The organism is Deinococcus malanensis (genome assembly GCF_014647655.1).
Classification (GTDB): domain Bacteria; phylum Deinococcota; class Deinococci; order Deinococcales; family Deinococcaceae; genus Deinococcus; species Deinococcus malanensis.
This window is the reverse complement of sequence record NZ_BMPP01000005.1, coordinates 227,134-281,264: the sequence shown is the minus strand read 5'-3', so window position 1 is coordinate 281,264 and position 54,131 is coordinate 227,134. Positions and strand designations below refer to the sequence as shown.

Here is a 54,131-nt window from a genome sequence, read left to right as displayed (position 1 = left end):
CTGGGCCTGGGGGCTGTTGGCCTGCTGTCCGCAGGCGGCGAGGAGCATGGTGGCAGAAAGCGTGATGGCGTGAAGTTTCTTGGTCTTCATGGTGTTCCCCCTGGTGCGTTGTGCAGTGCTTTGGTGTGACTCCAAGGTAGAAACAGGCACTCAAAAAAAAGTCAAAAATGGCGTTCTGGGATCTCCATGAAGTCTTTAAGCTGTTCACATCTGCTTGACCATGCGCCCACCACAGTGTTTTCGTCATGCTTTCGCCGAGCTGCCGAGTTGGCCTGAATGAGGAATGAGCCAAGGTGTGGCCGTTTCCTGTTCTCGCCAAGCCTTTCCATTGGCTCTCGTTTTGTCTGATCCTTTCCGGTGAGGCGTCCTGGCCTGAGCATCAGACGTCAGTGTTCAAGCCTGAAGACCGGGTGCTCTGATGCCTGGGGGTGGATGCAAGCACTCGATTCGTGAATTCCAGAACTGGTCTGGCAGCTGCGTGGCAGGATTGCCAGGAATTTCGGGCATCGGGCGCTACGACATTGCTGCGACGTTATGGAGAACCCTCCAGAGAAGACTCACAACTGGTGCAGCTTCCCTTCTGCGGTGAGGGCTGTCCTTCTCTTTCCTGGACAGCCTCTCTGTTCCCTGTCCGCGCAGCGTGCTAGCATCAAATCCCGGAGGCCGAGCGCCCCGGTTTTTCGTTTTATGCCCCCACACCTCAACCCGCACCCGGGGGGCAGGCGCTCGCGGTCAGACATGAAATACATCTTTGTAACGGGCGGCGTGGTCAGCAGCCTTGGAAAGGGCGTGGCCAGCGCCAGTCTGGGTGCCCTGCTGCGGGCGCGCGGCTATAAGGTCACGGCCGTCAAGATCGATCCCTATATCAACATCGACGCGGGCACCATGCGGCCCTACGAGCACGGCGAGGTCTTCGTCACGGCCTCGGGCGCCGAGACGGATCTGGACATCGGCAACTACGAGCGCTTTCTGGACCTGGACATTCCCGCGGGCAGCAACATCACCACCGGGCAGGTCTACCAGCAAGTCATCCGCAAGGAGCGCGCCGGGGACTACCTGTCTCAGACGGTGCAGGTCATTCCGCACGTCACCGACGAGATCAAGCACCGTATCCGTATGGCCGGTGAGACGGCTGGCGCCGAAATCGTCCTGATCGAGGTAGGCGGCACGGTCGGGGACATCGAGTCGCTGCCGTTCCTGGAAGCCATCCGGCAGTTCAAGTTCGACGAGGGCGACGAGAACGTGCTGTTCCTGCACCTCACCCTGGTGCCGTATCTGGGCACCAGCAACGAGTTCAAGACCAAGCCCACCCAGCACAGCGTGGCAACCCTGCGCAGCGTCGGCATCAGCCCTGACATCGTGATGGTGCGTAGCAAGACCAAGCTGCCGTCCGAGATCACCCGCAAGATCGCCCTCTTTACCAGCGTGCGCGAGAACCGCGTGTTCTCCAGTTACGACGTCAACCACGTCTACGAGGTACCGCTGACCCTGGAAGAGCAGGGGCTTGGGAAGGTCGTTGAGGACCTGCTGGGCCTCGAACGCACCATGCCCAACCTGGGCGTGTGGACCAATGCGGTCCGGACCATCAAGCAGCCCACCCGCGAGGTCACGATCGCCATTGCCGGCAAGTACACCGAAATGCCCGACGCCTACCTGTCGCTGATGGAATCACTGACCCACGCGGGCATTGCCAACGACGCGCGCGTGAACATCCGCTGGGTCAACGCTGAGGAGCTGGCCGATGGCGGCGAGGGCGCACTGGCCGCGCAGCTGGGCAACGCCGACGGCATTCTGGTGCCCGGGGGCTTCGGGATCCGCGGTATCGAGGGCAAGGTCAAGGCCGCCGAGTACGCCCGCACGCGCGGCGTGCCTTATCTGGGCATCTGCCTGGGCATGCAGATCGCGGTGATCGAGTACGCGCGTCACGTGGCGGGCCTGGACGGAGCCAACAGTGCCGAGTTCGACGAGTATGCCCCGCACAAAGTCATCGACCTGATGCCCGAGCAGCTGGAGGTCGCGGGCATGGGCGGCACCATGCGCCTGGGTGACTGGCCCATGGACCTGCGCGGCGGGACCACCATCGCCGAGCTGTACGGTGTGCCTCAGGGCGGCACGGTCAAGGAGCGCCACCGTCACCGTTACGAAGTCAACCCCGCCTACACCGGGCAGCTTCAGGACGCCGGACTGACCATCAGCGGCGTCACCCCCGGCGTGGCCGGACGCGGCGCCGGTCTGGTGGAAAGCGTGGAAATCGCTGGACATCCCTTCTTCGTGGCGCTGCAGGCCCATCCTGAGTTCAAGAGCCGGCCCATGCGCCCCAGCCCGCCATTTGCAGGTTTCGTGAAGGCGGCTCTGGGCGGTCAGAGCTCGGACCGGCAGGGCCACGAGACGACCACCGCCAGCGTCTGAGGCGAACAGAGCATGTCACCCCTGGGATTCTTCCCAGGGGTGTTTCTACGCAGCTGACCGGCATCCGCTGTCCCACAGGTGGAAGATCTGCAGTGGGCATGGACTCCTCCAGCCGCACCACATGGCCGTCCGGAAGCTGCACCCACGGCCGGGCACTTGCCGGGCTCCGGCCGGACTGTCCCGGGTCCAGCAGGGTCGCGTCATGCGTCACGTGCCGGGCTGCCACGTAGGGCAGTTCCTCCTGCAGCAGGCTGGGCAGCACCTGACTGCCCACCCAGGTCAGAGACAGGAGAAGCACCAGCGCGAACGCCATCTGGCTTCGTCGGTGGTTCCGCAGGTCCCGCGCCGTGGGCTTCACGCCCAACCTGGGTCGGCCATGCTCAGACCTTCGCCGCCCGCAGTTTCTGGCACTCGGGGCAAAAATGGGTGCCCCGCTGTCCCAGGACGATCTTCTCGATGGAGGTGCCGCAGCGCTCGCATGGCTGGCCGTCGCGGGCATAGGCACGGTGACTGAACTGGAACAGGCCGCTGACCCCGTCGTGCTGCTGGTAGGTGCCGTCACTCAGGGTGCTGCCGCCGGCTTCGACAGCTGCCGTCATCACATCGCGGATGGCCTGGTACAGCCGCCGCGCCTCGTCGGCCTTCAGGCGGGTCTGGGCCGGGTGAATGCGGGCCATCCACAGGCTCTCGTCGGCATAGATGTTGCCCACCCCACTGACCGGCTTCTGCGACAGCAGCCAGGGCTTCACGGCGCCGCAATGGGCTGCGGCCTTTACAAACTCCTGTTCACGGAACTCCTCGGACAGGGGCTCGGGGCCCATACCGGCCAGCGTGGGCATCGCGGCGTACTCGCCGGGGCGCACCACGGCCATCTTGCCGAAGCGGCGGGAGTCGTCGAAGTGGAGCGTGCCAGCGTCGGTGCTGAGCGTCACCCGGGTATGTTTACCCCCTTCCAGACGGAAGCCCCCGGTCATGCCCAGGTGCACGATCAGTTCCAGGTCGTGCGGGTCCTCGTCGGCGGCGTCGGCAGCCACAAGCTGCAGCATCAGATACTTGCCACGCCTGCTCAGGCCCCGGACACGCCGGCCCTCGGCGAGGTGCGTGTCGCGGTAGCGGTGCGGCGAATCATGTTCGACTCGCCGGATCACGCGGCCTTTGAGGAGGGGCTCGATTTTGCGGCGGGTGGTTTCCACTTCCGGCAGTTCCGGCATACGCCGAGCATAGCGGCCCGGCGATGGCCCAGACCGTAAGCGTAGACTCGGGCTCCTGCCCATGTTGCTTCTGACCGGTTTCGAGCCGTTTTATACGCCCCCAATCCCTCGGCTGAGACCGCGCAGGTCCTCGATGGCGAGCAGGTGGGGGACCTGCGCATCCACTCGGCCTTGTTGCTGGTCGAACCTCAGGCCTCCATGCAGGCCCTGAACCGGCTGATAAATCAGCTGCAGCCGGCCGGCGTGCTGCTCACGGGTCTGGCCGCCGGCCGCCCGCAGGTCACCCTGGAGCGGGCGGCCGTGAACATCATGGACTTCAGCATTCCCGACAACGCCGGTGGCCAGTACCAGGACACGCCGGTCTGCGCGGAGGAGGACGTGCCGGCCGCGTACCTCAGCAGCCTGCCGCTGCGGCCCATCCTGGCGGCCTGGCGCGAGGCTGGGATTCCCGGGCACATCAGCGACACCGCCGGACTGTACGTGTGCAATGTCGTGATGTATCACGCCCTGCACGAGTTGCGTCTCCCTGGGCGTCCTGAGGTGCCCTGTGACTTCCTGCATGTGCCGGCCAACTCATGGGTTGCCCTGAGCGTTCCCGGCGACCGGCCGCCTCTTCCCTATCTTTCGCAGGAAGAAATCACGCGGGCCGTGCAGCTGGCCGCGCAGACGATGGCACAGCCAGAGATGGTCACGGTGGCGGCATAACGCGGGCCGCTGCTGCCCTCAGCCTGAGTCTGCCCCACGCTACGGAAACGGAGCGCGGCCCGGTATCCAGCGGCCCTGTGCACCACCGGCCCAGTGCCAGTCTCCTTCAGCCGGGCGGCTTTCCAGTGCTGACCTCACGGCCCCGAGCGACACCCGCCGCGCGAAACGGGTACGGGCATGCCAGACGGCCAGCGCCCGTTCCGGCTGCCCGGGTCCCGCACCGCGGAGCGCCGCAGCAGCGCGGTTGACTGCCAGATCGAACAGGGCGGCCGGCACCTGACCCGCCGGATTCTCCCCCGCAGGATCGGGGGGCATCAGGAAGGGACGTTCCTCCGGCACGGCTCCCTTTCCGGGATCAGGCGCTGCGCACACGCGAGGCGTGCGCCGCGATGAGGCCGGCGGTCCACAGCAGCTCACGGTGATGTTCGAGCAGCAGATCGCGCACGGCCTTGCCATGTGGCAGTCGGGCACTCAACTGCACCTCACCCAGCACCGGCAGAACCTCCTGTTCCCACTCCGCCAGCCGTGTCAGGCCGGCGTCACCGGGCGGCACAGGGGTCCCGGCCACAGCCGCCAACTGGGTCCAGACCGACCGTTTACTGGACGTCAGACCAGCGACCAGCGCGGCCACCCGCGGCGGTGGCTGCCCATCCGCCAGGGCCAGCGCTGCCCGCACCGAGAAATGCGGGCCGTTCATGGCCGCGGCAAACAGCGGGGCCAGCTCGGAGCCGGTCAGCCTCATGAGGTAGGTTGTCCGCCCCGGACGCGGTGGATCACGAGTTCGAAGGTGTCGCCGCTGCGGGTCAGGCGGCCCTGCTCCAGCAGCCGCGCGGTCACAGCGCGGGCCTGCTCGTCGCTCAGCGGGCTGCTGCGGTTCAGGTCAGCCAGCGTGAAGCGGCCACCCAGACGGTGCGCGAGGCGCTCGACCATGCGCTCCTGGATATCAGGGCGCGGTCCGGTACTCAGCTGGCGCGCGAACAGACGCCACACCAGCACGGCGATCAGCAGGCCGACCAGCAGTTCCAGCGGCCACAGCCGTGCGGCCAGGGCCGGGTCGCCAACCTGCTGACCAAGCTCGCGCAGGGCAGTGCGGGCCGAGGCCAGCTGTTCCTGGCCCGCGCCGCTGGCTTCCAGACGCCGCAGGGCGCCGCGGGCGCGCAGGTACTGCATCACCCCGCCCAGATCACCGCGCACATAGGCGGCGCCATATGCGATCAGGGCCGCAGACAACCCTGCGACAGCCGGAAGAATCAGGCGGAGGACGTTCACGCCCTGCATGCTACGGCCTGAGGCAGCAAGAGGACCGTTACCTGCTCCCATTGCCTGAGCCTGGGCGGCGTCCAGGGCGAACCTGCCGGACAGCCAGCCGCAGGTCCTGCAGCGCCGCGGCCGGGTCACCTGCCGCATACCGCGCCGTGTGATAGGCGGCCCGCACCTCGCCAAGCTGCTCCCGGAGGTGCGGGTGCCTCGCGGCCGCGCGCTCCAGGTAAGCGGTGACGGTCTCGCCCGGAGCGCGCGGCACTCCCAGCCGCGCCCCCAGGTCATGCAGGGAACGTGCCGCCGGGTCCTTCGGGCGGGCCTGCGCGCGCTGCAGCAGGAAAGCGGGCACAAACGCCAGCGTCAGCAGCAGCGGAAGCACCACCAGATAAGGCACGCTGCCCACATCCCCCAGCCCGGCGCGGGTCAGCAGGTCGCGCTGCTGGGCACTGTCGTATCCGACCACCCATTCGTTCCAGCGGTTCTGAACAGCGTCGAGGCGCAGTCTGAGCTGCGCAGTCGGGCCTGGCTCGGCTGCCGTGGTGGCCTGAGGCTGCGTGAGGGCCGTGCTCAGGTTGGTGTTGACCCGCGCGGGGGCAACCACGGCGGTCGGGTCCACCCGCACCCAGCCCTGCTCCGGCAGCCAGACCTCGGTCCAGGCGTGGGCGTCCTGCTGGCGCACGATCATGTACCCGCCATCGGGGTTGATTTCGCCGCCCAGGTAGCCGCCCACGATCCGCGCCGGCAGGCCGGCGGCGCGCATCAGGAAGGCAAAGGAACTGGCGTAATGCTCACAAAAGCCCGTGCGGCTGCCGAACAGAAAGGCGTCCACCCGGTTCGCTTCCGGCAGCGTGGGCGGCGAGAGGGTATAGGTAAAGCCGCCCCGGCGCAGATAGTTCAGCGCCGCCTCGATGCGCCGCTGCGGGGGCAGAGTCTGCCAGCCCTGGGCCAGCGCCCGGGCCCGTGGGCTCTGGCCTTCCGGCAGGATCAGGTCAAACGACAGCCGCTCGCGGTGCTCCGAAACGCCCAGCCGGGCCGGCCGACTTTCCAGCAGATAGCGCCGCCGTGTTCCCGAGGGCCGGAAGGTCGCCGCCTGGAACGCACTGGTCAGCACAGCCCCCTGCGGCGCCCGGGTAGGCGCGTCCAGGGCCAGCAGCCAGGGGGAGCCGTTGGGCTCCAGCGTCAGGCTGTAGATCCAGACCGGGCCGGTCGGTTCCAGGCTGGGAGGCGGGCCCGGCACCCGCACCTGGGTCCAGCTGACGCCGTCGTAGGCCTCGAACACCGGGCCACGCCAGTAGCGGTTTTCAGGTGAAGGCACCTCGCCCTGGAAATCGGCGCGGAAAGCCACTCGGTCGTCCTGGGCCAGGGCACTGAATTCCCCGGCCGTGATCTGGTTGGCCAGTCCGGTCTGGGCCGGCCCTTGCAGGGGCAGGGTCCACAGCGGCCCGTCGGGGCGGGGAAACAGCACGAACAGGGTGACGGCGACGGGCGCGGCCAGCCCCAGCAGCCGCAACGCTGGGCGCAGGGAAAGAGCCTTGGGAAGAGGCGCGACCCACAGGGCCGCGGCCGAAAGCAGCGCCGCCACGCTGAGCAGGGAATGAAGTGCCGTGAGCGGTCCCTGGTCATGGAAAAAATGCGTCGCCGTGATGAACAGCCCCAGCAGCACCAGCAGCCGGCCGTCCCGTGGGGTGCGGGTCTCCAGGCTTTTCAGGGCCACCAGCATCGCCAGGATGGCTGTGCCGCCGTCCCGCCCCAGCAGGGTGCCGTACTGAGCGTTGAGCGCCACGCCCCCCAGACCGGCCAGCAATCCCAGCAGCCACGCTGGCGCCGGCGGCAGGGCACGCCGCGTGCGGACAGCTGCATACGTCAGCAGCGCGAAGGTCAGCACACTGGCCCATACCGGTACACGCAGGACCAGCGGCAACAGAGCCACCCCCAGGGCCAGCAGCGTGGCGCGCAGGGCCACCCCATCGGGCCGCGCGGGCTTGAGGGACGAACGGGCCACCTCAGGCGGTTGCGGCAGGGGCGTGTGGCGGGCCAGGGCGGTCTGGGCAGCCCGGACGTGGGCCTCCCCACTGCCTGACGGCAGGTGCACCCCGGGCAGTTCCAGCGAGAACGGGGTGCCCTCGGTCCGGAGCGTCTCTATCCAGGCGGCCAGACGTGAGAGCCGGGCCTCGGTCTCTCCGGCGGTATCGGTCCAGGCGAGATGGCGAACTACTCCCAGTGGAGCGTCTGTTTCCCGGGTCAGCAGTTGCCCGGTGCGCGCCGCGTGACGCCAGGAGATCTGCCGGGGCGAGTCTCCCGCCGCGTAGGGGCGCAGTCCGGAAAAATCTTCCCGACCGGGCTGCCGCCGCTGTCCTTCTCCCGCACCGGCACCGTGACGCAGTGGGGGCGGCGCGCCCGATTCCGGGGCCGGAAAGACCGTGACCGGACCTGAAACCTCCATGGGGCCACGCAGTTCCCACAGCCCCAGGGGATCGAGCACAGCAACCTGCACCGAGGCCAGGGTCAGCAGACCACGGGCACGCACCGGCATTTCCAGTAACGTGCGCGCAGTTTCGCCGGGGGGCACACGCAGGGTCACACAGGTCATGTCCCCGGCTTCACTCCGCAGCTGGACGCTCAGCAGGCCGGCGGGGCCTGAAGTCTGGGCCCTGACCTGAAAGGGCGCGGAGTGCCCGGCCGAAACATGAGACGGCGCGTCCAGGTGAAGCACCAGCCCGCGCGCCACCCGGTTCAAAGGCGCGGCCGTCATGATCCACACGCCGCTGAGCAGAAAGGTCAGGCCGTACCCCAGGCTGAGGCCATAGTTCACGCAGCCGATCAGGGTCAGCACGACCAGCAGCAGAAACCCCAGCCCGAAGCGGGTCGGACGCAGCGACAGTCGGGGCGACATGCTCAGGGAATAGGCGTGTCGGCCAGCACGCGGGTCAGCAGGTCCCCAACCGACTGCGAAGGATCACGTGGGGGCAGGCGGTGGGCCGCCAGTGACGGAAACACGGCCTGAACGTCTTCTGGCAGAACCATGTCGCGGCCCGCGAGGTACGCCCAGGCCCTCGCGGCGGCCAGGAGCGCCAGCAGGGCCCGCGGACTCAGGCCGGCCTCGAAGGCCGGATGCTCGCGGGTGGCGCGGGCCAGCAACTGGAGGTAGTCCAGCAGTGGCGCGGCAGCGTGCACCGCGTCCACTTCCCGCTGCATGGCGGTCAGCAGCGGGGCATTCAGCACGGGCGGCAGGTCCCGGACGGTCTGGCTGCGCCCGCCGGTCTCCAGCAGGTCACGCTCGGCCCTCGGGTCCGGATAGCCCAGCGTGACCGTCAGCAGAAAGCGGTCCAGTTGCGCTTCCGGCAGAGGCGAGGTCCCCACAAAAGCAGCCGGGTTCTGCGTAGCAATAACGAAAAAGGGATCGGGCAGGGGGCGGGTCACGCCGCCTTCACTGACCTGCCGCTCCTCCATGGCTTCCAGCAGGGCCCCCTGGGTGCGCGGGGTGGCGCGGTTGATCTCATCGGCCAGCAGCACCTCGCTGAACACGGGGCCCGGCTGGAAGCGGAAGGTGGCCGCGCCCGCGTCCCAGATACTCACGCCCAGCAGATCGGCGGGCAAGAGGTCTGCCGTGAACTGGACACGGCGGAAATGCAGTCCACAGGTACGGGCCAGGGCCTGGGCCAGGGTGGTCTTCCCCACGCCAGGCTGGTCCTCGATCAGCAGGTGCCCGCGCGCCAGCAGGCAGGTCATGGCCAGCCGCACCTGGCCTGCCTTGCCCAGAATGACCCGGTCAAGCTGGTCCAGGGACGCCTGCAGGGCGGCGCGCGACGTGCCGGGGGCTGGGGGGGAGACGAGGCGGGTCATGGCCCTTCAGCCTAACGGGTACTCTATGACAGATCGGCAACAGGCCCACGGTCTTCAGGATTTCTCTGGCCTGCCTTGCGCCGGACGGCCAGCCGCACGCCCAGCCAGGCGCCCAGGAGATCAAACAGCCAGTCGGTGACGCCGGCGTCGCGTCCAGGCACAAAAGCCTGATGCACCTCATCGAAGGCACCAAACCACACCGCCATCAGAAAGGCGGCAGTGCGGCTGGCGGTGGCCCGGCCCAGCGAGAACGCCAGGGCCAGATAGGCCAGAAAGTGCGCGATCCAGTCAAGCGGATGGCGCAGGTCTGGTCCAAGAGTCTCCGGCTGACTGCTCAGCCACCAGATCGCGGCCATGATCAGCAGTGAAGGCAGCCACCATCCGGGGCGGGGCTTCCGGTGCCGGGGACCGGCCGTCAATGCCGGCTCACTTCCTGTTCATTGCCCTGAGCGCCGTCCTGCCGGGCCACCAGCCCATGAAGCGGTCCACCTTCGGGATGCTGTACCAGTTCAATCAGGGTGCCCTGACCCCACTTGGGATGCAGGAAAGCCACCCGTGTCCCGGCGCGGCCGGGGGTGGGTTCCGGGTTCAGAAAACGGGCGCCCTCCGCCTGCAGGCGGGTCATCTCAGCTTCCAGGTCCGCGACGCGGTAGGCCGTGTGGTGCATTCCAGCGCCCTTTTTCTCCAGAAAGGCGGCGATGGGGCTGTCGGGCCGGGTGGGCATCAGCAGTTCAATCAGCGTGTCGCCGACCTGAAAGGCGCGCACGCGCACCCCCTGGGTGCTGACCTCCTCGTCAGGGCCTTCCCGGTGCAGCCCCAGGGCGAGGTAGGGAGCAGAACCCACATCCAGATCGGGCGTGGCGATCGCCACGTGGTCGAGCATCAGCGCACTCATGTACCTCAGCGTACGCCCCGGAGACGCCTGACGCGTGAAGTCGCCCCCCTCAGCCCTGGGCCGGCCGGGCCCGCAGGTACCAGTGCGCCACCGCACGCATCACTTCCTTGTTCTCGCCGTCCGTGACGCTGACCTGTAGCGCCAACCGGGCCCTGCCTTCCTGGGCATAACTGGCGTGAGCGGCAGGCAGGTCCGCCAGTTCAATCTCGGCGCGCGCCTGAACGTCGCCCACGGCGCGGCTCACGTAATGCGTCTCCAGCCGCTCGATCAGCGGCACGGCCTGGGTCAGCTGCGCCACGAAGGCGCCGGCAAAGGCTGCGCCACTGACCGCCTCGGCCAGCAGGAACTGCGCGCCGGCATGGATGGTGCCCAGGTGGTTGCGAAAAGGCGCCGTATCCGGACACTCACCGGTGGCCCAGCCCACTCCGACATCGGTAATGCGCACCCCGACCGTGGCGTTCATGGGAATGGCATGCAGGGCAGCCTTCACGGCGTCCACAGCGGGGGCAGGCAGGGTACGCGCAGTCATGGGTGCAGTGTGGCGAATTTTTAGACCGGGTTCAAGTGAGAGGCTGCTCAGGTGTACGGGTCTTCCAGATAGCGTCGCAGCACCGCCAGAGGCGGGTAGGTGCCGGCGCACAGGGCAGACTCCACCGCACGGGCATGCGCCCAGGTGGCTTCAGCCTGCGCGGCCGTCATCCGCCCATCCCGCACCGCGTCTTCCAGCTCATCACCATCGATGATGTGCGTTTCCGTGACACGTCCCGGACATTCGGGCCCAACCACCCAGTTGCCGATGACGTCCAGATACAGGTCATCGATCCAGGGCAGGCCGTCCTCGCCCACGCCTTCGCCACCATGCACGTCGACGTACAGCTGCCGGGGGAGGCCGTCCCCGTCGAGCTGGGCAGTCAGGGCGTCACCCATGACCCCGCCGCCACTGCCAGTAGGATGCACACGAACCCAGCGGTAGCCGTGGTCCAGCACCCGGATCACCCGGCCCCCGAACGGCACGTCCAGCGGACGCACGACCTCGTGCGCCGTGTAATCGACAATCACATGACCGGGCAGGTGGAGCACCAGCTGTTCGTGCCGCGCCGACCGGCTCCAGGCGCGCAGATCATGGACCTTGCGTTTCATACCGGTCAGCATAGGACCGATGAGGACAGCAGGTGCGTGCCGCCGCAGAGCCGAAGTCTGCGGCGGCACGCTCCACGCGCTTTTCAGGCCAGCTGTTTCAGTGCCCGCAGCATCAGGCCACCTTCCACGGCCTGCACCCGGGCCTTGAGGGTTTCCAGTGTATCGCCCGGCACAACCGGCACTCTGGTCTGGGCCAGCACTGGCCCCTCGTCAATGCCCGATGTCACCAGATGAACGGTCGCGCCGCTTTCGGTGTCGCCGCTGGCCAGCACCGCCTCGTGTACGCGGTCGCCGTACATGCCCCGGCCCCCGTGGCGGGGCAGCAGGCTGGGGTGGATATTCACCGTGCGCCCGGCGTAGTGCGAGAGCAGCCGCGGTCCAAGCTCACGCATGTACCCGCTGAGGACCAGCGTGTCCACCCGCGCCTGCGTGAAGAAGTCCAGCATGGCGGAGTCCAGCATGTTGGGGTCCGGCAGCTTTGCGCTGCTCAGGTGCACCGAGGCCAGCCCGGCTTCGTGCGCCCAGGCCAGTGCAGGCGAGCGGCTGTTGTTGCTGAGCAGGGCCACCGGCGTGGCGCTGAGCTCACCAGACACGCAGGCCGCCGTGATGTGCCGCGCGGCGCTGCCACCGTGCGAGGCCAGGAACCCGAGCCTCACGAGGACCGGGCGAGTTCCTGCAGCAGGTAGGCGCTGGTCAGGATGCCGTTATGGTAGTCCTGCAGGGCGAAGCTCTCGTTGGGGCTGTGGGGGGCGTCCTCATTCAGCCCGAAGTCCACGAACAGCACCTCGGTCTGCAGGATGTCGCTGAACGCCGCCACAATCGGAATGCTGCCGCCGGTACGGGCAAACACGGCTTCCCGACCGTACACCCGGTGCAGGGCACGGTTGGCTGCCTGGATGGCCGGGCTGTCGGTCTTGAACTTGACTGGCTGCCCACCGTGGTGCCCGCGCACCTCGGCTTTGACACCCGCCGGGGCGATCTGGGGCACGTACTCGGTGATCAGCTGGGTAATGCGGTCGGGGTCCTGCCCCGGCACCAGACGCATGCTGACCTTGGCGCCGGCCTTGGCAGCAATGACGGTCTTGCTGCCCTCGCCCTGGTACCCGCCCCAGATGCCGTTGACGTCCAGCGTCGGCCGGCCCCAGATGCGCTCCAGCACGCTGTATCCGGCCTCCCCCGGAAGCGCCGGAACACCGATGGACGCCGCAAACTCCTCGTCGCTGTGCGGCAGGGAGGCCCACATGGCCCGCTCCTGCTCGGTCAGTTCCTCGATGCCGTCGTAGAAGCCGGGAATGGTAATGCGGCCCCGGTCATCCTTCAGTTTTGCGATGATCTCGCACAGCGCGTTGATAGGGTTGGGCGCCGCGCCGCCGTAGCTGCCGCTATGCAGGTCGCGGTTGGCGCCCTGCACGTGGATCTCCACGTAGCTCAGGCCACGCACGCCGTAGGTGATGGTGGGCACGTCCGGGGCAAACCGGCTGCCGTCGCTGACCACGATCACGTCGGCCTTCAGTTTGTCCCTGTGGGCCTGCAGGTAGGGAATGATGCTGGGACTGCCGATCTCCTCCTCACCCTCGAGCAGGAACTTCACGTTGACCGGCAGTTCACCCTGCGAAAGCAGCAGTTCGACGCCCTTGACATGCGCAAAGGCCTGTCCCTTGTCGTCGGTGCTGCCGCGCGCGTAGATGCGCCCTTCGCGCACGGAAGGCTCGAACGGCGGCGTGAGCCACTCTTCCAGGGGCGCTTCGGGCTGGACATCATAGTGACCGTAGATCAGCACGGTGGGCTGGGCCGGGTCGGTCAGGCGCTCGGCATACACGATGGGATGCTTGGGTGTCTGGTCCACTCGGGCGGTGAAGCCCATACCCGAGAGCTTGCGCCGCAGCCATTCGGCGGCTCTCGCGACCTCGGCCTGGTAGGCAGGGTCGGCGCTGACGCTGGGAATGCGCAGCAGGTCGAACAGTTCCTCCTGCGCCTGCTCACGGTTCAGAAGGGACGACAGATCTGGGCTGGTCATGGGCCCGATGATACGGTGAGCCGCCTCACCCCTGTCCGGACCGGCTGGCCTGCGTGGTGCAGCGTCCACGCGTCACATTCACGCGGGTATTCGGGTCAGAAACCTTGCTTCAGGTATACTCAAGTCAACTTATGGCCTCTGATCCCAAGCATCGTCCGGTGTACGTCATCTCGGTGGCGGCCGAACTGGTGGATATGCATCCCCAGACGCTGCGCCTGTACGAACGCAAGGGCCTGATCCGCCCCGGGCGGAGCAACGGTAAGACGCGGCTGTACAGCGAGCGCGACATCGACCACCTGCGTGAGATCCGCCGCCTGACCCAGGAACTCGGCGTCAATCTCGCTGGTGTCGAAGAGGTTATGCGCCTGCAACACGAGCTCGACGACCTGCAGGGCGAGTTCGAGGCCGAAATCGAGCGCATCGAGGGCGAGCTTCGTGAACAGCAGTCACGCCCCAAGGCCCTGCCTGCCCCCAATGGCCAGCTTGATCCCAAAGACCGCCCGGTGTATGTCATCTCGATTGCCGCCGAGCTGGTGGACATGCACCCGCAGACGCTGCGCCTCTACGAGCGCAAGCAGCTGATCCGCCCCGGGCGCAGCAGCGGCAAGACGCGGCTGTACAGCGAGCGCGACATCGACCACCTGCGTGAGATCCGCCGCCTGACCCAGGAACTCGGCGTCAATCTCGCCGGGGTCGAAGAAATCATGCGCCTCCGCCACGAGCTCGACGGGGCCAAGTCCAGCCTGGAAGGCAATGTGCGCCGCCTGCAGGAGGACATCACCGACCGCATGACGCGCTGGCGCACGCTGCCTTCCGGGTCGGAGGAAGATCAGGGCCAGCCGGGTGAGGATCAGCCTGCAGCCGCTGGTGAAATCAGCAAAGGACGCTGAGTGCCGCAGCTGGCCCTGCGGGTCGGTGCTGGCGTCGCGGTCGTGTCTGCGGGGCAACTGCTGCTGGTCCGCCGCAAGGACAATGGCTGCTGGGACCTGCCCGGGGGCGCAGTAAACCCCGGCGAACGGGTCGAGGCGGCCGCCTGCCGGGAGCTGTCTGAAGAGACCGGACTTCAGCTGGACGTGAAGAACGTTACACTGCTGGGCGTGTTCAGTGGCCCCGAGCATCAGCACACCTATCCGGACAGCAACACCGTGGACTGGGTGACGGTGGTGTACCAGGCAACTCTGGTCAGGACCAGCGAACTCCAGGCTGGAGATGACGCAGCCGAGGCAAGGTTCTGGCCGCTGGGTGATCTGCCGCAGCCCCTCTCGGCAGCGACGCCCTTCTACCTCCAGACCCTGTTTCGTACCCCGGGAGCCGGCCTTGAGTGAGCTGTGGGTGGTTGGAGATGTCCACGGCGCGTACGACAAGCTGCGCTACATGCTGCGGGCCGCTGGCCTGATCGACGCTGAGGGCAGCTGGACCGGACGTGACGCCCACCTGGTGTTTCTGGGCGACTACCTCGACCGTGGTCCGGACGGCGCCGGAGTGGTCCACCTTGTGCGGGCGCTCGAAGCCCAGGCGCCGCAGGACGGGGGCCGGGTCACGGCGCTGCTGGGCAACCACGAGGTGATGTTTCTGGCGGCCATGCGCTTCCGGGCGCAGGACCCCCGTGACCGCCTGGGCTTTTACGAGTACTGGGCCCAGAACGGCGGTCTTGAGCGTGACGCGAATGGACTGGACGCCGACGATCTGAACTGGCTGTCGGCGCGGCCGGTGCTGGGCCGTGCGGGGCCCTGGCTGCTGATGCATGCCGACAGCCGGATGTACCTGCGGCTGGGTGGCGCGGTCGAGCCGGTCAACGCCCGGGTGGCCTCGCTGCTGTCAGAGCTGGACGCGGACGCCTGGGGCGAATTCCTGAATGCTTTCGCCGAGCGTCATGCCTTTGTGCTCACCGGCGGCGAGGAGGTGGCGGCCCAGACCCTGCGCACCTTCGGGGCGCTGAGGCTGGTGCACGGTCATACTCCGGTCTATGTCCTGCGCGACGAGCACCTGTACGGCCCGGCGCGCGGTGCAGGCACGCCGCTGCTCTACGCGGGCAAACAGGCGCTGGCCATGGACAGTGGAATGGCCTATTACGAAGAGGCGGGATTCATCGCCCGTCTGGGTGCCCATGGGCTCGGTGAAGTGGTGTCGGTCGACGAACGGGTCTGACATAGGTATGCCGCTATCCGGGCAGGAGTGCGCTCCTCCCGTGAATTTCGTTCCAACCGGCGTCTGACGCGGTCATTCGCGCCTTTCGCCCCACAGCAGTCGAGAGTTTCCACCTTATACCTGCTGTAGTGATAGCTGTCAGGCCTTCACTCCGGGCGACGTGCCCGCACCGGACCCAGCACCTGATACCCGCCGCGGCGCAACTCGGCGCACAGATCGTTCTCGTCCAGGTAGGGGCATAAGGGGCGGACCTCCAGGGTCAGGTCTCCCAGCCGGGCCACCGGCCATGCCCGTACTTCCCAGTCCTGAAGCTGAGGCGCGGTGAGGGTGCCCTGCGGGGTTGAGACTTCCATAACCCAGGTTCCGAACAACCGTTCGTCACGCTGCGCGGCCTGCTCAGCGCGGGCCAGGGAGGGGTGGGAAGTGCGGGCCGGCTGGAAGGTGGTCATGGCTTCACAGTGCGCCCTCGCAGGCTCGGTAGGACATCGGTACGGGGCGGCTCAGCGTCCAGCCTGTATCGGCTTTGCCGATGGGGAGGCTGCAGCGACCAGCCTAGAATGTGCTCATGACACGCCGCACTCCTCACGCTCAGCCCACGCTGTCGCAGCTGCGCGCCCTGCTGGCGGTGGCCGATGCGGGCGGGTTTTCGGAAGCGGCGGCTGACCTGGGGGTGTCGCAGTCCAGCCTCAGCGAGGCGGTCGGCAAGCTGGAGGATCTGGTCGGGCGCCCCCTGCTGCGGCGCGGACCGTCCGGCACGCATCCGACCCCAGCAGGTGAGCGGGTGCTGCTGCACGCCCGCTCGGCCGTACAGGCAGCGACAGATGCCGTCCTGGCGGCGCAGGACGACGGTGCGCTCAGCGGAAGGCTGCGGGTCGCGTCATACCGCTCGGCAGCCACGCATCTGCTGCCAGCAGCCCTGGCGGCCTTCCGGGATCTTCACCCGGGGGTGAGCGTCAGCCTGATCGATTCGGAGAGTGAGTCGTGTGGAGGCGGCACCCGCGCGGTGCTCTCCGGGCACTCGGACGCGGCCGTGGTCGTGGAGGACGAGTCAACCGAACTGCACCTGACGCCTCTGGCCCAGGACGAGTACCTGTTCGTGGCGCCAGCCTCGCGCGGGACCCATGGGGTCACCCTCTCCGAACTGAGCACGCAGGCGCTGTATCTGCCTCCGGAGCGTGATTCGTGCCACCTTCGGGTGCTGCGCTACCTGGCCAGCCAAGGCGTCAGCACGGCCGGGGTCTTTCCCATTACCCAGGACAGCGTGACGCTGGGCCTGGTCAGCCATGGGCTGGGCGTGACCGTCATGCCGCGCCTGGCGCTGCTGCCTCTTCCACCAGGACTGGTGGCCCTGCCTCTGCCGCAGCCGCTGATGCGCCCCCTGGCCCTGGGAGTGTTGCCTCACCGCGCGGGCCTGCCGATCATTCGGGCGTTTACCGCCACGCTGGTGGCTTCACTGCGCTCCCGGGCGATCACGCGTCCGGAGCTGCCCGCTCAGCCCCTCAGCGGCCCTCTGCTACACTAGCGGCCATGACAGCCCTGTGTTGCCCCTCAACGCGGTAAGCAACGCTTCCTCGCTGCGCCGCGCCCTTTCCCCTGTGGACATGGCGCGGCTTTTTTATTGCCCTTTCCCTCTGCCCAAGGAGCGCCATGATTCCCCGTCCCGAATCCCGTGAGCCGGACCCGAACATCTTTCTGTACGACACCCTGCAGCGCCAGAAGGTGCGCTTCTCGCCGACCACACCCGGTCGCGTGGGCATGTACCTGTGCGGTCCCACGGTGTACTCCGACGCCCATCTGGGCCACGCCAAGAAGGAAGTCGCCTTCGACGTGATCCGCCGGGCCTTTCTGCACCTGGGGTATCAGGTGCGCTACGTGGCCAACATCACGGACGTCGGCCACCTGCAGAACGACGCGGACGAGGGCGAGGACAAGATCGCCAAACGCGCGGCGCTCGAGCAGCTTGAGCCCATGGAGGTGGCCGACAAGTACTTCTGGTCCTTTGTGCGTGACATGGAAGCGCTGAATATTCTCAAGCCCAGCATCAACCCGCGCGCGACCGGCCACATTACCGAGCAGATCCGGCTGATCGAGGAGCTGATCGAACGCGGCCATGCCTACGAGTCGCAGGGCAGCGTGTATTTCGATGTGCGCAGCTGGCCGGAGTACGGCAAGCTGTCGGGCAGGAGACTTGACGAGCAGGAGGAAGGTACGCGCGAGGCCGTGCGCGAGGAGAAGCGCGACCCACGTGACTTTGCCCTGTGGAAGCGCGCCGAGGCGGGCCACATCATGCGCTGGGAGTCGCCCTGGGGTGTGGGCTTTCCCGGCTGGCATATCGAGTGCAGCGCCATGAGCCTCAAGTATCTGGGCGAGGGCTTCGACATTCACGGCGGTGGTCTGGACCTGCAGTTCCCGCACCACGAGGCTGAGATTGCCCAGAGCGAGGCGGCCGGGCACGCGTTCGCGCGCTACTGGATGCACAACAACATGCTGACCATCGGCGGCGAGAAGATGTCCAAGTCCAAGGGCAACTTCACGACCATTGCCGATCTGCTGGGGGAGCATGACCCCATGGTGGTGCGCTTTCTGCTGGTGGGCAGCCACTACCGCTCGGTGACCGAGTTCAGCGAGGAAGCCTTCGAGTCGGCCAGGAACGGCTACCGCCGCCTGACCGAGACCCTGCACGAGGTCGGCCGCCGCCTGCAGGGCGCCCCGGCTGGAGCCACCGAGGCCCTCGACGCCCGCGTGCACGCGCATATCCAGGCCTTCGAGGACGCGCTGCGCGACGACTTCAACACCCCCAAAGCGGTAGCGGCGCTGTTCGGTCTGACCGGCGACGTCAACGGGGCGCTGGCAGCCGGACCGGTCGGCCAGGACACCCTGAAACGCGTTCAGGACGCCTACTTTGCGCTGGGCGGCGGAGTCCTGGGCCTGTTCCATGCCTCCGCCAGCGAGCGTCAGGACGACACCCAGGTGGTGGATACCCTGATGGAGCTGGTCCTCAAGGCGCGCCAGCACTACCGCCTGAGCAAGCAATACGCCCAGGCCGACGAACTGCGGGATACCCTGGCGCGGGTCGGCGTGACGGTCGAAGACACCAAGGACGGCGTGCGCTGGAAACGCTGAGCTCCGCCGGGTCCTCCAACTCTCCGACTTCGTGAGACGCGTCCAGCCGGGCGCGTTTCCCCTTTTCAGGTGCCGGAGAAGGTAACCCCGCATTCACGTCCGCCTCACGCGCGCGTCCGGAGGGCAGGTACACTCGCCTCATGTTGCCGCCGCTGGTCAAGCAAGTGATGGATAACTTTAATTTCGACGTGGACCCGGAACTCAGCCTGGAAGAGAACGTTGAGGAAGTCATCAAGAGTGCCGCCCTGCTGTCGGGTGCCATTGCCGTCGAGCCGATTCCTTTTGCCGACATGCTGCTGATTACCCCGGTGCAGGCCAAGATGGTGCTGCATATCGGCAAGATCTATGGCTTTGACATCACGCCAGAGCGGGCCTCGGACATTGCACGTGAACTTGGAGTGACCTTCGCCTACGGTCTGGCGGCGCGACAGGTCATGCGCGGGCTGGCCAAAATGGCCCTGCCGGTCATCGGCGGTCTGATCACCGCCCCGGCGGTGTACGGCTGGACGTTTGCCCTGGGCCACATGGCGCAAAACTATTTCGAGCGCCGTCGCGAAGGGCTGCCGCCGGTCTCGCGCGTGGAGCAGGTCAAGGTCATCCAGGAGGCCAAAAACCAGAGCCGCCGGGTGCTGCCCAATGCTCAGGATTTCAGCGACCTGGCCAGCGAACTGCGCCGCCGCGCCGACGAAAAAAGCCGCAGCAACGATCAGTCGCGCTGACGGTTGCGGATTACCAATCACGGGACGGTTCCCAAGCCATTCATCAATTTGGCGGATGTGCCCGTCAGGCTCCGGGCCTATGCTGCGGTCATGAACGTCATCCGTCATTTCAGCGACACGCGGACGAACACAGGCCGCGTGAGATTTCTCGTGCAGTTTGGCCGCGTGCGTCTGGTGGTAGAAGGCGAGGGCTGGCAGCATCACAGCACCCACAGCAGCCTTCAGGACGCGGCGACCTTTCTGGCTGCCGTGCCCAGGCTTGATCATCAACTGTACGAGCGGGCCCTGTGCGACCTGGAGCAGGCGCTGCTCTTCGAACAGCATTACGCTGCATAAATAGCAGGCGGGACGGGAGCCAAGCCCGTCCCGCTTTTCTGCTGATCGCCTGCTGCCTGAAGCTGGAGGGTCTTGGTGGCTCCACTGTGCTCGGCAGGATCTACTCTTTCCAGTCAGAAAGAGAGCATCTGTTCGGCGGCGGCTCTAGACCGCGCCCACCGCGCGTTCAGCCTCTGGATTGGCTGCCGTGCGCTGCAGGTAAGCCTCCACGTCCGGGCGCTCGATGATCTCAAAGCGGCTGTTGCGGATCACTGGGATAAATCCCGCGTCCACGGCACTACGGATCAGCTCGCGCACTGTGGCGCTGTGGCGGTCGTGGCCCGCGGCGGCCGAAACGACATTCTCCTCCAGCATGGTGCTGCCCAGGTCGTTGGCGCCGTAGTACAGAGCAGCCTGGGCGACCTTGAAGCCCTGGGCCGGCCACGAGGCCTGGATGTTCGGCACGTTGTCCAGCGCGATGCGGGCAATGGCCAGTTGCTGCAGGTACTCGTGCGCGGTGGCGCCTGGCGCCTTGCCATGCAGGCGGGTGTGTTCGGTCTGCAGGGTCCACATGGCGAAGCCGGAAAACCCGTTGCCAGCGTAGCTGGCGTTCGCGTGGTCCTGCTGCTCACGGATCTTGAGCAGGTGTGCGGTGCGCTGGGCGTAGGTCTCACCGAAGCCGATCACCATGGTGGAAATGGTGTACAGCCCCTTGCGCTGCGCCGCGTCGATAATCCGGAACCAGTCGTCGCTGCGGATACGCGCGGGCGCCGCCCTGGCCCGCACGTCGTCCTCCAGAATCTCTCCGCCCGCACCGGGAAGACCGTCCAGACCCGCTCCGATCAGGGTATCAAGCAGATCATCCAGGCTCAGGCCGAAGGTCTTTTCCATGAACAGTACTTCTTCGGGCGAAAAGGCGTCGATGCGAATGGTCGGGTGGTTTGCCTTGACGTGCCGCAGCAGGCCAATGTAGTAGTCCAGTCCGAGTTCCGGGTTGACGCCCCCCTGCAGCAGGATGCGCGTTCCCCCGACCTCTTCGAGCTCACGGATCTTGTGGCTGATCTGCCCATGGTCAAGCGTGTAGCTGTCGCCCTGGCGGCGCGTGCGGTAGAACGCGCAGAAGTTGCAGCCCACGTTGCAGATGTTGGTGTAGTTGATGTTCCGGTCGATCAGGAACGACACCAGCTGCGGGTCACGGCGCTGCAGGCGCAGGCCGTGCGCCACGGCCGCCACGTCCGGCAGCGGCAGATGGTACAGCGCCTCGATCTCGGCGGCATTCAGGCGCTCACCCCGGGCGGCCTTGTCCAGAACCCCGGTGTGGACGCTGAGAGCGGAAGCGGTCATACCGCCACGCTAGCACCCGCCGGGGGCGTAATTCGTCCCGGCAGCCACCTTCCCGGCGCGCCGATTGCCTACGGGACGTGGCGGACCAGCGCGCCCCGGGCGCGTATGATGCGCCTCATGACTCGGGTGGGGCCTGGAAGCGGTTCCACTCTCTGGGAGGTTCTCCATGAAACTAGGCATGATCGGACTGGGCAAGATGGGCGGGAATATGGTGTTGCGACTGCTGCAGGGCGGGCATCAGGTGGTCGGGCACGACCGCAGCGAGGACGCCCTGAACAACATCCGCCAGCACGGCGCAACCGGCACCCAGGACATGGACGAGTTCATCGCTTCGCTCGGCGAGCCGGGCACCCGCGCCGTATGGGTCATGGTGCCTGCGGGCCAGATCACCCAGAGCGTGCTGGATGATCTGGCCTCGCGTCTCGCCCCCGGCGACATCGTGATTGACGGCGGCAACAGCAACTTCAAGGACACCCAGCGCCGCGCCGAGGAACTGGGCGCGCGCGGGCTGCACTTCGTGGACGTGGGCACTTCAGGCGGGATCTGGGGCCTGAAGGAAGGCTACGCCATGATGATCGGCGGTCCCGAAGAAGCCGTAGAAAGGCTGCGGCCCATTTTCGAGACCCTGGCGCCCGCGCCGGACCGTGGCTGGGGGCGCATGGGCCCAAGCGGCTCGGGGCACTACGTCAAGATGGTCCACAACGGCATCGAGTACGGCATGATGCAGGCCTACGCCGAGGGCTTCGAGCTGATGAAGGCCCACAAGACCTTCAACCTGGACATGGCCCAGATCGCTGAGCTGTGGCGTCACGGCAGCGTGGTGCGCTCCTGGCTGCTGGACCTGACCGCCGAGGCCCTGCAGAACAGCGCCGATTTCGACCAGCTCTCGGACTACGTGGCCGACAGTGGCGAGGGCCGCTGGACCATCATCGACTCGATCGAGCTGGGTGTGCCGACGCCGGTGATCACGCTGGCCACCCAGATGCGTTTCCGCTCGCAGCAGGAAGTCAGCTACGCTGGGCAGATGCTCAGCGCCATGCGCCGCGCCTTCGGGGGCCACGCGGTCAAGGTGCTGGAGGCCACCAAGCAGGAAAGCCTGGTGCCGGAAATCCACGCCGGAGAAGACCCCCGGGCAGCCGCGCCCGAGAACATCCCTGTGGCGGCGGCCCACGCCCCCAGCCAGGGCCAGAGCGCCGAACAGCAGCTGGGCGAAAGCGGCCAGCAGCGGGTCAAGGGTGAGGAATGACCACACCTAAAAAGCCCAGGGCCAGCACGGCGAGCGGCACGCAGAGCACTTCGAAAGAAAAGAAAACCCCGGCCAAAGCAACAAAAACAAGGACATCTGGGGCGGCCCGGTCCACGGCTAGCGCTCAGAAGGCCGCCTCCGGAAAGGCTGCGGCGACCCACAAGACGCCTGCCAGGGCCGAGAAGGCACCCGCCAAGACCAGCCGGGTCACCAAATCGCGGGCGCGTGTGCCGGCAGCTGGCGCCGACGGTCAGAACCCTTTTCGCACAGGTATGCGGCGCAACCGCGCGCCTGAGCCGACCACCCTGGTGATTTTCGGTGTGACCGGCGACCTGGCCAAGCGCAAGCTGCTGCCGGCGGTTTTCGGGCTGTGGCAGGACGGGTTGCTGGGCAGTGCCTTCAACATCGTGGGGGTGGGCCGGCAGGAGATGACCGACGAGGCCTTCAAGGACCTGGCCATTGGCGCCCTGAAGGAAAGCAAGGAAACAGACGCGATTCAGCCCGGCAGCCTGGAGAAATTCCGGGAGCTGCTGTACTACGAGTTCGGTGAATTTGCCGAGGACGACGTGTACGACCGGGTCCGGCTGGAACTCGACCGCGCCCAGGAAGCCTACGGCGGGCGCAAGAATGCCCTGTTCTACCTGTCCACGCCGCCCAGCCTGTTCGAGCCGATCAGCAACGGCCTGGGGCGCCTGGGACTGTCCAGGCAGTCCGAGGGCTGGCGCCGGCTGGTCATCGAAAAACCATTCGGGCATGACCTGGACAGCGCCCGCGAGCTCAACGACACCATCCATCAGGTCTGGGACGAGTCGCAGGTCTACCGCATCGACCATTACCTGGGCAAGGAGACGGTACAGAACCTGATGGCGATCCGCTTTGGAAACGCCATCTTTGAACCGCTCTGGAGCCGCAGTTTTGTGGATCACGTGCAGATCACGGCCTCCGAGGACCTGGGCCTGGAGGGCCGCGCCGGCTACTACGAGGAAGCGGGTGTGGTCCGGGACATGCTGCAAAACCACCTGATGCAGCTGTTTGCCCTGACAGCCATGGAGGCGCCGGCCGCTTTTGACGCCGACGCCATCCGCGACGAGAAGGTCAAGGTGCTGAGGGCGGTCAAACCGATTCCCCGGGGCCGGGTGGGCAGTGTGGCGGTGCGTGGACAGTACGGCGCAGGTACCATGTACGGCGAGAAAGTTCCGGGCTACCGCCAGGAGCCCAAGGTCGAGCAGGGCAGCCGCACGCCGACCTACGTGGCCGTGAAGCTGGAAGTGGACAACTGGCGCTGGCAGGGCGTGCCGTTTTTCCTGCGCACCGGCAAACGGCTGCCCAAAAAGGTCACGGAGATCGCGGTGGTGTTCAAGCGGCCCCCCCTGGGCATCTTCCCCGGCGGCCTGGAGCGCAACGTGCTGGCCTTCCGCATCCAGCCGGACGAGGGGGTCAGCCTGAAGTTTTCCAGCAAGACGCCGGGGCAGGAGATGGTGCTGCGCGAGGTGGTCATGGATTTCCGCTATGACGCCTTCGGAGCGCAGCTTGAAAGCCCCTACTCACGCCTGCTGCTCGACGCCATGGTGGGAGACGCGACCCTCTTCCCGCGCGAGGATGAAGTCGATCACGCCTGGCAGATCGTCTCGGGGCTGCTGGATTCCTGGGACACACTTCCGGGCCGGAAGGGAGCTGGGGCCAAAGCCAGCGCCCCCGATTTCCCGAACTACACCGCCGGCACCTGGGGTCCCGACGAGGCCGACGAACTGATCGGCCCGGACCGCCGCTGGAGGCGACTGTGAAGGGGACACAGCCATGACCTACGCCACGGACCTGAGCACGCTGGGCCCGGTAGATACCACGGTGCAGCGCGCCCAGAAGGCGCTGGACGAGCTGTGGGCCCAGACCCGGGTAGAAACGCGTGCCTATACTGGAAACATCGTGGCGCTGACGGTCCGGCGTCACCTGGAACGCGTTGAAGAAGCCCTGGCCGGCCTGGAAGGTCGCTACGCCGGCCGGCAGATCATTGGAGTGATGGACGGCACCGACGACCTGCAGGTTCACGCCAGCCTGGTGCCACAGGCTGGCGGCCTGTACGTGGAGCGGCTGACTCTGGACGCCAACCCGGAGCAGTTGCAGGGCGCGATCCTGCCGCTGCTGCGCCCGGCCACCGTCAACCACGTGTGGTGGGGCGCGGATACCCAGCCGGCTGGCACGCTGCTCTCGGAACTGACCGAGATTGCCGACCAGGTGATTGCCGACAGCCTGTCGCTGGACATTCCTCCGGGCGGGCACTACGCGCTGGCAGACCTGGGCTGGAGCCGCAGCGCGGGCTGGCGTGAAGGGCTGGCGCAAGTGTTCGACAGCCCCGATGCAGCGCGTCAGCTTGCCCAGGTGGACCGCCTGACGGTCTGGTACGCCGGGCGTAAGGACCTGCCAGCGCGGCTGTTCGCAGGTTTCGTGGCAGGCACCCTGGGCTGGCGTGACCTGAGTGGCGTGACCTTCAGGTCTGAGCGCTGCAAGCGTGAGCCTGGGGACCTGTGCGGCATCGAACTGGCTGGAGACAGCGTGCGCTTCAGCCTGCGCGCCACCCAGGGGGACTCGGTGCGTGTCGAGGCCCAGTGGGCTGGGATTGACCGCACCAGTGACGTGAACGTCCCGGCCATGACCCTGGCTGAGGGCCTGGCCCGGGTGATGGCCCGTCCAGAGCGCGCCGAGGTATTCGAGCGCGCCTGGACCCTGGCGCGCGCCAGCCTTAAAAGCTGATCCGCCCAGAGTCAGCAGATACAAAGATCCGGCGGAGTATTCTCTCCGCCGGATTCCTTTTTCTATTCAGCCTTTTCAACTCCTGATCACACGCTCAGGTCTTCGCAGGCGCCACCGCGAGGTCCCGGAACGCCGACGAGGTACGCGCATAAAGGCCGTGGGTGGTGACCAGTGCCGCACCAGCCCTGAGCCACCGGGCGTAGCTTTCGTTCTCGCCTTCGAGCCCCAGACCCCAGGTCGCGTCCGTCACGACCGTGACAGGGATGCCCCGTTCCTGCGCAAGCATCCCCTCGACTGCCCCTTTGACACACACGTCACGCGCCACACCAATGACGTAAATCTCGATGGTGCCGCCAAGCTGCTCACGCAGGGCGCGCACGAAGGTATCGGCCGCCGGGTTGCCCTCGAACACACTGAACCGGCTTTTGTGCAGGAAAACGGGTCTGCGCTCGCTGACCGCCCGGCGCGCCACCCCGGTGGCATCCGTGTCGCTGGCATCGCGATGGAGAATCAGCGGGTTTGCCGGACGGATCTCAGCGATGATCTCTGCGCCCTCGCGCTCGTGGGCGTCTGCGGAAAGGCCCATGCAATGCGGTGGGTAGGTCCCTTTGGCCGCATCCGGAGCAACCAAATCGATTTCGGCGTCGCTGACGTCATGCCAGTCGCCCGTATACACCAGCGCGTCACAGTGCGTTCGCATCCACTCCGTCGCGCGGACCAGGGCAGGGGTTATCTGGACGGCGCCGGGGTCCTGCCCTCCATCGAACAGGTTGTGCACGTACAGGCGTCCGCCCTGCTCCGGCGGGCGCATGAAATCGTTCTGGGCATCAACAATCCAGCCAACGCGTTTACTGGGTAGATTCATCACCCAATTGTCCACCTTTAGAGCAGTTGTCAAAAAGATGGCTCTTTGGGTTCAGACGAAGCAAGCCACTTTTGTCGAGCAGGACGCAAAGCGGAGCGGCCGAAAGCAGAGTCTCACCTCTGGTAGCGTCATCTGGAAATCTGCTTTCAGGCCAGCTGGCATGGGTCGCGCCTCCCAAGGCCGTGCGGACGGTCACACGCACGCCGGGAAGACCGGCTGAGCGTATTCCGGGTCATATGGAGGGAACGCCCGGTCCTCATCCCCAGAGACCTGCATCCGGTGTCATCCGGACGAGGCACAGGAGGAACAGGGAAAACAAATCCACGCCTGGCGCCTTGGGCACAGATGCGCCCCGGGCGCTGAGGCATACTGCCCCGCATGAGTGCCCATGAACTGTTGTCTGACCTGGCCATAGCGCTGGGGGCGGACGCGGTGGGGTGGGCGCCGGCGCAGGTGCCCGCCGCAGTGGCCCAGGAGTACGCCGGCTGGCTGGGTGCCGGGCGGCACGCGGGCATGAGCTACCTGGAACGCCAGCTGCCGGCCCGCACCGACCCCACCAGCCGGCTTCCCGGCGCCGCGGGTGTCCTGGTCCTGGGCGTGTCCCATGCTTTCGAGGAGCCGCCTGCGCCGTCAGGGGGCGTGCGGGTGGGCCGGGTGGCTCGCTACGCCTGGACCCCCGACTACCATGACCAATTGCAGCCGCTGCTGACCCGCCTGGAGGAGGAAGCGGCGCAGCTGGGCGTCAAGGCCAAGGGGTACGTGGATCACGGGCCGGTCATGGAACGCCTCTTTGCTTCAGGCGCGTTTCTGGGCTGGCGGGGCAAGTCCGGCATGAATGTCAGCACGCGGCTGGGCGCCTTTGTCACGCTGGCGGTGCTGCTGACCGACCTGCCCTTCCAGGGAGAGACCCAGACACACCCCGACCGCTGCGGCCGGTGCATGCGCTGTGTCCTGGCCTGCCCTACCGCCGCCATCGGTCCGGACCGGGCCATCGACGCACGGCGCTGCGTGTCCTACCTGACCATCGAGCACCGGGGACCGCTGCCCCCCGAACACCGCACCGGAGTGGGAGACTGGCTGTTTGGCTGCGACGTGTGCAGTGAGGTCTGCCCCTGGTCCACGAAAGCTGGACCTCTGGCGAAGCTGCTGCGGCCCCGCGCAGACCTGGCCCACCCGGACCTGAGCGCCTTTTTCGGCGTCAGCGAGCGCGGCTTTGAGCGGCAGTTCGCGGGCACGGCCTTTTTGCGCCCGCGGCGCAAGGGCATGGCCCGCAACGCCCTGACTGTGCTGGGCAACACCCGCGACCCGCGCGGCTGGCCGCTGCTGCTGGCCGCGCGTGAGGACCCGGCCTGGGAAGTACGGGAGGCCGCCGCCTGGGCCCTGGGACAGTGGGATGAGGCCGCCCACGCCTCGGTACTGCTGGCCGATCCGCATGAAGCGGTACGGATCTCCGCGCAGCGCGTCCTGGGCGACCCAGACACCGGAGCCGCTCAGCTTCACACCGCAGCCCTGCATCTATGAAGCCTGAGTGGACTTTTGAGGCCACAGTGTCCGCCGGCACTCGCTACCATGGGCCCACATGCGCCCTGCCCCGCTGTTCCTGCTTCCCGTCATTCTCATGGCCGGGTCTTCCTGCGCCGAGTCGCACACGCCTGCGGTCATCAAGCCCAGCGTCACGGCCCGCTACCCTCATGACCGGGCGGCCTTTACCCAGGGCCTGCAGTACCTGGGACAGGGCACGCTGCTGGAAAGCACCGGTCAGGTTGGTGCCTCCGGGGTGCGCCGGGTGGAGCTGGCGACCGGCAGGGTCATTCAGCAGACTCCAACCCCGCTGAGCACCGCGTTCGGAGAAGGCGTGACCCGGCTGGGAGACGTGGCGTACCACCTGACCTGGCAGCATGGGCTGGCTTTTGCGCTGGACGCCCGGACCCTGCGGGAAGTCGGGCGGCTGCGCTACACCGGTGAGGGCTGGGGCCTGACCAACGACGGCCGGCAGCTGATCATGTCCGACGGTTCCAGCACGCTGTTCTGGCGCAACCCCCGGACCTTTGCCGTCACGCGCCGGGTACAGGTCACCGACGAGAACGGTCAGCCCGTCAAAAACCTGAACGAGCTGGAATACGTGCAGGGCAATGTCTACGCCAACGTGTGGCTGACCAGCCGTATCGCGCGGATTGACCCCAAGACGGGCAAGGTCACTGCCTGGCTCGACGTCACGGCCCTTGCCCAGGAGGCTGGCACACTGGCCGCACGGCGCGGTCAGCCCCTGACCTTCGATGACGTGCCCAACGGCATAGCCTTTGTGCCGGAGCGCGGCACCCTGCTGCTGACCGGCAAACGCTGGCCCGTGCTGTTCGAGGTCCGCATTCCGGGCCTGAAAGCCGAGCCCGGGTCCCAGAGCCGCCCCGGGACGGCTCCCGGCAACTGAGCACCCTGGCCACCTGAGCAGCACGCAGCGTGGCCGCCCCAGATTCGGACCGGCCACAGGACGAGACAGTTCAGGACAGCTGGCGTTCTACGGCTTTCCAGATTTCCCCAGCCAGCACATCCGTGCTGCGGGTAGCGTCCAGTACAAGAAAGCGCCGGGGCTCCGCTGCGGCCAGATCAAGAAAGCCCTGCCGCACGCGCTGGTGAAATCCGAGGTCCGCGCGTTCCAGCCGGTCAGGCTGACCGCGTGAGGCGACGCGCCGCAGCCCCAGCGCCGGGTCCAGATCGAGCAGCACCGTCAGGTGGGGGCTCAGACCGCCTGTGGCCTCGCGGGTCAGGTCACGCAGCAGCCCGACGGGCAGCCCACGGCCAGCACCCTGGTAGGCCAGGCTGGAATCGAAGTACCGGTCGCAGATCACGGTGTGCCCCTGCGCCAGCGCGGGCCGGATCACATGGGTGACCAGCTGGGCCCGGCTGGCGCTGTACAGCAGGAATTCCGGCAGGGGATCGATGCTGAGTTCCGGGTCAAGCAGCACCTCCCGCACCCGGGTGCCCAGCGGCGTGCCGCCGGGTTCGCGGGTCACGATATGAGGCACACCCGTACCCTGGAGGCGCGCCACCAGACAGGCGATCTGGGTACTTTTTCCGGCGCCTTCGGGCCCTTCGAACGTGATGAAGGGCACGCCGGCTTCAGGCTTGCCGCTGGTCACAGGCCAGTCGGGTGATGCAGGAACTGCCACGGCAGACCGAATTCCTCCTCGATCCGGGCCGCCAGAGCGCGAACGCCGAAGACTTCCGTCTCGTAGTGCCCGGCGTACACCACGTTGACCCCGTATTCAAAAGCGTCGTGAAAATGCTTGTGCTCGGGCTCGCCAGTCAGCAGGGTGTCCAGCCCCAGCGCCGCCGCCTCCGCCACCCGGTCGGCCCCGCTGCCACTCACGATGCCGAGCCGACGTACGGTGGGTGTACCGCCGCCATGCACCAGGCAGATTTCGCCGGTCAGCTTCTGCACCCGGTCGGCAAAGTCCTGGAGGCTCTGTTCGAACGGCAGTTCGCCGGCCAGCCCCAGCGTGTGCCCGGCCCACTGACCGAACGGCACCGTGTTTTCCAGGCTCAGGGCCCGCGCGATCATGGCGTTGTTCCCGATCTCCGGATGCGCGTCCAGGGGAAGGTGGGCGGCGTACAGGTTCAGGTCAGCCATCAGCGCGCTTCGCAGCCGGCGGCGGTGAGGGCCGGTGACGGCCAGCGGCTGTCCCCAGAACAGGCCATGGTGCACGAGCAGCAGGTCTGCTCCGCTGTCGGCGGCATGTTCCAGGGTCTTGGCACTGGTGTCCACGCTGGCAGCCACCCGGCGGATGACCTCGGTGCCTTCGATCTGCAGGCCATTGAGGCTGGGGTCGGCTTTGGCAAACGTGTCGAGTTGCAGGTAAGTGTTGAGCCAGCGCACGAGGTCTGCGCGGCTCACCTCGCCACGCGGGCGCGAGGAGGGATCAGGGGTCAGCATCATGTCTGGCATTCTAGGCGCGCGGCCCGGAAAGCTGGGGCAGGCAAAGCAGGAGACCCTTGGCGGCTTCCAGGAAAGAACAGCCGCGCTGGTCCTGAAGCTGCTCCATCACTCCGCTTCAGGTTAGGGGTTGAAGCTGCGGGGGTCGGGAGCCTGCGCGCATTTGGGCTCGACAATATCCTTCCAGCCCAGCGGCTTGAGGCTGTTGCCGCAGGCGGCCAGATAGGCCTGGGCATAGCGCTCGGGCCAGCTTTCCCAGATCTGCTGGTGGTAGGCGCTGAGGCCCTCGGTAGTGCCGACCCCAAGTTTCAGGTACCAGCCGGCAGCGCAGTGTCCGTACTCGTGAGCGGCAACCCGGACCAGATCGCCCCGCGAGAGCGTGGGGTCAATGTCGACCACGCACTTTTTGGCCAGTGGCCCGGTCAGCGCGTAGCCCGCATACGGGGCCCCCTGACGGCGAACGAGGGCCCCCGGTGCCACCCACCGCCAGGTCACCTCGACGTCATGCACGGTGGTCGTCCACTGGGCATTGTCACGCGCAGGAGCCACAAACGTGCAGCCTGTCAGGAGAGAAGCCAGCAACAGCATGAGTTTTGGCATTGGCGTTCACAGTAGCCTGCGGACAACTGTCAAGGTGGTGACGGTTGTTCCTTTATATAGCGGCGTCTGCACCTGCCCCGGGTTGGGAAAACGCCTTTCCCAACCCGGCCTCCTGTGGCCCCCGGCAATCCAGGGCCACCCTGTCTATTAGTTGACAAAATTACTCAACAAGTGCGCTATTCTCTGTCTATGATTCGCGCTCTTCTCGCTACAACCACCCTGGCCCTGTTGGCCGGTTCCGCTCACGCCCAGCAGGTCAGGGAACTGCGCCTGGGCGTCTTCCCCAACGTCACTCACGCCGCTGGTCTGGTCGGCGTGCAGCGCGGCCTGATCCAGAAGGAACTGGGCGGCGTCAAACTGGTCGTCAAGGAATTCGCCAACGGCTCACAGATCAACGAGGCCTTCGCTGCCGGCGCCATTGACGCGGCCTATGTGGGACCGGGCCCGGCCATGAACGCCTTCATGCGCGGCGTTCCCATCCAGGTGTATGCCGGAGCGGCCAACGCCGGTGCGGTGCTGGTCGCGCGCAAGGACAGTGGCGTGCGTAACGTCAAGGGACTGGCGGGCAAGAAGGTCGCCGTGCCCACACGCGGCTCGACCCAGGACATCAGCCTGCGTCACCTGCTGCACGAAAATGGCCTGAAGGCCACCGATGAAGGCGGCAACGTCACCATCGTGCCGATTGACCCGGCCAATATGCCCGCTGCCTTTGCCGGCAAGCAGGTCGACGCCGCGCTGGTGCAGGAGCCCTGGGGCGCCGTCATGGAAACTCAGGGAGCCCGCCTGATTGCCAACGAAAAAGCCATCTGGGAAGGTGGAAACTACACCACCACCGTGCTGGTCGTGAACACCAAGTTTGCCGGACAGAACCCGGACGCTGTGCGTGACCTGCTGCGCGGCCACCTCGCGGCGATCAACTTCATCAAGAAGAGCAACGCCGGAGCCCAGAAAGCCATTGCCGAGCAAATCTACACCTTTACCGGCAAACGCCCCAACAGCGCTGAGCTGTTCAAGGCGCTGGCCCGCACCAAGGTCACCTGGGACATCAACCTCAAGACCCTGGCGGAGTATGCACAGCTCAACAAGGAAGCCGGCTTTGCGCGGGATGTCCCGGACCTGGGCCGCTTCGTGAACCTCAGCATTATCCGCAGCCTGGCCAAGTAAGGTTTTCTTCCGCCCGGCCCTCTGGTGAACATGCCCGGTGCGTGGTGATCAGGGGGCAAGTGCCCTGCTGTCTTCCTTTCGTGCCAGCTTCCTTTCGCGCTGCATTCCTTTCCGGGCACCGAACCCCAGGTACACTGCCTGACATGACAGGGCCTAGAAAAGGATCACGGGGACGCGGCCCGAAGAAGAACACCGCGCAGGGGCGCGGCGGCTCCACCCGCGATACGGTGCGACCGGCCAGGGAACGCACCTCACGCGGCAGCGAAGTGAGCACCGCGGGTGAGCGCACCGGCGCTGCCAGGGGCGCAGGGCAGCGCAGCGGACCCGGACGTACAGGAGGCCGCGCAGATACTGGCCGCACCGAATCAGGACGGACAGGGACGGGCCGCAGCAGCACCGGGCGCACCACCGGAGGCCCAGCCGCGAGCCGGGGCAGTTCAGGCCCCCAGAAAGCAGGAGCTGCCCGGGGAAGCCGGAGCGACGCCTCCAAACCCGGCGCATCCTCACGGCGCACACCCGACGAGCGCAGCGGCAGCACCGGAGGTGAGCGCTCTGCGCCCTCAGGTCAGGCCCGCCGCGCGCCTCCAAAGGTCCGGAAGGCCCTGCCGGAACTCAAACGGGTTCAGCTGGACGCTCCCGCGCCGGACACCATCTTTGTGGACCGTGACGGCGAACGGATCAGTTTTCCGGACAGCAACCTCAAGCGGGTCGCGGCGCGCATCCTGACGGACAAGAACAAGGCCTGGCGGTACCGGCCGTTCAGCTTCCCCCTCTTTACCGACCGTGGTGGTGAGCAGACCTTCCACTTCGACTTCTACATCTATGACGCCGAGGACAGCGTGATCCGGCTGCTGCTGGTGGTGCCCTTCGAATCACGGGAGGTCTGGGACCGGGTGGGCCGCTTCAAGCGCCAGTATCCGATGTACACCTACGAACTGTGGACCCCCGAAAGGCTTGCGAAGCTCAGTGGTCCCCACGGCTCGCTGGGGTTCTGAGCGGGGAGCCCGCAGCACCCTTACCTGACGGCAGCGCAAGCTTGAGCGTTCCCTGAGAATCCGGCGCAGTGTGTCCGGGCTCGTTTCTGGGGGCAGGCGGCGTCTGGTAACGTTTCCACAGACAGACGGGAACTTCGCGAGAACCTGAAGTTCCCGTTTCACCGTCTTGACCGATACCAGGCGCCCTAGGTGCCTTGCTCAAGGAGTTTTTTACATGTCCATTCTTCCTGCTTCCCCCCCGACCGTTCGCGTCCTGCCCGGCAGCCCCTATCCGCTGGGGGCCACCTGGGACGGCAAGGGCACCAACTTCGCGCTGTATTCCGAGAATGCCAGTGGCGTCGAGTTGTGTCTGTTCGATGACCAGGACCAGGAAACACGCGTTCCCTTGCGTGAACACACCGCGTTCGTGTGGCATGGCTACCTGCCGGGTCTTGCACCGGGGCAGCGCTACGGTTACCGCGTTCACGGGGAGTACGCGCCGGACAAGGGGCTGCGTTTCAATCCCAACGTGGTGCTGCTCGACCCCTATGCCAAGGCCCTGGACGGCACCGAGCGTCTGGACCAGGGGGTTTTCGGGTACGAGCTGGGCCGCGGCGACACCGTGATGCAAAAAGGTGAGCAGCGTGGCGCGCCCCTGGGCATCGTGGTGGACCCGATGTTCAACTGGGTGGGCGACCAGAAGCCGAATATTCCCTTTCACCAGTCGGTGATCTACGAGGCTCACGTCAAGGGCCTGACCATGACCCACCCGGAAGTTCCCGAGGCCCTCCGGGGCACCTACGCCGGGGTCGCCACTGAACCGGTGCTGCGTTACCTCAAGGAGCTGGGTATCACGGCCATCGAGTTCCTGCCGGTGCACCAGCACGTGGACGACCCCTTTCTGCTGGACAAGGGCCTGACCAACTACTGGGGCTACTCCACGCTGAGCTTCTTCGCCCCGGACGTGCGCTACTCGGCGGCGGCAAGGCGGGGCGACCCGGCCGGCGCGGTGCCGGAGTTCAAAAACATGGTGCGCGCCCTGCACGACGCGGGGATCGAGGTCATTCTGGACGTGGTGTACAACCACACCGCCGAAGGCAACCACATGGGCCCTACCATGTCCTTCAAGGGCATCGACAACCCCACCTATTACCGGCTGGTGGCCGACAGTCCGCGCTTCTACTTCGACTACACCGGCACCGGCAACAGCCTCAACGTGCGCCACCCGCAGACCCTGCAGCTGATCATGGACTCGCTGCGTTACTGGGTCACCGAGATGCGTGTCGACGGCTTCCGTTTCGACCTCGCCTCCACCCTGGCGCGCGGGCTGCACGAGGTCGACCAGCTCTCGGGCTTTTTCACGATCATTCACCAGGACCCAATCATCAGCCAGGTCAAGCTGATTGCCGAGCCCTGGGACGTGGGCGAGGGCGGGTATCAGGTCGGAAACTTCCCGGTCAACTGGGCCGAGTGGAACGGCATCTACCGCGACGACATGCGCGCCTTCTGGCGGGGCGAGGGCGGACTGGCCAGCGAAATCGGCTACCGACTGAGCGGGTCCTCGGACCTGTACCAGAACGACGGCCGCAAGCCCTACGCCAGCATCAACTTTGTGACCGCGCACGATGGCTTTACCCTGCGCGACTCGGTGACCTACGAGCACAAGCGCAACGAGGTCAACGGCGAGGGCGGCCAGGACGGCCACAACCACAACATCACCTGGAACTGTGGAGTCGAGGGCGAGACCGACGATCCCGAGGTCAACCGCCTGCGCCGCCAGCAGCAGCGCAATTTCCTGGCCACCCTGCTGCTGGGGCAGGGCACCCCCATGATCCTGGGGGGCGACGAGATCGGTCGCACCCAGGGGGGCAACAACAACGCCTACTGCCAGGACAACCACATCAGCTGGTACGACTGGTCCGACGTCGACCTGGACCTGCTGGCCTTCACGCGGCGCCTGATTGCCCTGCGCAAGGCACACCCCGCGCTGCACCGGCGGAAATTCTTCAGTGGCCGGACCATTCGTGGCGAGGGCGTGCGCGACATCATGTGGCTGCGCTTTGACGGTGAAGTCATGAGCGACGACGACTGGAGCAACCCCCAGACCCAGTCGCTGGGCATGTTCCTGGACGGTGATGGCCTCGACGACGTGGACGAGGCCGGCAATCCACTCCACGACGACGACCTGCTGCTGCTGCTGAGTTCCTCGTACGTAGACCTGCCGTTTCGACTGCCGGACTACGGCGGCTGCCGCTTCTGGGAACTGCTGATCGATACGACGGATGACAACGCCGAGGAGCTCGTCCGCGCCGGTTCGGAGACCAACCTGTGCGCGCGCAGTGTCAAGCTCTTCCGCTGCGTCCGCTGACCTTTTACTGCCATTAAAGCCTCCTCACGGGCCGGTTCCGGGAGGCCGCTACGCTCAGGACACCGGCGCGCTGCGTTCTCAGGACCCGCGCCTCTGTGTCCTGTTGAGCTGCCGGCGACGCAAAGAGGTGACCGCCGTCTCTGCCGCGAAGGAGTAAGTGCCATGATTTCCTCTGTTTTCCGTCTGACGACCATCCTCAGGGCGCGCGCCATATGCCCGGCGGAATTGTTCTCCCAGGTTCGACCATGAGCGCCCCCACTGCGGCACCGGTCAGCGTGCACCCGGCGTCCCAGGGACACGCCCTGCCGGACGCCACCTACCGACTGCAGCTTCATACCGGCTTCGACTTCGCGGCGGCGCAAAGGGTCCTGCCGTATCTGGCACGCCTAGGGGTCACCGACGTCTACCTCTCCCCCATCTGGACCAGCACGCCCGGCAGCACCCACGGCTATGACGTCACCGATCACGCCGAGGTCAACCCGCAGCTGGGCGGAGAGGCCGCGCTGCGCCGGTTTGCCAGGCGTGCCCGCGAGCTCGGCCTGGGCCTGATCGTGGATTTCGTGCCCAACCACATGGGCATTCAGAATGGTCATAACCCCTACTGGGAAGACGTGCTGCAACACGGGCAGGCCAGCCGCTACGCCCACTTTTTCGATATCTCCTGGCAGCCACTCAAGCGGGCCCTGGAAGGCAAGGTGCTGCTGCCGGTGCTTGGCGACCAGTATGGCCGGGTGCTCGAACGCGGCGAACTTCGCCTGGAACGCCAGGGCGGACGCTTTTTCTTCCGCTACTACGAGCGCCTGTTTCCCATGTCGCCTCGCAGCCTCGCGGATCTGCTTTCGGGGGTCGAGGCCCGGCTTACCGAGGAGCGCAGTACCGAGCGCAGCGAACTGGCCAGCATCGCGCGCAGTGTGGCCAACCTGCCGCGCAGCACGGCCGGCGACCTGACCGATGCCGACCGTCTGGGCCGTGCCCAAGAGGTCGAGGTCATGACCCGCCGCCTGGAGACCCTGGCGGGCAGTTCGCGCGAGGTCAGCCGGGTCCTGGGCGACATGGTCGAGGCGGTCAACGCCGACCCGGCGCTGCTCGACCGCCTGATTCAGGACCAGAACTACCGTCTGGCCAACTGGCGGGTGGCCTCCGAGGAGATCAACTACCGGCGCTTTTTCGACATCAACGATCTGGCCGCGCTGCGCATGGAAGACCCGCGCGTCTTCGAGTGGGCCCACAGCAAGCTGTTCGAGCTGATCCGGGAGCGCGTGATCACCGGCGTGCGACTTGACCACACCGACGGCCTGTACGACCCGGCCGGCTACTTCCAGGCCCTGCAGGCTGGCGCAGCCGAAGCTCTGGGGCTGGACTGGGACGGCCAGAGCCGCCCGCTGCCGCTGTACGTGGTGGCCGAGAAGATCCTGGAACCTGGTGAGAAGCTGCCCGAGGCCTGGGCCGTTCACGGGACCACCGGTTACGATTTCCTGGCACAGCTGGGCGGCGTGTTCGTGGACGGCACCGCCGAGGATGACCTGAGCGCCATCTACCGGCGCTTTACCGGAGACCGCGACACGTACGGTGATCACCTGTACCGGGGCAAGCACCTGATTCAGCGCAGCAGCCTTCCGGGTGAGGTCAATGTGCTCACCGAGCACCTCGAGCGCCTGTCCGAAGCAGACCTGCGGGCGCGCGACTTCACGCTCAGTGCCCTGCGGGTGGTGGTGCGCGAGGTGATCGCCTCGTTCCCGGTGTACCGCACCTATGTGCGCGCCGACGGGCAGCGCGAGCCCGGCGACAACGCCAAGATCGAGCACGCCATCCGGGATGCCAAGGCCCACAGCCGCCGTGAGGGCAACGCCATCGATTCCAGCGTCTTCGACTACCTGCATGCCGTCCTCACGCTGGACGCCCCGGACGACGAGACGCGCGCGGCCTACGCGGACTTTGCCCTCAAGTTTCAGCAGCTGACCGGCCCGGTCACCGCCAAGGGCGCCGAGGACACAGCCTTCTACCGCTACGCCCGGCTGCTTTCCCTCAACGAGGTGGGCGGCGACCCGGCGCTGTTCGGCACCCCTGTGCGCGCATTCCATGCCTCGGCGCGCGAACGCGGCGAACGCTGGCCCCATTCCATGCTGGCCGGCAGCACCCACGACACCAAACGCGGCGAGGACACCCGCGCGCGCATCAGCGTCATCTCGGAGCTGTCCCAGACCTGGTCGGCGTACCTCAGCCGATGGTCCGGACATATCCGGGCCCTGGAGACCGAGACCGACCTGGGAGGGGCGCCGACCCCGCTGGACACCTACGTTTTGCTGCAAAACGCCCTGGGGGCCTATCCGCTCGGCGGAAACCTGGACGGCTTTGCCGACCGCCTGAGCGCCTACATGCTCAAGGCGGCCCGCGAGGCAAAGCTGCGTACTGGCTGGGCTTCACAGGACAGTGAATACGAGGCGGCGCTGGAGCGCATGGTGGGCGGCCTGCTGCAAGACGACGTGTTCCTGAGCAGCCTGCGCGAGTTGCACGAGCGCATCAGTCCCTACGGCGCGCAGAACAGCCTGAGCGCTACCCTGGTCCGCCTGAGCGCGCCGGGAGTCCCCGACACCTACCAGGGCTCGGAGGGCTGGAACCAGTCCCTGGTAGACCCGGACAACCGCCGCCCGGTGGATTACAGCTGGCGCACCCGCACCCTGACCCGCCTGGAGTCCCGGCATGCCCAGGACGGCCTGAAACTGGCCCAGGACCTGCTGGGCTCCTATCAGGACGGCCGGGTGAAACTGCTGGTGACCTGGGCCGCCCTGCAGGCGCGCGCCGCGCACCGCACGCTGTTTGGGGAAGGCCGCTACCGCCCGCTGGACGCAGGCAAATATCTTCTGGCGTTTGCCCGGGAACTGGACGGCGAGGTGGCTGTCACGGTAGCTCCGCGCCTGACGCTGACCCTGACCCGTGAGACGCAGCCCTGGGCGCTGGGTGAAGTGTGGGGCAACCGTCAGCTGACCCTGCCGAGAGCCGGAACCTACCGCAACGTATTGACTGGCCAGCAGTTCCGGGTCCGGGGCGAAAAGATTCCGGTGGCCAAGGTGCTCGAGGACTTTCCACTGGCCCTGCTGGTTCGCCAGTAGGCTCAGGCTCTGTCTGCGGTTTCAGCCCGCCAGGAACCTGTGTTCTGGCGGGCTGAATCATCTATAGCTGTTCGCGGGCTCATTTTCCGCCCTGGTCTCTGGTCTTCAGTAGGCTTCTTGCATGTCTCCGGCTTCTTATCCACCCTTTCCGGGTGTACAACCGCCCTGCGTTAGCTCCAGGTGATCGGATGCCGGCACACGGTCTGTACTCAGCCTGAATCAGTAATCGCGATCCCGAAGTGCCTTGGCCAGCGCGAGGGCATCGAACGGTGCATGCGTGCCGATGTCGTTATCGAAGTACACATACACGTCCCTGGAGCCCATGGGCACGGAATCCTGGGTCAGACGCCGGGCATCAGGGGGCTGCGTGCCCGCCTGCCAGGCGCGGATTCTGTGTGCCCAGGCATCTATCTCATCAGGGTCATATCCGCTGCGGTACAGCTCCCTGGAGCCATGCAGACGCACGTAGACGAAGTCTGCCGTGACCTCCTCGATGAGGGGAAACTGCCCGGCTGCGTCAGCCACCACCAGCGAGACTCCCGCGCGCCGCAGCAGCGAGGCCAGCTCCGGGGTTCTGAAGCTCTCATGCCGGACTTCCAGGGCGTAGCGGATCGGCAGATCCTGCTGCACGTCCATCCAGGCGCGGCCTTCCAGCTGGGCACCGTGTTCCTGTGCCAGCCGGGCGGCCTGGGCGGTCGAGCGGGGAAGCAGGGCCAGAAAGTCCTCGACCAGGGCAGCATCGAAGCGCAGCCGCTCCGGCAACTGCCACAGCACCGGGCCCAGCCGGTCTTCCAGCCGAAGCACCCCGGAGGCAAAAAAATTGGCGAGCGGCTGACGCACGTCGCGCAGCTTTTTCATGTGGGTGACGAACCGCCCGCCTTTCACCGCGAAGATGAAGCCAGGCGGAACCTGGGCCGCCCACCGGGCGTAGGTATCGGGCCTTTGCAGGGCGTAGAAGGACCCATTGATCTCCACGCTGGCCATCTGCCCAGCGAGGTATTCCAGTTCGCGCCGCTGCACCAGTCCCTGCGGGTAGTAGGTTCCCCGCCAGTGCCGGTATGTCCAGCCGGACGTGCCGATGTAAACACGCCCCATGGCGGGCTCAGCCTGTAGGTTCATCAGCTGGCCTCCCTCACAGGCCCGGTGCTGGTCACCTTGTGCCGGTCAGGGCAGCACATTGCCCGCTGCGCGGTAGATCGCATACCACTCTTCACGGGTCAGGTGGACCTCGCTGGCTTTGCAGCAGTCCTTCAGGCGGTCGATGTTCATGGTGCCGATCACCGGCTGCATGCGTGCCGGGTGACGCAGCAGCCAGGCGATCGCTATGGTCGTGTTGCTCACGCCGTAGGAGTGGGCCACCTCGTCTATCTTCGCGTTCAGTTCCGGGTATTTGTCGCTGCCCAGGAAGACCCCTTCGAAAAAGCCGTACTGAAACGGCGACCAGGGCTGAATGGTGATGTCGTGCAGGCGGCAGTAGTCAAGGACGCCGCCGTCACGATTGACCGCCGCGTCATTTTCCATGTTCACATTGAAGCCGCTGGTAATCATGGTGGCGTTGGTAATGCTGAGCTGCAACTGGTTGGCCACGATGGGCTGACTCACATATTTCTTCAGCAGATCGATCTGGCGCGGGTGCTGGTTCGAGACGCCGAAATGCCGGACCCTGCCGGAACTTGAAAGCTCGTCAAACGCCTGCGCCACCTCTTCAGGCTCCACCAGCGTGTCGGGGCGGTGCAGCAGCAGAATGTCGAGGTAATCGGTCTTCAGGCGCTTCAGAATGCCGTCCACCGACGCGAGGATATGCTCCCTGGAAAAGTCGAACATGCCTTTGCGGATGCCGCATTTGGATTGCAGGATGATCTTGTCCCGGACCGTGCTGTCCATATGAATCGCGTCGGCGAAGATCTCCTCGCACGATCCGCCGCCGTAAATATCGGCGTGGTCAAAAAAATTCGCGCCCTCGTCCAGCGCGGCCTGGACAAAGCGTTCAGCTTCTGCTTTGTCCAGGGAATTGATGCGCATACAGCCCACTGCAATGACAGGTACGTCCAGCCCACTGGTGCCGAGTTTCAAGGTCTTCATTGGGAAAATCCTCCTTGGTTAGATTGTGAAGGCACAGTGCGTCCTGCTTCTTTGCGGAACGCGTAGTCCACTGGCTTTCAGACTTTTACCTCGCAGGTGCCACACCGATTTCCCTCAGGCCAGCAGCGAATCGTCCAGCTGGTTCAGCCAGTCCTGCGGGCTGTCATATACCGCCACCGCTCCCTCAAAGCGGTCGTCCCCGCCGCAGCGCAGGGCCACGGCCTTCACCCCTGCCCTGCTCGCGCTCTCTATGTCGAAGGGCGTGTCTCCCACCATCAGCACCTCGGCCGGGTCCAGACCAAGTTTGCCCACCGCCGCCTGCACGATGTCAGGTTCAGGTTTGGAAGCTTCCACGTCAGAGGCCGTGGTGCGCTCGGTGAGAAGATCCTCGGCCTGTGCAATTTTCAGCAGTCCATCGACCAGCGCTTCGTCTGCCGAGGTGCCGGCAATAAGTTTCAGGCCGCGTTCCTGCAGGGCCTGCAGCAGCGCGCGGGTACCGGGCTGCGACTGCACGTGTGGCAACTCGTCCTGCTGGAAGTGGTTCTTCCATCCCTCGCTAAGCTGCTCGTAGGCAGGGTGTCCCTTCTCGATCCCCGTCAGGCGCGGCACCAGCTGATCTCCCCCCATCCCGATCAGGGGTCGGACCTGTTCGAACGGCACCTCGAACCCTGCATCCGCAAAGGCTCGCACCCAGGCCCGGGCATGGCCATCATTGCTGTCGACCAGGGTTCCGTCGATATCGAAGATCACGCCTCGGTACGGGGTCATTCCGCAAACCTATCCGCTGGCCTGGGGCCCCACGTAAGAATGGTGCTGGTCAGCACTTCATGCTGCAGCCCCAGGCCACTCCACCCGCGTAGCCAGGCAGGGTGACGCAGACACCGAAAATGCCGCGGACACTGCACCCCGAAGGCATCCGCACCTTCCTGTTTTTTCGGAACTCCAGCCGCAGGAGACCAGCAGCACACGTATATGTGGCAGAAGTGCGCCCGACGAACTCAAGGCGACAGACGTCAGGTTCGCGCGTTCTTCATCTGAGCCCTGACTCCGCCGGGTCTGTGACGTTATCGGGAACCCGGACACGCCGGGCGACGTATTCTGAGGTGTATGCAGACTTATCCTTCTGTCAGAAGTGGAACGGCGGACCTGGTCCGCACGTTCATGGCCCGAACCTACTCCTGGATGGCCGCCGGTCTGGCCCTGACCGCCGGTGTCGCCTACCTGACTGCCCAGAATGAAGCCCTTGCCATGCAGGTCATGGCCCTCCGCCTGCCCCTGATCCTGGCGCAGCTTGCGCTGGTGTTCGTGCTGAGCATTTTCGCCCAGCGCCTGTCGAGTGCTGTGGCCGGCATGCTGTTTATCGGCTACGCCGCCCTGACCGGCCTGACTTTCAGCGCCCTGCTGTTCGCCTACTCGCCCACCGCCGTCATTACGGCCTTTGCTACCACTGCCGGTACCTTCGGCCTGATGAGCGTCGCCGGCTTCGTCATCAAGAAGGACCTTAGTGCCATGGGCCGCTTCTTCCTGTTCGCCGTGCTGGGGCTGATCGTGGCCATGATCGTCAACCTGTTCGTGGCCAGCAGCGCCCTGACGCTGGGCATCAGCATCGTGGGCGTACTGGTGTTCGCTGGCCTGACCGCATACCACACCCAGATGCTGCGTAACCTGGCCCTCAGCGGCATTTCCGGCGAGCAGGCCGAGCGTTCGGCCATCAACGGTGCCCTGGCCCTGTACCTGGATTTCATCAACATGTTCCTGTTTATCCTGCGTCTGTTTGGTGGCAGCCGCGACTGAGCGCCCTCAGCGCTTCCCCTTTCTCCCCCTGCGGCTTCAGCAACGACCCGGACCTTCTGGTCCGGGTTTTCTGTTTCCTTGTTATGTGCTCGAACGTAACACCCAGGCCGAGTTGGCACCGACCAGCTTATGGTGCTTGGTAGCCAGCTGATGGTGCTTTGGGGCACTACGGGTGGCCTGGTGCCCGGTAGGCATCCCGCCCACGACGGACAGACCATGGGTCTGAAAGGCGAGCAGGGCCGCCAGACGCTGAGCCCTGAGGAAGGCCATTGACTCGGCGCGGTTCAGACCCGGCTGCAGGTCCAGCGCATCTCTCCGCTCGCGGTCGGGATCACGATCCACAGGCGGCCACCTTCCAGAAGCTCAGCCGTGGCCCGGTCAAAGCCGCTCCCACTGAAATGCGTCAGCCCCGTGGCAGCGTCGAAGCGCCAGCGTCCGGCAGCCCCGTAGACGTCCTTGTACGCGCCGCCCGAAAGCAGATTGAAGTATCCCCGGGTCTCGATCTCGTAGGTATAGCTGCCATTGAGAAAGCGCGGGACACTCTGAGCGCACCCGTACTTGCCCGGGGCAGGGACCTTCGCCGCCGGCTTCGGGGCAACTTTGGTCGGCGCCGGCGCGGCTTTCATGGGAGGCGGTGCGGGTGCAGGCTTTACGGCTGGTTGTGACCTCGCTGCCTTCAACTGGCACCAGCCGAGCACCACACTCTCCGCGTCTCCATACAGCACTCCCACGTACCGGTTGCTCTTTTCGGTCAGCAGGAACGACAGGGAATAGCTTTCGTCGTCTTCGTCCTCGGCCAGCTGACTGAAGGTCATGCTCCGGGCCTTGAACTGGGAGGCGAGGTTATCACTGATCTGCTCGGCGAGATCAGCGTTGTCCCAGACCAGGTATTCGCTAGTCTGGCAGCCACTGTTCTGGTCTTTGGCCAGCGCGTTCAGCAGTTGCCCGAATTTGCGGGTCGCAGTGGCGTCGGTAACCCGCACCGCGCCGTTCGTCAGCGGAATACGCAGCAGAACAGAGGTGCTGGCCGGGCCTTGCTGCGAAGAAGCTGCCGAGCCGAGCAGCGCACAGAGAAGTAACAGGGTTCGCTTCACCTTGGACCTTCCTTCAGGGAGTGACGTGCCGGCAGTGTAGAAGCAGTTCACTAACGAATCACTCACAGCTTCCCAGGACGTCCCAACTCCTCCTCGCCTAGCGGCGCAAGCACCCAGCTCCTGTCTGCACTTAAGGTCTCAAGCTGTTTCCCTGAAGGCTGGTCGGCCCACGGAGCACCTTCAGGCTCCTTCGCGGATAGCCCGCACTTCCAGCAGTCCAGACTCCACAAACGTGGTGCCGTCGCGTGCCTGGTTGTACTCGGCCCACAGCTGTTCCAGATCGGCCTGGAGCCTGCCCTGCCCGGCCTCGTCAAGGGCCATGAAACTGCGGTGGGTTGGGCCGTAGTAGGTGCGGAAGGAGTTCACCACCTCAGCCGGCGGGAACGGATACACGAATGGGTACATCCGGCGTTCCATGTGCAGGGAACCGATGCCGGAGTGCAGCCGCTCGCGCTCGCCGGGTTGAAGATTCAGCCGGTCCAGAAAATCCAGGGCGCCCGGTTCCAGCGCCTTGGCGAAGCGGCCGTAGTCTCCGCTCTCCCAGGTGGCCTTGAGACGGGCCTTGAGCGTCTGCATTTCAGGCGTCATGGCGGGTGCAGTCATACTGTTCTCCTCCGGGCATGGCGCAGGTCGCGGGAGCGGACCAGGCGACCTGCCAGGGCAAATCTCTGTGGCGCAGCCCTGTGGTCTGTCACGACGACACAGGCCAGCAGGCACCACAGGAACAGGACGAACCGACGAGAAATACGCGGGCACGGGAGACGATCACCCCCTGGGAGCAGGCGCCCTATGCACGCTTCACCAGGATCAGGGCCTCTGAGGTCCTTTTTACTGTACTCCGCGGCCGCTCAGGCAACCAGACAGGCGGCGCAGACGCCCACCCGTTGCTGGCCTCAGTCGCCGCGGCCGTCCATGACACCACTGCCCAGCAGCTGGGCCTGGAAGTCTCCGAACGGGGTGTGGGTGCGCGCCCAGGAAACGGCGGCCTCCACGTCGTAAGGCACGGCCAGGAATTCCACGGCCCAGTGGCTGCCCCGCCTTTCGAGCAAGGTCCAGCGGGCGCGGGGATCACCGTCCACCTGATCGCTGACGGCCCCGGCGTTGACCACCAGTGTGTCACCCACCCGGGTCGCGCCGGGCCGGTGGGTGTGGCCGCAGACGACAACCTCGGCCTGCCATGACTCAACGACACCCCGCAGCTCGAGTGGGTCACGCGAACGGTAAAATCCCCGCCCGTCCGCGCCACGGTCCCAGACCCACAGCAGGCTTTCCCAGCTGCTGTCCGGCGTGCCGTGGCAGGCCAGGAGCCGCCCGCCGTCCAGTCGGGCCGTCAGGGGAAGGGCCGCCAGCCGCGCCACGGTAGCGTCATCCAGCTGGGTTTCAAGCCAGGCCCCGTACTGCAGGCTCAGCGGATTGCGCCGGCCGCCGGGCCAGAGCTTTTCCTCGTTGTTGCCGCGCACCTCCACTGCACCCAGCCTGGCCTGCAGGCACGCGGCGCGCCAGGGGTCGGCACTTCCCTCCACCTGATCGCCCAGATTGACGATCACGTCCGGCGCCGCCAGATGCACCGCGCGCAGCGTGGCTTCCAGAGCAAAAGCGTTGCCGTGTACATCGGAAATAACTGCCACCCGCACGCCCGCAGCCTAGAGCAGTTCCCTGGATTCCGCTACCGAGAAGACAGACTCGCAGCGGCTCCATTCTGCGTCCTGCCCGGCAAAATCCACTCGTTACGCCCGGTCAGCTCGATGCCATCTTCTTGACCGATGCTCTGGCGCGCTAGCATGCGGCATGAGCATTCTGCCCGACTGGCGGATTCGTGAACTGGCCCAAGGCGGGATGATCGAACCCTTTGAAGACCGGCTGGTCCGCACCGCCGAAAGCGCGCACGTCATCAGCTATGGCCTGAGCAGTTTTGGCTACGACCTGCGCTGCGCCGACGAGTGGAAGGTGTTTACCAATGTCATGAGCGCCATCGTGGACCCCAAGGCCTTCGACGACCGGTCCTTTGTGGATATTCAGGCGAGCGAGATCATCATTCCGCCCAACAGTTTCGTGCTGGCGCGCAGCCTGGAATACCTGCGGATTCCGGAGAACGTGATGGTGGTGGCGCTGGGCAAATCGACCTATGCGCGCTGCGGCATCGTGGCCAATGTCACGCCGCTGGAGCCGGGCTGGGAAGGCCATGTGACGCTGGAATTCAGCAACACCACGCCTCTGCCCGCCAAGATGTACGCCTTTGAAGGCTGCGTTCAGCTGCTGTTTTTTGAGGGCGAACGGCCAGAGGTCACCTATGGGGACCGCCAGGGCAAGTACCAGGGGCAGCGCGGCGTGACCCTGCCGAGGCTGTAAAGGCCTCAGATTTCCAATGATCCGCCAGCGGCAGGCAGGTGACCTGAGAGACTTGCAACTCGCCATGCGAGAAGTTCACGAGGCCGAAGGGTATCCCTCGATGTGGCCGGCGGATCCCATGGCCTTTCTCCAACCGTCGGGAACGGTGGCAGGCCGGGTCGCCGTACAACACGAACAGGTGATGGGACAGGTGCTGCTGTGTTCCCTGAGTCACGGTTCCTGGGCCGCGCAGCTTCCGCCGGAAACCCTGGAGGTCAAGCGGCTGTTCGTCGCGCCGGCTGGTCGCGGGCTTGGCCTGGGACGCGCCCTGATGGAAGCGGCCACGGCACACGCACGAACACTGGGCCGCCCGGCTGCGCTTCAGGTCGCAGAACACAATCGCGCGGCCCTGGCGCTGTATCAGGCGCTCGACTGGCGCCACCTGACCAGGGGGCAGGCGACCTGGAGCGGCCCCGATGGACATAGGCCGATGGTGGCTGTGCTGCAGTCGCCTCCAATCTGAGGTGCCTGCCCAGTGCCCGTCCATCCGGCGCAGAACGCATGAGCCTGCCTGTCCGGACGAACCGCCCGGCATTTGTAAACGCAATTTGAGGCGATCCGAAAGTTCGCCAAGACACCCTCTGTCAGGCTATCCGTATGCCAGACAAGGATGACAAGAACAAGGGCCACACCAGCCAGCCGCAGGACTACGACCGCAACAGCCAGGAAGTGCATGAGATCAACCACGACCGCAAGCCGTCCCTGAAAGGCGTCAACGACCGCGAGGCGAACGCGGCCCGCAACACCGAACATGATGGGCATAAAGAGCAGCAGGACGTGGAGCAGGCACGGTCGGTCCCTGCCAGCAAACAGGGATAAGCCCAGGCGTCCATATTCCTTCAAGACGGGGCCTGGTCCCGTCTTTTTCTTTGGGCTGCCTGACAGCAACCTTTACCCGCGAAGACCTGAGGACCAAATGGCCCACACAGTCCAGTTCACACAGGCCTTTTCCACCTGATGCTGGTCCGCGCATGGTGGACGTTTCGCAGCTTGTGCCCCCATGGGGTCCCGGGCCTGCTCACTGTCCGTAACGACCGGCCGCTAGACTCGGCCTGTGAACAAAATGGTCATCGTGGCGGCCAAGCGCACGCCGATTGGAAGCTTTATGGGCGCCCTGAAGGACGTCAGCGCCGTCGATCTGGGGATTACGGCCACGCGTGCCGTATTGGGCGGTCTGGAAAGTGCCCACGTGGCCGATGTGATTGTGGGGAACGTATTGCAGGCAGGGCAGGGCATGAATGTGGCCCGGCAGATCGCACTGGGTTCCGGGCTGCCCCATGACGTCCCCGGACTGACGGTCAACCGGGTGTGCGGCAGTGGTCTGCAGGCCGTCGTAAGCGCCGTGCAGGGCCTCAAGTCCGGCGACGGGCAGCTGTACCTGGCCGGCGGCACCGAGAACATGAGCCGCGCGCCCTTCCTGCTGCCGCGTGCCCGTGAAGGCTACCGGCTGGGGCACGCCCAGGCGCTGGACAGCATCCTGTCCGATGGCCTGACAGACGTGTTCCACGACTACCACATGGGTGTGACGGCCGAAAACGTCGCCGAAGCCTGGAACCTGAGCCGCGAGGAGCAGGACGCCTTTGCTCTGGAAAGCCAGAACCGCGCAGCTGCCGCGCAGGAAGGCGGCCACTTTGCAGACGAACTGATCAGCGTGGAAGTGCCGGGCCGCAAGGGACCAACCGTTTTTGACCGCGATGAGTACCCGCGCGCCACCACCGCCGAGGCCCTGGCCAAGCTGAAGCCCGCTTTCAAGAAGGATGGCACCGTCACCGCCGGCAATGCCAGTGGGATCAACGACGGGGCGGCCATGCTGGTCGTGACTACCGAGGACTACGCTCAGGCCAACGGACTGACGGTCCTGGCGGAAATCACCAGTTATGCGGCCATCGGACTGGACCCCAAGATCATGGGTATCGGACCGGCCAAGGCCGTACCGGTGGCCCTGGGGCGCGCCGGCATGAAGGTCTCCGACGTGGACCTGTTCGAATTGAACGAGGCGTTTTCAGCGCAGTCACTCGCGGTGGTCCGTGACCTGGAAGTGGACGCGGCGAAAGTCAACATTACCGGCGGGGCCATTGCCCTGGGCCACCCGATCGGCGCTTCCGGTGCGCGTGTCCTGGTCACACTGATTCACCAGTTGCGCCGCACCGGCAAGGAAACCGGCGTGGCCAGCCTGTGCATCGGCGGCGGCATGGGCATTGCCATGGTGATCCGGGCCCGGGGGTAAACCTGCCGCCGAGCATGGCCCCCGGTGTCACGGTAGCCTGAGGCGTGACCACCGACGCCGTCAATGACCTGTTCAGTGCCATTCACGCCAACAACCTGCCGGGTGTACAACTGCTGATCACTGCCGAGCCTGAACTGCTGCGCTCGGTCAGTCCGTCCGGGCTGAGTCCGGTGCTGTTTGCCGCGTACTACCACCGTCCCGAGATTCTGCGGGCACTGATTGGTGCTGGGGCACCCCTGAGCGTGTTCGAAGCGGCGGCGGCCGGCGAGACGGGCCGGGTCCGCGCCCTGCTGGACGAGCAGCCCGATCTGGTATACGCCTTCAGCCCTGACGGCTTTTCGCCGCTGGGGCTGTCGGCGTTTTTCGGCCATGACGAGGTGGCCGAGCTCCTGCTGACGCATGGGGCCAACGTGAACGCCGTCAGCCAAAACGCTATGCAGGTGCGTCCCCTGCACTCTGCCGCGGCGGGAAACCACGCCCGGCTGGCCCAAGCACTGGTGATGGCCGGCGCTGAAGTGAACGCGGCACAGCACGGGGGCTTTACCCCACTGATGAGTGCGGCACAGAACGGCAGTACGGCGCTGGTGGAGTTTCTGCTCTCTGTGGGCGCGGACCCGTCTGCTCAGACAGCCGATGGCCAGGACGCCGCCGCTCTGGCGGCCGAAGGCGGGTATGAGGAAATTGTCATCCTGCTCAAGGGAGAGGCAAGCCCGCGTCAAGAAACGAGGAATGCACCCTGAGCCCGGGCTTGTCAGACTGAGGTATGAGTGAAGAACACAAGCTGATTGGTGAAACCGGGGCGCAGACCGGCTTCGAGACGCCAGACCCCAAAGACGATCACGCCAGCATCTACACCACCACCCCCGATTCCAGCAAGGTCAGCACGGCCAACAAGCTCAGCTACGAGCCGGTGGATGTGCCCGATCCCAAGGAGGTCACGGGGCAGTTCGACCATCTGGCCACGCGTGATCCGGTGGCCATGGACCACACCCTGCAGGCGGCCGAGATGGCTGGGGCGCAGACGGTGGGTGGCGTTGACACCGGCGCGCTGGACCTTGTTACACCGGTCGGCGGCATCGACTCCAACTCCAGACTGGGGCCAGCCATCGAGGACCGCACCCGCGCCGCTGATCCCAATCCCGGCTACACCCCTCCCAGTGAGATGACCGTGCCCCACGTCAGTGAGCGGCCCGCCGACCTGCCCGAAGGTGAGCGAGCCGAGTTGCAGAACGAGGTTCAGGGCCGGGACCAGACAGGCCGGTAACATCAGGAAATCCGGCGGGCCGCACAGATCATTCGTTCTGTGCGGCCCTTTCCTGGCCTGTCTGTTTCAGCGGTGATGATCGAGACAGCTACAGAGGCCCGACGTAGACCACGCCTTCTTCGGTGCGGGTCTGGTAGAGCCGCACGGGTTTCACGGCCGGCAGCGTGCGGGGTTTGCCGGTGGTGAGCTCGAACTTTGCCCCGTGCTTCTCGCAGGTGATTCGTCCCTGGCTGACCTCTCCGCCCAGCAGCGGGTAGTCCTTGTGGGTGCAGTTGTTGCGCAGAGCATAGAACTGTCCCTCGTAGCGCACCACCAGCACGCTCACGCCCTGCACGTCCACGGCACGCTGGTGGCCTTCAGGCAATTCGGCTTCCAGGCCGACTTCTACCCAGCCGGCCTGTTCAGCAGTGATGGCTTCGCTCATGGCGGCACTCTACCTATTCCCGCTTACAGCCCGAAGCGGGCGTAGATATCGTCCACGTGCCGCAGGTACCAGCCCAGGTCGAAGGCCGCATCCAGTTCGGCGTCACTCAGGGGATTCTCCGGGTCGGCCTTCAGCAGGTCACGCAGGCCCTCCCCTGTTTCCCAGCTGCGCAGGGCATTGCGCTGAACCAGTCCGTAGGCGTCCTCGCGCATCATGCCTTTCTCGTCAATCAGGGCGTGCAGGACTCGCTGGCTGAACACCAGGCCGCCCAGATCGTTGAGGTTGCGCAGCATGCGGTCCGGGAACACCACCAGATCGCGCAGCACGCCGGTCAGGCGCCGGGCGGCATAACTGGCTGCGGCCGTGGCGTCCGGCAGAATCACGCGCTCGGCACTGGAATGCGAGATGTCCCGCTCGTGCCACAGGGCCACGTTTTCCAGGCCAGTCACCAGAAAACCGCGCAGCAACCGGGCAAAACCGGTGACGTTCTCGGTCAGGATCGGGTTTTTCTTGTGCGGCATGGAGCTGCTGCCGGTCTGCCCCTTGCCAAAGGGCTCCATGGCTTCACGCACCTCACTGCGCTGCAGGTGGCGGATCTCCACGGCGATCTTCTCCAGGGTGGCCCCCAGGATCGCCAGGGCCGAGAGCACCTCGGCGTGCCGGTCGCGCGACAGCGTCTGGTTGGTCACCGGCGCGGCCTGCCAGCCCCACATGGCCGCCACGTCTTCCTCCACCCGGGGGGAAACGTGGGCGTAGGTTCCAACCGAGCCCGAGAGCATCACCACCTGCACACGCCGGCGCGCGGAGGCCAGGCGTTCCAGGTCACGGTCCAGCGCGGCCATCCAGTTCAGGAACTTCAGCCCGAACGTCATGGGCTCGGCGTGAATGCCGTGTGTGCGCCCCACTGTGGGCGTGTGCTTGTGCGTCACGGCCTGGGTGCGGCAGACCTCACGCAGGGCCTGCACGTCCTGCTTGATCAGTTCCAGCGCCTGATCCAGCAGCAGGTTCTGTGCTGTGTCCACCACGTCGGTGCTGGTCAGGCCGTGGTGAATAAAGCGGGCCTCCTCACCGTAGCGGTCGGTCAGCGCGCGGGTAAAGGCCACGATGTCGTGCCGGGTCACGGCCTCGATCTCGGCCACTTTCTGGGCAAAGGCGTCGTCCAGCGGGTCGGCTTCGCTCCTGTGCACCAGCGCCGCATGCGCCTCACGCGGCACCTCACCGTGGCTGGCCTGGGCGTCCATGGCGCTCAGTTCCACTTTCAGCCAGGCGCGGTACTTGTTGGCCTCGCTCCACAATGCCTTCATCTCGGGCGTCAGATAACGGTCGATCACGACCGGCAGCGTAGCATCGTGCCGGAGCTGGACCGGTTGCTGATCTGGCCCTGACCCATCTGTGAGATGCCTCACCCCTTCCACACAGATTCACATCAGATTCGTCAGCTAGGGTTGAATGCAACCCATATTGGAGGTGCAGCACATGTCCAAATTCCTGATTCTGTCCGCCCTGCTTCTTGGTTCCGCCTTCGCGCAGACCACGACCACTCCCACGACCACCACGGTGTCGGTTCCCGGAACGCTGCCTGCTTCCGTGAAGAGTGAAATGGACGCCCTGAAGGCTTTCCTGGCCTCGGGCGGCAAGGTTCTGCTGCTGAACGCGAGCGGCACCGTCATCGGAACACTGAATGCGGACGGCACGGTCACCCTGACCGGAACGGCTACCCTGGCCGACGCCACCACCGTGCGCGCCACGGCACCCAACGGCACGGTCACCAACCTCACTCTGGCCCGCGACCTGTCCAAGCCCGGCGCCATCAAGCTGCAGTGGACCCAGCCTAACGGCAAGGTCGCCTCTCTGCCGCTGAGCGCCATTGTCAACCGCATGGCCAAGGCTCCCAGCGCGACAACTACGACGACCACAACCACTGCCGCCAAGGCCGAAGCCGAGAAAGCCAAGGCAGAGGCTGAGAAGGCCAGGGCTGAAGCCGAGCGCCTGAAGGCTGAAGCCAAAGCCAGAGCCGAAGCCGAGAAGGAACGCGCCAAAGCTGAAGCCGAGAAGGCCAAGGAGCAGGAGAAGGAGCAGGAAAAGGCCGCCAAGCAGGAACGCCCCACCAAGCCTGAGCGTCCCAACAACAAGAAGTAAGTTCCGACCTGTTCCAGGGCGCCGCGCTGACTCCATCAGCGGGGCGCCCTTTACACTGCCGCTATGACTGACGCCAGAAGCCTGATCCGGGCACGAGAGGTTGCTGTGCAGGCTGCCAGGGCAGCAGGTGAGGTGCATGCAGCCCACCTGGGACGCGTGCAGACGATCCGCACCAAGAGCACCTATGCCGATCTGGTCACCGAGGTGGACGGGGAGGCCGAGCGCGTAATCCGGGAGATCATCGCTGCGGCATACCCCGAGCACGCCGTGCTGGGGGAGGAAGAGGGCCAGCAGGGCGACAGTGAGTTCCGCTGGGTGGTAGATCCGCTGGACGGCACGGTGAATTATGCCCACGGGTATCCGGTGTTCTGCTCGTCCGTTGCACTTGAGGTTCGCGGAATACCAGCCGTGGGAGCCGTGTATGACGTCACCCGGGATGAGCTGTTCACTGCCGTCCAGGGACAGGGAGCCCTTCTTAACGGCACACCCATCCGCGTCAGCCAGACCCCCAGCCTGACAAGTCCGGCCCTGGTGGCCACCGGCTTTCCCTACGACAGCAGCGGCGAGCGCAATCTGGTTCATGTGGCCAAACTGCTCCGGCTGGGCGTGCCGGTGCGGCGCCCCGGTGCAGCGGCGCTGGACCTGTGCAACGTGGCCTGCGGGCGCATGGACGCCTACTGGGAACTGGGCCTCAAACGCTGGGACAGTGCGGCCGGCAGCCTGATCCTGCTTGAAGCGGGCGGCCGGGTCACCGATGGCAGCGGCGAGAACACGCCCTACGGCGAAATGATTGTCGCCACGAACGGGACGTTGCACGGCGAACTGCTCGTCCTGCTGCAGGCGAGCTGACCATGCTGCTGGGACTGCTGATCCTGATGCTGATCAGTATCAATCTGGGCGGCGTCTTTGCCCTGATCATGCAGGCTGGCCGGGGTGAGTGGGCGGGCGCCCTGAGCACGCTGCTGTTCATGATCTCGCTCGACGGCGTGGGTTTCTGGCTGCTGCGTGAATTGCGTGATCAGGGGTAAGCCGTGGCCCCCAGCCGGCCTTAAGCCATCTGGACCTGTCCAGGACAGCTTCCGGGGCGGCATGCTGGGCAGCCGGAGGGCAGGACGATGGACCGGGTACTGAACATTGAAGCAGCACGCCGTGGCTACGTGACGCCGCAGATGGCGCTTCGTGACTGGCTGCGCAGGTGGCAGAGCCGCCAGTACGCGCTGATGGCCCGTCACATGCCGCTGCCCCTGCGGGCCGGTCAGCGCCCCGAGGCAGCTGAACTGCGCCAGGCCTATCCGCCAGGGCTTCTGACGTTCAGCCTGCTCCCCGGCTACGACACCGACGCGGCCGTCACCGTAATCCCTGCCGTGCTGGTCCGTGTGGACAGCGACCAGACCAGCACACAGCTGTGGCGCTTCCGGATGATTCACCTGGACGGGGCGCACCAGCCGCTGGCGCGTGACCGCCGCGGGGGACGCTGGACCCTGCAGAGCGCCTCGGTGGTGCCTACGCCCCCACTTCCCCGCCTGCAGGCCTGAGACACGGCAGACTGGGCCCGTGACCCTGCCCGCCTCCGGCCATCCGTTTCGCGCCTATTCCCCAGCGGATTACGGTTTTCCGCTGCCCGACGGGCACCGCTTCCCGTACTACAAATACGCCGGGGTGCGCGAGCGGCTGCAGGGACTCCTGCCGGTGCTGGACACCCCGGCCCTGTCCTGGGCCGACGCCGGGCGGGTGCACGACCCGTTGTGGCTGCGCCGCTGGAGGCGAGGCGAGGTGGACCGGGCCGAGGAGCGCGCCTTCGGCCTGCCCTGGTCGGCGGGCGTGGTCGAGCGCGCCCGCCGCGCTGCGGGAGGCAGCCTGGCCGCGCTTCACGACGCCCTGGCCGTGGGCTGGGGCGCCAATCTGGCCGGCGGCACCCATCATGCCTTCCGTGACCGCGCCGAGGGCTTCTGTCTGGTCAACGACGCCGCGATCCTGACCCGCATCGCCCTGGACGAGGGACTGGCCCGGCGGGTGGCGGTGGTGGACCTGGACGTGCATCAGGGCAACGGCACCGCCGCGCTGCTGGGCGCCGAGGCGCGCGCCTTTACTCTCAGCATTCACGGAGAGCGCAACTACCCCTTTCGCAAGGAGCACAGTTCGCTGGACCTGGGCCTGGGAGACGGCATCACCGACGCCCAGTACCTGGATGTGCTGCGTACCCGGGCCCTGCCTGCCCTGGACGCCTTCCGGCCTGACTTGCTGCTGTATCTGGCGGGCGCCGACGTGCTGGCCGGCGACCGCTTCGGACGCTTTGCCCTGACGCTCTCCGGTGTGCATGAGCGCAACCGTGCGGTCCTGGGCTGGGCCCGGGCGGCGGGGGTGCCGGTCGTGACCATGATGGCCGGCGGCTACAACCGCGATCATGCCCTGACGGTCGAGGCCCACGCCAGCGTGGTGCTTGATGCCCTGGACCTGCTGGCCTGAAAGCCGCGCCTGACTGAACACCACGGATTCTGCCCTGGGCGTAGAATGCCGGGCATGCGGATTCGTCTCGACCCCTGGCCAGTGGATATGGAGGATGGGCAGCTGGGGTTCAAGGACT

At 66.1% G+C, this 54,131-nt stretch carries 57 protein-coding genes (1 of these 57 running past the window's edge); 31 read left to right on the top strand and 26 right to left on the bottom strand.

What is annotated here, in order from left to right; translation table 11 throughout:
• The first annotated feature begins 738 nt into the window (after nt 1–738).
• Entirely contained in the window at nt 739–2,409 is a 1,671-nt protein-coding gene (pyrG, locus tag IEY49_RS08230; protein ID WP_189006536.1) for a CTP synthase, read from the top strand.
• A 380-nt stretch (nt 2,410–2,789) separates the two neighbouring features.
• On the opposite strand, the gene IEY49_RS08225 is transcribed toward pyrG, so the two are convergent.
• Nucleotides 2,790–3,620, bottom strand: a complete 831-nt coding sequence (locus tag IEY49_RS08225; protein ID WP_189006534.1) for a DNA-formamidopyrimidine glycosylase — start codon at nt 3,618–3,620, stop codon at nt 2,790–2,792.
• A gap of 144 nt (nt 3,621–3,764) precedes the next feature.
• Between IEY49_RS08225 and IEY49_RS08220 the strand changes: the two genes are divergently transcribed.
• Complete coding sequence (locus IEY49_RS08220) at nt 3,765–4,325, top strand: pyroglutamyl-peptidase I (protein WP_308424649.1); 561 nt, start codon at nt 3,765–3,767, stop codon at nt 4,323–4,325.
• Between the two features lie 39 nt (nt 4,326–4,364).
• On the opposite strand, the gene IEY49_RS08215 is transcribed toward IEY49_RS08220, so the two are convergent.
• The 11 genes from IEY49_RS08215 to IEY49_RS08165 form a co-directional block, all read right to left on the bottom strand.
• The gene (locus IEY49_RS08215) at nt 4,365–4,640 is read right to left on the bottom strand and encodes a hypothetical protein (RefSeq protein ID WP_229780696.1); all 276 of its coding nucleotides are present in this window, start codon (nt 4,638–4,640) and stop codon (nt 4,365–4,367) included.
• A 40-nt stretch (nt 4,641–4,680) separates the two neighbouring features.
• The gene (locus IEY49_RS08210) at nt 4,681–5,067 is read right to left on the bottom strand and encodes a hypothetical protein (RefSeq protein ID WP_189006531.1); all 387 of its coding nucleotides are present in this window, start codon (nt 5,065–5,067) and stop codon (nt 4,681–4,683) included.
• Nucleotides 5,064–5,603 (bottom strand): hypothetical protein, encoded by a 540-nt coding sequence (locus tag IEY49_RS08205; RefSeq protein WP_189006529.1) that lies wholly within the window; start codon nt 5,601–5,603, stop codon nt 5,064–5,066. The genes IEY49_RS08210 and IEY49_RS08205 overlap by 4 nt, the downstream gene beginning before the upstream one ends.
• Before the next feature lie 28 nt (nt 5,604–5,631).
• On the bottom strand, nt 5,632–8,478 hold the full coding sequence (locus IEY49_RS08200) for a transglutaminaseTgpA domain-containing protein (protein ID WP_189006527.1): 2,847 nt from the start codon (nt 8,476–8,478) through the stop codon (nt 5,632–5,634).
• A gap of 2 nt (nt 8,479–8,480) precedes the next feature.
• Nucleotides 8,481–9,428, bottom strand: a complete 948-nt coding sequence (locus IEY49_RS08195) for an AAA family ATPase (RefSeq protein WP_189006524.1) — start codon at nt 9,426–9,428, stop codon at nt 8,481–8,483.
• A gap of 23 nt (nt 9,429–9,451) precedes the next feature.
• A complete protein-coding gene (locus IEY49_RS08190; protein ID WP_189006521.1) occupies nt 9,452–9,784 on the bottom strand; it encodes a VanZ family protein in 333 nt (110 codons plus the stop codon).
• Between the two features lie 59 nt (nt 9,785–9,843).
• A complete protein-coding gene (mce, locus tag IEY49_RS08185; RefSeq protein WP_189006518.1) occupies nt 9,844–10,323 on the bottom strand; it encodes a methylmalonyl-CoA epimerase in 480 nt (159 codons plus the stop codon).
• 49 nt (nt 10,324–10,372) lie between these two features.
• Nucleotides 10,373–10,852, bottom strand: a complete 480-nt coding sequence (locus IEY49_RS08180) for a DUF4442 domain-containing protein (protein ID WP_189006515.1) — start codon at nt 10,850–10,852, stop codon at nt 10,373–10,375.
• A 47-nt stretch (nt 10,853–10,899) separates the two neighbouring features.
• Nucleotides 10,900–11,463 (bottom strand): DUF402 domain-containing protein, encoded by a 564-nt coding sequence (locus IEY49_RS08175; RefSeq protein WP_189006512.1) that lies wholly within the window; start codon nt 11,461–11,463, stop codon nt 10,900–10,902.
• A gap of 83 nt (nt 11,464–11,546) precedes the next feature.
• Nucleotides 11,547–12,119 carry a phosphoribosylglycinamide formyltransferase gene (purN, locus tag IEY49_RS08170; RefSeq protein ID WP_189006509.1) on the bottom strand — a complete coding sequence of 191 codons (573 nt, stop codon included), beginning with the start codon at nt 12,117–12,119 and terminating at the stop codon, nt 11,547–11,549.
• Entirely contained in the window at nt 12,116–13,480 is a 1,365-nt protein-coding gene (locus tag IEY49_RS08165) for a dipeptidase (RefSeq protein WP_189006506.1), read from the bottom strand. The genes purN and IEY49_RS08165 overlap by 4 nt, the downstream gene beginning before the upstream one ends.
• Nucleotides 13,481–13,611: 131 nt before the next feature.
• Between IEY49_RS08165 and hspR the strand changes: the two genes are divergently transcribed.
• The 3 genes from hspR to IEY49_RS08150 are packed head-to-tail and all read left to right on the top strand — an operon-like array spanning nt 13,612 to nt 15,628.
• Nucleotides 13,612–14,370 carry a heat shock protein transcriptional repressor HspR, fused homodimer type gene (hspR, locus tag IEY49_RS08160; RefSeq protein WP_189006503.1) on the top strand — a complete coding sequence of 253 codons (759 nt, stop codon included), beginning with the start codon at nt 13,612–13,614 and terminating at the stop codon, nt 14,368–14,370.
• The gene (locus IEY49_RS08155) at nt 14,371–14,805 is read left to right on the top strand and encodes an NUDIX domain-containing protein (protein WP_268239014.1); all 435 of its coding nucleotides are present in this window, start codon (nt 14,371–14,373) and stop codon (nt 14,803–14,805) included.
• On the top strand, nt 14,798–15,628 hold the full coding sequence (locus tag IEY49_RS08150; protein ID WP_189006500.1) for a metallophosphoesterase: 831 nt from the start codon (nt 14,798–14,800) through the stop codon (nt 15,626–15,628). The genes IEY49_RS08155 and IEY49_RS08150 overlap by 8 nt, the downstream gene beginning before the upstream one ends.
• A 146-nt stretch (nt 15,629–15,774) precedes the next feature.
• Here IEY49_RS08150 and IEY49_RS08145 read toward each other — a convergent pair whose 3' ends face one another.
• The gene (locus IEY49_RS08145) at nt 15,775–16,077 is read right to left on the bottom strand and encodes a hypothetical protein (protein WP_189006497.1); all 303 of its coding nucleotides are present in this window, start codon (nt 16,075–16,077) and stop codon (nt 15,775–15,777) included.
• 116 nt (nt 16,078–16,193) lie between these two features.
• Here IEY49_RS08145 and IEY49_RS08140 point away from each other — a divergent pair, with 116 nt between their 5' ends.
• The 4 genes from IEY49_RS08140 (at nt 16,194) to IEY49_RS08125 (ending at nt 19,806) form a co-directional block, all read left to right on the top strand.
• Nucleotides 16,194–17,150, top strand: a complete 957-nt coding sequence (locus IEY49_RS08140; RefSeq protein WP_189006494.1) for a LysR family transcriptional regulator — start codon at nt 16,194–16,196, stop codon at nt 17,148–17,150.
• 125 nt (nt 17,151–17,275) lie between these two features.
• On the top strand, nt 17,276–18,751 hold the full coding sequence (gene cysS, locus IEY49_RS08135) for a cysteine--tRNA ligase (RefSeq protein ID WP_189006491.1): 1,476 nt from the start codon (nt 17,276–17,278) through the stop codon (nt 18,749–18,751).
• A 140-nt stretch (nt 18,752–18,891) separates the two neighbouring features.
• Nucleotides 18,892–19,470 (top strand): YcjF family protein, encoded by a 579-nt coding sequence (locus IEY49_RS08130; protein ID WP_189006488.1) that lies wholly within the window; start codon nt 18,892–18,894, stop codon nt 19,468–19,470.
• Between the two features lie 90 nt (nt 19,471–19,560).
• Nucleotides 19,561–19,806, top strand: coding sequence for a hypothetical protein (locus IEY49_RS08125; protein WP_189006485.1), 246 nt, complete (start codon nt 19,561–19,563; stop codon nt 19,804–19,806).
• Between the two features lie 144 nt (nt 19,807–19,950).
• Here the strand turns inward: IEY49_RS08125 and mqnC are convergent, their stop codons facing one another.
• Entirely contained in the window at nt 19,951–21,129 is a 1,179-nt protein-coding gene (mqnC, locus tag IEY49_RS08120) for a cyclic dehypoxanthinyl futalosine synthase (RefSeq protein ID WP_189006482.1), read from the bottom strand.
• Between the two features lie 166 nt (nt 21,130–21,295).
• Here mqnC and gnd point away from each other — a divergent pair, with 166 nt between their 5' ends.
• From gnd to IEY49_RS08105, 3 genes are read left to right on the top strand one after another with little or no spacing between them, the layout of a single operon-like run.
• A complete protein-coding gene (gene gnd / locus IEY49_RS08115) occupies nt 21,296–22,375 on the top strand; it encodes a phosphogluconate dehydrogenase (NAD(+)-dependent, decarboxylating) (RefSeq protein ID WP_189006480.1) in 1,080 nt (359 codons plus the stop codon).
• On the top strand, nt 22,372–24,159 hold the full coding sequence (zwf, locus tag IEY49_RS08110; RefSeq protein ID WP_189006477.1) for a glucose-6-phosphate dehydrogenase: 1,788 nt from the start codon (nt 22,372–22,374) through the stop codon (nt 24,157–24,159). Before gnd ends, zwf begins: the two co-directional genes overlap by 4 nt.
• Before the next feature lie 13 nt (nt 24,160–24,172).
• Nucleotides 24,173–25,123, top strand: a complete 951-nt coding sequence (locus tag IEY49_RS08105; protein ID WP_189006475.1) for a glucose-6-phosphate dehydrogenase assembly protein OpcA — start codon at nt 24,173–24,175, stop codon at nt 25,121–25,123.
• 94 nt (nt 25,124–25,217) lie between these two features.
• On the opposite strand, the gene IEY49_RS08100 is transcribed toward IEY49_RS08105, so the two are convergent.
• On the bottom strand, nt 25,218–25,988 hold the full coding sequence (locus IEY49_RS08100) for a cysteine hydrolase family protein (RefSeq protein WP_189006472.1): 771 nt from the start codon (nt 25,986–25,988) through the stop codon (nt 25,218–25,220).
• A 378-nt stretch (nt 25,989–26,366) separates the two neighbouring features.
• Here IEY49_RS08100 and queG point away from each other — a divergent pair, with 378 nt between their 5' ends.
• Nucleotides 26,367–27,509, top strand: a complete 1,143-nt coding sequence (gene queG / locus IEY49_RS08095) for a tRNA epoxyqueuosine(34) reductase QueG (RefSeq protein WP_189006469.1) — start codon at nt 26,367–26,369, stop codon at nt 27,507–27,509.
• Between the two features lie 58 nt (nt 27,510–27,567).
• A complete protein-coding gene (locus tag IEY49_RS08090) occupies nt 27,568–28,416 on the top strand; it encodes a glutaminyl-peptide cyclotransferase (protein ID WP_189006466.1) in 849 nt (282 codons plus the stop codon).
• Between the two features lie 70 nt (nt 28,417–28,486).
• Here the strand turns inward: IEY49_RS08090 and tmk are convergent, their stop codons facing one another.
• From tmk to IEY49_RS08075, 3 genes are all read right to left on the bottom strand, one after another.
• Nucleotides 28,487–29,098: a dTMP kinase gene (gene tmk / locus IEY49_RS08085; RefSeq protein ID WP_373291876.1), complete on the bottom strand. Its 612-nt coding sequence runs from the start codon at nt 29,096–29,098 to the stop codon at nt 28,487–28,489.
• A gap of 23 nt (nt 29,099–29,121) precedes the next feature.
• Nucleotides 29,122–29,931: a Nif3-like dinuclear metal center hexameric protein gene (locus tag IEY49_RS08080; RefSeq protein ID WP_189006464.1), complete on the bottom strand. Its 810-nt coding sequence runs from the start codon at nt 29,929–29,931 to the stop codon at nt 29,122–29,124.
• A gap of 111 nt (nt 29,932–30,042) precedes the next feature.
• On the bottom strand, nt 30,043–30,519 hold the full coding sequence (locus tag IEY49_RS08075; protein WP_189006447.1) for a hypothetical protein: 477 nt from the start codon (nt 30,517–30,519) through the stop codon (nt 30,043–30,045).
• 189 nt (nt 30,520–30,708) lie between these two features.
• Here IEY49_RS08075 and IEY49_RS08070 point away from each other — a divergent pair, with 189 nt between their 5' ends.
• From IEY49_RS08070 to treY, 4 genes are all read left to right on the top strand, one after another.
• On the top strand, nt 30,709–31,683 hold the full coding sequence (locus IEY49_RS08070) for an ABC transporter substrate-binding protein (RefSeq protein WP_189006444.1): 975 nt from the start codon (nt 30,709–30,711) through the stop codon (nt 31,681–31,683).
• A gap of 143 nt (nt 31,684–31,826) precedes the next feature.
• Nucleotides 31,827–32,678: a hypothetical protein gene (locus IEY49_RS08065; RefSeq protein WP_189006441.1), complete on the top strand. Its 852-nt coding sequence runs from the start codon at nt 31,827–31,829 to the stop codon at nt 32,676–32,678.
• 214 nt (nt 32,679–32,892) lie between these two features.
• On the top strand, nt 32,893–35,025 hold the full coding sequence (gene glgX, locus IEY49_RS08060) for a glycogen debranching protein GlgX (RefSeq protein ID WP_189006438.1): 2,133 nt from the start codon (nt 32,893–32,895) through the stop codon (nt 35,023–35,025).
• A 245-nt stretch (nt 35,026–35,270) separates the two neighbouring features.
• Nucleotides 35,271–38,135, top strand: coding sequence for a malto-oligosyltrehalose synthase (gene treY, locus IEY49_RS08055; RefSeq protein ID WP_189006436.1), 2,865 nt, complete (start codon nt 35,271–35,273; stop codon nt 38,133–38,135).
• A 219-nt stretch (nt 38,136–38,354) separates the two neighbouring features.
• Here the strand turns inward: treY and IEY49_RS08050 are convergent, their stop codons facing one another.
• From IEY49_RS08050 to IEY49_RS08040, 3 genes are all read right to left on the bottom strand, one after another.
• A complete protein-coding gene (locus tag IEY49_RS08050) occupies nt 38,355–39,254 on the bottom strand; it encodes a DUF72 domain-containing protein (protein ID WP_189006433.1) in 900 nt (299 codons plus the stop codon).
• Nucleotides 39,255–39,299: 45 nt separating this feature from the next.
• Complete coding sequence (locus IEY49_RS08045; protein ID WP_189006430.1) at nt 39,300–40,217, bottom strand: aldo/keto reductase; 918 nt, start codon at nt 40,215–40,217, stop codon at nt 39,300–39,302.
• A 114-nt stretch (nt 40,218–40,331) separates the two neighbouring features.
• Nucleotides 40,332–40,985, bottom strand: a complete 654-nt coding sequence (locus IEY49_RS08040) for an HAD family hydrolase (RefSeq protein WP_189006426.1) — start codon at nt 40,983–40,985, stop codon at nt 40,332–40,334.
• Nucleotides 40,986–41,324: 339 nt separating this feature from the next.
• On the opposite strand from IEY49_RS08040, the gene IEY49_RS08035 reads away from it, so the two are divergent.
• Entirely contained in the window at nt 41,325–42,011 is a 687-nt protein-coding gene (locus tag IEY49_RS08035) for a Bax inhibitor-1/YccA family protein (RefSeq protein ID WP_189006424.1), read from the top strand.
• A 284-nt stretch (nt 42,012–42,295) separates the two neighbouring features.
• Here the strand turns inward: IEY49_RS08035 and IEY49_RS08030 are convergent, their stop codons facing one another.
• From IEY49_RS08030 to IEY49_RS08020, 3 genes are all read right to left on the bottom strand, one after another.
• Complete coding sequence (locus tag IEY49_RS08030; RefSeq protein ID WP_189006421.1) at nt 42,296–43,105, bottom strand: hypothetical protein; 810 nt, start codon at nt 43,103–43,105, stop codon at nt 42,296–42,298.
• Between the two features lie 180 nt (nt 43,106–43,285).
• Nucleotides 43,286–43,708, bottom strand: a complete 423-nt coding sequence (locus IEY49_RS08025; RefSeq protein WP_189006418.1) for a hypothetical protein — start codon at nt 43,706–43,708, stop codon at nt 43,286–43,288.
• A gap of 290 nt (nt 43,709–43,998) precedes the next feature.
• Complete coding sequence (locus tag IEY49_RS08020; protein WP_189006415.1) at nt 43,999–44,739, bottom strand: metallophosphoesterase family protein; 741 nt, start codon at nt 44,737–44,739, stop codon at nt 43,999–44,001.
• A gap of 154 nt (nt 44,740–44,893) precedes the next feature.
• On the opposite strand from IEY49_RS08020, the gene dcd reads away from it, so the two are divergent.
• The 6 genes from dcd to IEY49_RS07990 all read left to right on the top strand — a co-directional run bounded on the left by dcd (nt 44,894) and on the right by IEY49_RS07990 (nt 48,984).
• A complete protein-coding gene (gene dcd, locus IEY49_RS08015; RefSeq protein ID WP_189006412.1) occupies nt 44,894–45,454 on the top strand; it encodes a dCTP deaminase in 561 nt (186 codons plus the stop codon).
• A gap of 16 nt (nt 45,455–45,470) precedes the next feature.
• Nucleotides 45,471–45,956, top strand: coding sequence for a GNAT family N-acetyltransferase (locus IEY49_RS08010; RefSeq protein WP_308424648.1), 486 nt, complete (start codon nt 45,471–45,473; stop codon nt 45,954–45,956).
• Nucleotides 45,957–46,090: 134 nt separating this feature from the next.
• Nucleotides 46,091–46,312: a hypothetical protein gene (locus IEY49_RS08005; RefSeq protein WP_189006406.1), complete on the top strand. Its 222-nt coding sequence runs from the start codon at nt 46,091–46,093 to the stop codon at nt 46,310–46,312.
• A 235-nt stretch (nt 46,313–46,547) separates the two neighbouring features.
• The gene (locus IEY49_RS08000; RefSeq protein WP_189006403.1) at nt 46,548–47,720 is read left to right on the top strand and encodes an acetyl-CoA C-acetyltransferase; all 1,173 of its coding nucleotides are present in this window, start codon (nt 46,548–46,550) and stop codon (nt 47,718–47,720) included.
• Between the two features lie 44 nt (nt 47,721–47,764).
• Nucleotides 47,765–48,460, top strand: coding sequence for an ankyrin repeat domain-containing protein (locus IEY49_RS07995; protein WP_189006400.1), 696 nt, complete (start codon nt 47,765–47,767; stop codon nt 48,458–48,460).
• A gap of 23 nt (nt 48,461–48,483) precedes the next feature.
• Nucleotides 48,484–48,984 (top strand): hypothetical protein, encoded by a 501-nt coding sequence (locus IEY49_RS07990; RefSeq protein WP_189006397.1) that lies wholly within the window; start codon nt 48,484–48,486, stop codon nt 48,982–48,984.
• A gap of 88 nt (nt 48,985–49,072) precedes the next feature.
• Here IEY49_RS07990 and IEY49_RS07985 read toward each other — a convergent pair whose 3' ends face one another.
• Nucleotides 49,073–49,408, bottom strand: a complete 336-nt coding sequence (locus IEY49_RS07985) for a non-heme iron oxygenase ferredoxin subunit (protein ID WP_189006395.1) — start codon at nt 49,406–49,408, stop codon at nt 49,073–49,075.
• A gap of 23 nt (nt 49,409–49,431) precedes the next feature.
• Nucleotides 49,432–50,739: an adenylosuccinate lyase gene (purB, locus tag IEY49_RS07980; protein WP_189006392.1), complete on the bottom strand. Its 1,308-nt coding sequence runs from the start codon at nt 50,737–50,739 to the stop codon at nt 49,432–49,434.
• 145 nt (nt 50,740–50,884) lie between these two features.
• On the opposite strand from purB, the gene IEY49_RS07975 reads away from it, so the two are divergent.
• The 6 genes from IEY49_RS07975 to IEY49_RS07950 all read left to right on the top strand — a co-directional run.
• Nucleotides 50,885–51,547 carry a hypothetical protein gene (locus IEY49_RS07975; protein ID WP_189006389.1) on the top strand — a complete coding sequence of 221 codons (663 nt, stop codon included), beginning with the start codon at nt 50,885–50,887 and terminating at the stop codon, nt 51,545–51,547.
• A gap of 63 nt (nt 51,548–51,610) precedes the next feature.
• The gene (locus tag IEY49_RS07970; protein ID WP_189006386.1) at nt 51,611–52,396 is read left to right on the top strand and encodes an inositol monophosphatase family protein; all 786 of its coding nucleotides are present in this window, start codon (nt 51,611–51,613) and stop codon (nt 52,394–52,396) included.
• Between the two features lie 2 nt (nt 52,397–52,398).
• The gene (locus tag IEY49_RS07965; protein WP_189006383.1) at nt 52,399–52,575 is read left to right on the top strand and encodes a hypothetical protein; all 177 of its coding nucleotides are present in this window, start codon (nt 52,399–52,401) and stop codon (nt 52,573–52,575) included.
• An 87-nt stretch (nt 52,576–52,662) separates the two neighbouring features.
• Entirely contained in the window at nt 52,663–53,082 is a 420-nt protein-coding gene (locus IEY49_RS07960) for a hypothetical protein (protein ID WP_189006380.1), read from the top strand.
• Nucleotides 53,083–53,101: 19 nt separating this feature from the next.
• On the top strand, nt 53,102–54,013 hold the full coding sequence (locus tag IEY49_RS07955; RefSeq protein WP_189006377.1) for a histone deacetylase family protein: 912 nt from the start codon (nt 53,102–53,104) through the stop codon (nt 54,011–54,013).
• A gap of 45 nt (nt 54,014–54,058) precedes the next feature.
• On the top strand, nt 54,059–54,131 hold the 5' end (the start) of the coding sequence (locus IEY49_RS07950) for a DNA double-strand break repair nuclease NurA (protein ID WP_189006374.1). 974 nt of this gene lie beyond the right edge of the window; 73 of the gene's 1,047 nt are visible here — the first part of the coding sequence; its start codon is at nt 54,059–54,061; its stop codon lies beyond the right edge, outside the window.

What these genes read in the sequence shown, in the direction of transcription:
- IEY49_RS08045 (WP_189006430.1), bottom strand. Translation starts at nt 40,217, where the DNA reads ATGAAGACCTTGAAACTCGGCACCAGTGGGCTGGACGTACCTGTCATT.
- IEY49_RS08195 (WP_189006524.1), bottom strand. Translation starts at nt 9,428, where the DNA reads ATGACCCGCCTCGTCTCCCCCCCAGCCCCCGGCACGTCGCGCGCCGCC.
- IEY49_RS08035 (WP_189006424.1), top strand. Translation starts at nt 41,325, where the DNA reads ATGCAGACTTATCCTTCTGTCAGAAGTGGAACGGCGGACCTGGTCCGC.
- IEY49_RS08140 (WP_189006494.1), top strand. Translation starts at nt 16,194, where the DNA reads ATGACACGCCGCACTCCTCACGCTCAGCCCACGCTGTCGCAGCTGCGC.
- IEY49_RS08125 (WP_189006485.1), top strand. Translation starts at nt 19,561, where the DNA reads ATGAACGTCATCCGTCATTTCAGCGACACGCGGACGAACACAGGCCGC.
- IEY49_RS08010 (WP_308424648.1), top strand. Translation starts at nt 45,471, where the DNA reads ATGATCCGCCAGCGGCAGGCAGGTGACCTGAGAGACTTGCAACTCGCC.
- dcd (WP_189006412.1), top strand. Translation starts at nt 44,894, where the DNA reads ATGAGCATTCTGCCCGACTGGCGGATTCGTGAACTGGCCCAAGGCGGG.
- queG (WP_189006469.1), top strand. Translation starts at nt 26,367, where the DNA reads ATGAGTGCCCATGAACTGTTGTCTGACCTGGCCATAGCGCTGGGGGCG.
- IEY49_RS08070 (WP_189006444.1), top strand. Translation starts at nt 30,709, where the DNA reads ATGATTCGCGCTCTTCTCGCTACAACCACCCTGGCCCTGTTGGCCGGT.
- IEY49_RS08130 (WP_189006488.1), top strand. Translation starts at nt 18,892, where the DNA reads ATGTTGCCGCCGCTGGTCAAGCAAGTGATGGATAACTTTAATTTCGAC.
- IEY49_RS08025 (WP_189006418.1), bottom strand. Translation starts at nt 43,708, where the DNA reads ATGACTGCACCCGCCATGACGCCTGAAATGCAGACGCTCAAGGCCCGT.
- IEY49_RS08180 (WP_189006515.1), bottom strand. Translation starts at nt 10,852, where the DNA reads ATGACTGCGCGTACCCTGCCTGCCCCCGCTGTGGACGCCGTGAAGGCT.
- zwf (WP_189006477.1), top strand. Translation starts at nt 22,372, where the DNA reads ATGACCACACCTAAAAAGCCCAGGGCCAGCACGGCGAGCGGCACGCAG.
- gnd (WP_189006480.1), top strand. Translation starts at nt 21,296, where the DNA reads ATGAAACTAGGCATGATCGGACTGGGCAAGATGGGCGGGAATATGGTG.
- IEY49_RS07990 (WP_189006397.1), top strand. Translation starts at nt 48,484, where the DNA reads ATGAGTGAAGAACACAAGCTGATTGGTGAAACCGGGGCGCAGACCGGC.
- hspR (WP_189006503.1), top strand. Translation starts at nt 13,612, where the DNA reads ATGGCCTCTGATCCCAAGCATCGTCCGGTGTACGTCATCTCGGTGGCG.
- IEY49_RS08215 (WP_229780696.1), bottom strand. Translation starts at nt 4,640, where the DNA reads ATGCCCCCCGATCCTGCGGGGGAGAATCCGGCGGGTCAGGTGCCGGCC.
- IEY49_RS08175 (WP_189006512.1), bottom strand. Translation starts at nt 11,463, where the DNA reads ATGAAACGCAAGGTCCATGATCTGCGCGCCTGGAGCCGGTCGGCGCGG.
- IEY49_RS08205 (WP_189006529.1), bottom strand. Translation starts at nt 5,603, where the DNA reads ATGCAGGGCGTGAACGTCCTCCGCCTGATTCTTCCGGCTGTCGCAGGG.
- IEY49_RS08105 (WP_189006475.1), top strand. Translation starts at nt 24,173, where the DNA reads ATGACCTACGCCACGGACCTGAGCACGCTGGGCCCGGTAGATACCACG.
- IEY49_RS08100 (WP_189006472.1), bottom strand. Translation starts at nt 25,988, where the DNA reads ATGAATCTACCCAGTAAACGCGTTGGCTGGATTGTTGATGCCCAGAAC.
- IEY49_RS08050 (WP_189006433.1), bottom strand. Translation starts at nt 39,254, where the DNA reads ATGAACCTACAGGCTGAGCCCGCCATGGGGCGTGTTTACATCGGCACG.
- IEY49_RS08090 (WP_189006466.1), top strand. Translation starts at nt 27,568, where the DNA reads ATGCGCCCTGCCCCGCTGTTCCTGCTTCCCGTCATTCTCATGGCCGGG.
- IEY49_RS07960 (WP_189006380.1), top strand. Translation starts at nt 52,663, where the DNA reads ATGGACCGGGTACTGAACATTGAAGCAGCACGCCGTGGCTACGTGACG.
- IEY49_RS08190 (WP_189006521.1), bottom strand. Translation starts at nt 9,784, where the DNA reads ATGGCCGCGATCTGGTGGCTGAGCAGTCAGCCGGAGACTCTTGGACCA.
- IEY49_RS08065 (WP_189006441.1), top strand. Translation starts at nt 31,827, where the DNA reads ATGACAGGGCCTAGAAAAGGATCACGGGGACGCGGCCCGAAGAAGAAC.
- pyrG (WP_189006536.1), top strand. Translation starts at nt 739, where the DNA reads ATGAAATACATCTTTGTAACGGGCGGCGTGGTCAGCAGCCTTGGAAAG.
- mqnC (WP_189006482.1), bottom strand. Translation starts at nt 21,129, where the DNA reads ATGACCGCTTCCGCTCTCAGCGTCCACACCGGGGTTCTGGACAAGGCC.
- glgX (WP_189006438.1), top strand. Translation starts at nt 32,893, where the DNA reads ATGTCCATTCTTCCTGCTTCCCCCCCGACCGTTCGCGTCCTGCCCGGC.
- IEY49_RS08225 (WP_189006534.1), bottom strand. Translation starts at nt 3,620, where the DNA reads ATGCCGGAACTGCCGGAAGTGGAAACCACCCGCCGCAAAATCGAGCCC.
- IEY49_RS08075 (WP_189006447.1), bottom strand. Translation starts at nt 30,519, where the DNA reads ATGCCAAAACTCATGCTGTTGCTGGCTTCTCTCCTGACAGGCTGCACG.
- IEY49_RS08005 (WP_189006406.1), top strand. Translation starts at nt 46,091, where the DNA reads ATGCCAGACAAGGATGACAAGAACAAGGGCCACACCAGCCAGCCGCAG.
- IEY49_RS08080 (WP_189006464.1), bottom strand. Translation starts at nt 29,931, where the DNA reads ATGCCAGACATGATGCTGACCCCTGATCCCTCCTCGCGCCCGCGTGGC.
- IEY49_RS07985 (WP_189006395.1), bottom strand. Translation starts at nt 49,408, where the DNA reads ATGAGCGAAGCCATCACTGCTGAACAGGCCGGCTGGGTAGAAGTCGGC.
- mce (WP_189006518.1), bottom strand. Translation starts at nt 10,323, where the DNA reads ATGAGTGCGCTGATGCTCGACCACGTGGCGATCGCCACGCCCGATCTG.
- IEY49_RS08210 (WP_189006531.1), bottom strand. Translation starts at nt 5,067, where the DNA reads ATGAGGCTGACCGGCTCCGAGCTGGCCCCGCTGTTTGCCGCGGCCATG.
- IEY49_RS07965 (WP_189006383.1), top strand. Translation starts at nt 52,399, where the DNA reads ATGCTGCTGGGACTGCTGATCCTGATGCTGATCAGTATCAATCTGGGC.
- cysS (WP_189006491.1), top strand. Translation starts at nt 17,276, where the DNA reads ATGATTCCCCGTCCCGAATCCCGTGAGCCGGACCCGAACATCTTTCTG.
- IEY49_RS08145 (WP_189006497.1), bottom strand. Translation starts at nt 16,077, where the DNA reads ATGACCACCTTCCAGCCGGCCCGCACTTCCCACCCCTCCCTGGCCCGC.
- IEY49_RS07975 (WP_189006389.1), top strand. Translation starts at nt 50,885, where the DNA reads ATGTCCAAATTCCTGATTCTGTCCGCCCTGCTTCTTGGTTCCGCCTTC.
- IEY49_RS07970 (WP_189006386.1), top strand. Translation starts at nt 51,611, where the DNA reads ATGACTGACGCCAGAAGCCTGATCCGGGCACGAGAGGTTGCTGTGCAG.
- IEY49_RS08200 (WP_189006527.1), bottom strand. Translation starts at nt 8,478, where the DNA reads ATGTCGCCCCGACTGTCGCTGCGTCCGACCCGCTTCGGGCTGGGGTTT.
- IEY49_RS08040 (WP_189006426.1), bottom strand. Translation starts at nt 40,985, where the DNA reads ATGACCCCGTACCGAGGCGTGATCTTCGATATCGACGGAACCCTGGTC.
- IEY49_RS08165 (WP_189006506.1), bottom strand. Translation starts at nt 13,480, where the DNA reads ATGACCAGCCCAGATCTGTCGTCCCTTCTGAACCGTGAGCAGGCGCAG.
- treY (WP_189006436.1), top strand. Translation starts at nt 35,271, where the DNA reads ATGAGCGCCCCCACTGCGGCACCGGTCAGCGTGCACCCGGCGTCCCAG.